The sequence below is a fragment of the Streptosporangium jomthongense genome (assembly GCF_042650425.1).
Taxonomy (GTDB): domain Bacteria; phylum Actinomycetota; class Actinomycetes; order Streptosporangiales; family Streptosporangiaceae; genus Streptosporangium.
Genome location: NZ_JBHSBC010000032.1, coordinates 94,736 through 149,700 on the forward strand (window position 1 = coordinate 94,736; position 54,965 = coordinate 149,700).

A 54,965-nucleotide genomic window follows, 5' to 3' on the forward strand; every position below is an offset into this window, starting at 1 on the left:
CCCCCTGGGCGCGGGGCCGCCGACCAGCCGGTCGACGGCGCGCCAGGTGGCGTCGAAGGCGTGCGTGACGGTCCGCCCCGCCTCCGCGAGAGCGCGCATCAGCACCTCGGCGTCGAGCAGGCCGAGGACGCCCGCGACCGCCTCCTGCTCCTGGAGCACCAGCCGGTCGCTCCCCCGCCCGGTCACCAGGTGCAGGGCGTGCCGGACGTCCAGCAGCAGTTCGTGGGCCTGCCTGACCCTCGGCCCCGGCGCCGAGGCGACCCAGGCCGCGGCGACCGCCTGCATGACCTGCACGTCGCGGATGCCGCCGCGCGCGTCCCTGAGGTCGGGTTCCAGCAGGAAGGCCAGCTCACCGCGGGCCGCCGCCCGCAGGCCCGCGGCCTCACGAAGCTCGGCGAGCCTGCGCCGAGCGTCGGCCCGCCACCCGGCCAGCACGCCCTCCCTGGCCGCCCTGGTCAGCTCCGGGTCGCCCGCGACGTGCCGGGCCTGGATCAGCCCGAGCGCCGCCTTCAGGTCGTCTCCGGCGACCGCGACGGCCTCCCCGACCGTCCGCACCGAGTGGTCCAGGCCCGCGCCCGAGTCCCAGATCGGGTACCAAAGCCGGTCGGCGACGGCCGCCACGTCGTGCCGGCCGTCGTGCAGCAGGACCAGGTCGAGGTCGCTGCCCGGCGCCTGCTCGCCCCTGCCCAGGCTGCCGACCGCGACGAGCGCGATCCCGGACGGCTCGCGTTCCCCGCTCCCCGCGCCGTCCTTCCCGTACGGCGCGCCGCGGGCGCTCCTCAGCAGCCCGGCCAGCCAGCGGTCGACCTCCGCGGTCCGCTCCCTGCGGGCCGCGGCGTAGGAACGCCGGTTCACAACGCCTCTGGGCCGCGTTCCCCGGTGCGGACCCGCACGACCGTGTCCACGGGGACGGACCAGACCTTGCCGTCCCCGATCTTGCCGGTCTGCGCCGCCTTGACGATGACGTCGATGACGTCGTCGGCGTCGTCCTCCTCGGCCAGCACCTCAAGCCGGACCTTGGGCACCAGGTCCACCTGGTACTCCGCACCCCGGTAGACCTCGGTGTGGCCACGCTGGCGGCCGTACCCGCTGGCCTCACTGACCGTCATGCCCCTGACGCCGAACTGTTCCAGCGCGGCCTTCACGTCGTCGAGCTTGAAGGGCTTGATGACGGCGGTGATGAGTCTCATGCGTCCACCTTCTTCGCGGTGCCACTGGCCGCCGGGGTCCTGACCGTGACGCCGGAGGCGTGCACGGTGCCCAGGTCGTAGCCGGTCTCGGCGTGGGAGGTGATGTCGATTCCGGTGACCTCGTCGTCGGCGCCGATCCTGAAGCCCACGGTCCTGTCGATGATCTTGGCGATGACCCAGGTGACGGCGAACGAGTAGGCCGCGACCACGATCGGGCCCAGCAGTTGCAGTCCCAGTTGCCCGAGGCCGCCGCCGTACAGCAGTCCCTTGCCCTGCTGGCCGAGGAGGGGGTAGGCGGCCAGGAAGCCGAGCGAGACCGCGCCGAGCACGCCGCCGACCATGTGGACGCCGACCACGTCGAGTGCGTCGTCGAAGCCGAGGCGGTACTTCAGGCCGACGGCACTGGCGCAGACCGCGCCCGCGACGGCGCCGATGACGACCGCGCCCCAGGGGTCGACGAAGCCGCACGCCGGGGTGATCGCGACCAGGCCCGCGACCGCGCCCGAGGCGACGCCCAGGCTGGTCGCGTGGCCGTCGCGCGCCTTCTCCACGACCAGCCAGGCGCCCGCGCCGACGGCGGCGGCGATCTGGGTGTTCATGAACGCCAGCCCCGCGGTCCCGTCGACGGCCAGTTCCGAGCCCGCGTTGAAGCCGAACCAGCCGAACCACAGCAGGCCCGCGCCGAGCAGCACCAGGGGCAGGTTGTGCGGGCGCATCGGCTCCCTGCGCCAGCCGACGCGCCTGCCGAGCACGAGGGTCAGCGCGAGCGCCGCGGCCCCGGCGTTGATGTGGACGACCGTGCCACCCGCGAAGTCCTCCACGCCCAGGTCGAACAGCCAGCCGCCGCCCCAGACCCAGTGGGCGACCGGGAGGTAGACCACGCTCGCCCAGACCGCGGTGAACAGCACCCACGCGCCGAACCTGGCGCGGTCGGCGACGGCGCCGCTGATCAGGGCGACGGTGATCACCGCGAAGGTGAGCTGGAAGGCGGAGTAGACCAGGCTCGGCATCCCGGTGCCGTCGGCCTTGGTCGCCGTGCCCACCAGGCTCTGCAGCCCCAGGGCGTCCAGCCCGCCGACGAAGGCGTTGACGATCCCGTTGCCGTTCTCGGTGAAGGCCAGTGAGTGCCCGTAGAGCACCCAGGCGACGGTGACGGTGACGATGCTCGCGAACGACATCATCATCATGTTCAGGACGCTCTTGGCCCTGGTCATGCCGCCGTAGAACAGTGCGAGCCCCGGAGTCATCAGCAACACCAGCGCGGTGGCCGTGAGCATCCAGGCAGTGGTGCCGCTATCGATCTTCATTCGAAGCGACCCTCCTTACGAATGGCGCGTGCCTGTCTCAGGTCGCAGTGAACGCCTCCGGGCTCCGTCGACCGTGCGCACTGACGATGCGCCCCAGCGTGTTCCCCGGTGGTTTCACGGCGCCGCACGATGTGTTTCGGATCTGTGAAACTCCACGACACGGTGTTTCAGCCACGTTTCGGACAGAGTCCCCGAAGGCCGCGATCCATCCCAAACCAGCCGCCGGACAGGTTGGTTTTCCCACGAAAGGCCACGAAAGAGAATGCCCCGACACATCGCCACAGGCCGGGACGGTGACACCAGCCCCTTACTCACAAAACGGACGAACGTCAGCAAATATCGACAAGATCATCAATAACTGACTACGAACGGGATCGCCGACCTTATCGTGTGTGACGACAGCGGAATACGCGTACGACAGGAGACCTCCCCCTGTGGTGAAACGTGATGATTCACCTTCCTCCCCGCAGAATCCTTCCGAATGGAAGCTTTCCCAGCAGAAGCCAGAAATCGACACCACCGTCCCGCACTCGGCCCGGATCTGGAACTACTGGCTGGGCGGCAAGGACAACTACCCGGTCGACCGCGAGGCCGGCGAGCAGTTCGCCGAGGTCTTCCCCGGTATCGCCGGGCTCGCCCGCGCGTCCCGGCACTTCCTCGCCCGCGCGATCCGGCACCTGGCCGGCGAGGAGGGGATCCGCCAGTTCCTCGACATCGGCACGGGCCTGCCGACCGTCGACAACACCCACGAGGTGGCCCAGCGGGTGGCCTCGGACTCCCGCATCGTCTACGTCGACAACGACCCCCTCGTCCTGGTGCACGCGGGCGCGCTGCTCACCAGCACCCCCCAGGGCATGACCACCTATATCAATGCCGACCTGTACGACCCGGACACGATCCTGGCCGCCGCGGCCAAGACGCTGGACCTCACCCGGCCCGTCGCGCTCGTGCTGATGCAGATCACCGGGCACGTCCGCGACACCGGCGAGGCGCACGCCATCGTGAGACGGCTCATGGACGCCCTGCCCTCGGGCAGCTTCCTCGCCTTCAACGACAGCGTCGACACCAATGCGGAGAACTTCGCGGCCACGCAGCAGTACAACGACAGCGGCGCGGCCCCCTACCACCTGCGCAGCCCGGAGGAACTCGCCGGCTTCTTCGACGGCCTCGACCTCCTGGAACCCGGTGTCGTCCCGATCACACACTGGCGGCCCGAGGTGCCTCTCCTCGACCCGGTCGCCGACGTGGACGCGCTGGGCGGCGTCGCCCGTAAGAGGTAGGTCTCCACCACACCTCGCGCGGACCGCGCCGTGACGGTCCGCGGTGGCCTCTCCCGGACACACGGTGACCACCCCGCCCCCGTACGGGATCTCCCGCGCGGGACGGTGGACGGTCGCCGTGCTCCGGTTTTCCCGAGACCGGCGCGCCGCGGTCCGACGTCGGCGACCGTCGCCAGAAAGTGACTGAACATGAACATCGAGACCGTGAAGGACCGGCCCGACGGCCGGACCACGGACGACTCCCCCGCAGGGAGCGGACCCACCGTCCTGCGGATGCTGCTGGGCGTCCGGCTCCGCAGGCTGCGGGAGGTCAGCAACATCAGCCTTGAGGAGGCGGGCGAGACGATCCGGGCCTCGCGCTCCAAGATCAGCCGCCTGGAGCTGGGACGCACCGGCTTCAAGCAGCGCGACGTGGCCGACCTTCTCACCCTCTACGGCCTCACCGACGAGGCGGAACGAGCCACGCTGCTGGCGATGGCCAAACAGGCCAGCCGGCGCGGTTGGTGGCACCCCTACAGCGATCTGGTGCCGAGCTGGTTCGACGCCTATCTCGGTCTGGAACAGGCCGCCGACGTCATCCGCGGTTACGAGGTCCAGCTCATCCCCGAGCTGCTGCAGACCGAGGACTACGCCCGCGCCGCCATCCGGCTCGCCCACCAGGACGCCACGAGCGCCGAGTGCGAACGTCGGGTCGAGCTGCGCATGAGGCGGCAGCGGATCCTGCACCGGCCCAACGCCCCGAGGCTGTGGACCGTCATCGACGAGGCGGCGCTACGCCGTCCGGTCGGCGGCACGGCGGTGATGCGCGCCCAGCTGGAACACCTGGTCGCCGTCACCGGGCTCAACCACGTCACCGTCCAGGTCCTGCCGTTCAGCGCGGGCGGCCACGCCGCGTGCGGCGGGCCCGTCACCATCCTGCGCATGCCCGAGCAGCAGCTTCCCGACGTCGTCTATCTCAGGCAGCTCATCGGGGCCGCCTGCCCCGACAGGCCGAGTGACGTGCAGCGCTTCTGGCACGTCATGAACCAGCTGGTCGTCCAGGCGGAACCGGCGCTCATGACGCGGGACATTCTTCACCGCTTCATCGAGGAGCTCCCCGGACGCTGACCCCGGACCCGATCCGGTACGGCTCCCCGAGGCCGTACCGGATCGTAGGGGTTCAGGCCGCCATCGCCATCTTCCGCAGCCTGGCCAGGGCGTCGCGCTCGATGCGGCGGGCGCGGTCACGGCCGATGCCGTAGCGCTCGCCGACCTCGGTCAGCGTGTGCTCACGGCCGTCGATCAGGCCGTAGCGCCAGCGGAGCATCTCACGGGTCTGTCCCTCAAGGCCGGTCAGCCACTCCTCAAGGCGCTCGCGCTCCAGGATGTCCATGGCCTGCTGCTCGGGGTCGGCCCACGTCTCGTCGGCGATCATGTCGCCGAGTTCGGTCTCGTCCTCGTCGCCCACGCCGAGCTGCAGGGAGACCGGGTCGGAGGCCCAGCGGCGCAGCTCGCGCACCCTCTCGATCGGCAGTTCGAGCACCTCGGCCAGGTCGGCGTCCGTCGGCTCCTGGTCGAACTCGGCCAGCATGTCGCGCCTGACACGCATCAGCCTGGTCATCTGCTCGCCCGCGTGGGTCGGCAGCCGCACCGGCCTGGCCTGCTCGTGGATCGCCCTGCCGACGGACTGGCGGATCCACCACGTCGCGTACGTCGAGAACTTGTAACCGCGCCGGTAGTCGAACTTCTCAACCGCCCTGACCAGCCCCAGGTTCCCCTCCTGGACCAGATCGATCAACGGCATTCCACGCCCTGAGTACTTGCGCGCCACCGCCACCACAAGACGTAGGTTGGCCTGAATGAACTCATCCTTGGCCCGCTGCCCGGAAACAGCCAGTCTTTCGAGCTCCTCGTCGGCGGCGTCCGCGATACGCGGTTCCCGCAACCCACCGTCGAGCAGTTGCTCGGCGAAGAGACCGGCCTCGATCCGCTTGGCGAGCTCGACCTCCTCCTCCGCCGTGAGCAGGGGGACCCTTCCGATCTCAGCCAGGTATGTCCCAAGCAGGTCTCGATCAGAGACGTGCTGATCCTGCGTCCGATTCCCCGTCGGCCTTGCCATCAGATGGCACCTCGTTCCGCCTGCTTATGGCAGGCCCGCGCGCTCAATCGAGACCCCGGGCGCGCGAACATGCCGCTTGCCTCAACAACGCCCGGACCAGGGCAAAGATTCCCCAAAAAAGTACGCCGAGAGAACGGTTTTGGATTTCCTCCTCAAGGAGGATGTCTCAGGACACAGCGCCATGAGGTCCCCCGGTTCCCCGCCCGGGAGGGCTCAAACCACGCCGCGCACCTCGGCGATCACCGCGGCGAGCGCGGCGCCCACGTCTCCCAGGACGTGCCTGCCCTCCTCGACCACCCGGCGGCCCCCTGAGACCACGGAGTGGACGTCCGCGGCCGTCGCGGCGAAGACCGTGATCTCCACGGCGTCCTCCTGGCAGGCCCCCGCGGTGCGGACCGAGTCCAGGCGCACCGAGACCAGGTCCGCCCAGGCCCCCGGCACGAGCATGCCCGCCTCGGGGAATCCCAGCGAGGCGTGCCCCGCGGCGGTCGCGGTCTGGAGCAGCTCGGCGGCCGTCCAGTGGCCGCGCCGTTCGGTGACGAGCCGCTCGCTCAGCTCGACGCCGCGCGCCTCCTCGAACAGGTCGATCACCGCCTGGCTGTCCGAGCCGAGCGTGACGGGCGACCCCGCGTCGAACAGCGCCCTGACAGGGCCGAGGCCGTCGGCCAGGTCCCGTTCGGTCGTCGGGCACGCGCAGACGTGGGCGCGTGACTGCCCGAGCAGCGCGACGTCCACCTCGGACAGATGTACGGCGTGCACGGCCGTGGTGCGGGGCCCCAGGACGTCGTGCTCGGCCAGGAGCTGGACGGGGCTGGCGGTGTAGGCCTCGACGCACGCGGCGTTCTCCTCGCGCCGCTCGGACACGTGGACGTGCAGCGGGACCGCGTGGTGGTGGGAGAAGGCGCCGACCACGGGCATCTGCTCGGCGGGCACCGCGCGCACCGAGTGGAGCGCTGCCCCGACCTCGACGTCGTGTTCCCCCCGGTAGGCCCCCAGCAGTTCCTCCGCCCGGACCGCCCACCGCTCCGAGTCGCCGTCCCCGAAGCGGAGCTGGGCGCCCGTCAGCGGAACGCCGATGCCACCGGCCAGATAGCAGGTGTCCAGCAGCGCGATGCGCAGACCCGCCCGTCGCGCCGCCTCGACGAGCGCGTGTCCCATCGCGTTCGGATCGCCGTACGGCCCGCCGCCCGGTGAGTGGTGGAGGTAGTGGAACTCCCCCACACAGGTGATCCCGGCCAGCGCCATCTCCGCGAAGACGGCCGTGGCGAGCCTGTGGTGGGAGTCGGGGTCCAGGGTCGCGGCGACGCCGTACATCCGCTCACGCCAGGTCCAGAAGTTGCCCTTCTCCCGCTGTGTCAGCCCGCGCAGCGCCCGGTGGAAGGCGTGGGAGTGCGCGTTGGCCAGCCCCGGCAGGGTCAACCCGGCCAGCCGTACGGCCCCGGCGGGAGGGACGGCGACGCCGGAGGCAACCTCGGAGATCCGTGAGCCCGTGACCGTGACGAGCACCCCCGAGGCGACCTCGCCCGGCGGCAGCCAGGCCAGCTCACACCAGTAGGCCGTCTCCGGCACGGACGCTCCCCGCCCGGGCGTCTGGGGCGCTCCTGGCGAGGACGGGAAGGAGTCTCCCCGCGCTGCGGCGAACACCCTCCATTATGTGAACAGGGTCGTTCACGGGCGCCCCGCACGGCTCACATGAAGGGCAAAAGGGTCGTCCAAGACACCGCTCAGTTGACCGGGCCCGCGCTGGGACGGACGGTGATCTCGGTGACGTGGGCGTCCGGGGTGGCGCTCACCGCGGTGAGCACGACCCGCGCGACCGACTCGGGCGTCAGATATCTGTCCGGCTCGTAGGCCGCGCCCTCCTGCTCGCGGACCCCGCGCTGCATGTCGGTGTCGATCCGCCCGGGATAGACGGAGGTGACCCGCAGGGCGGGCTCCTCAAGGCGGAGCGCGTCGGCGAAGGCCCGCAGCGCGAACTTGCTGGCGGCGTAGGGGCCCCAGTCCGGGTTGGCCCGCAGGCCCGCCCCGGAGTTGATCAGCACGACCCGCCCCTGGGCCGCGCGCAGGGCGGGCAGCAGCAGCCGGGTCAGTTCGGCGACCGCGACCACGTTGAGGTCCAGGGTGCGCCGCCAGACCTCGGCGGGCGTCGTGGCGATCCGCCCCAGGATCGCCACCCCGGCGCTGTGCACCAGCACGTCGAGCCGGTCGATCCCGGCGACGTCGGCCTCGGTGACCGAGGTCAGCTCGACCGGCCAGGGGCGCGAGCCCGGCAGTTCCGCGGACAGCGCGGCGAGCGCCGCGGTGTCCCGGCCGCCGAGCAGCAGGTCGTGGGTGGGGGCCAGGGCGCGCGCGACCGCGGCGCCGACCCCCCGCGAGGCTCCGGTCACCAGTGCCAGGGGACGTTCGGACATGTGGATCACCCTACTCGGGGCGGAAGGTGTCCGGCCCGGGACGCTCCAGGGTGAGCGCGTAGACGTCGTGCGGGTAGTCGTGGCCCGTCGGCCGGACCCTGACCTCCCGCTCGTCGGCCTCCAGGATGACGCACCGGTGCCACCTGCCCTCCTGCAGGAACAGCCACGGCTCGCCCAGCACGGAAAGGCCCGAGCGGTGGACCTCCTCGGCCGCCTCCTCGTCCGGGCGGGGCTCCCCCAGCGGATAGCCGAACACGGTCAGCGGCTGCCAGGCGTCCCCCACCGGCCGCAGGTAACCCAGAAGGGCACCGTCGTCGTCACGTCTGATCTCTCTCACGCCCGGCACCGTAGCCCACGATTGACATCGTATTCAAACTTGAATAAAAAATTGCACATGTCCTCCACTCGTGTTCTACTGCTCGGCGTACTGCTCGACGGCCCTCTCCACGGTTACGAGGTGCGGCGCCGCCTCGAACTCATGGGCACCCAGCACTGGGCCAACGTGGCCTACGGCTCGATCTACCACGGACTCGCCAAGATGGCCGACGAAGGCCTCCTTGAGCGGGTCGAGGAGGGAAAGGGAGGCAAGACCGTCTATGGGATCACCGAGATCGGCCGTGCGGAGTTCGCCCGGCACCTGATGAGCCACTGGTGGGAGATCAAGCCGATCGTGGACCCGTTCCAGGTCGCTCTCACCTTCATGGACCGGCTCTCACCCGCCGACCTGACCTCGGCGATGGAGGCCAGGGCCGCGCAGCTGCGCTTCTCGATCTCCATGACCGAGCGCGCGATCGGCGGCAAGCAGGCCTTCGGCGCCCCCCGGCACATCGACGAGTGCCTGCGGCTCAACATCCTCCAGCTCCAGGCCCAGCTCACCTGGCTCGAAGAGGCCATGGAGAAGGTTCGCGACGGGAAGCTGCCGTGAAAAGGGGTTGAGCCTCACACCGCGAGAGGGTCCAGCCTTTCCCGGGAGGTCGCGCGAGCGCCTCCCCACCCCCAGTCACCCCCGGACACCCGGCGGAACGGAGTGTAATGATCATCGAAGCGCGCGGACTGCGCAAGACCTTCACCAGGCGCGGGCGAGGCGGAAGCGAGCAGGTCGAGGCCGTCAGAGGCATCGACCTGTCGGTCTCCGAGGGCGAGATCTTCGCCGCCCTCGGCCCCAACGGAGCGGGCAAGACCACCACGGTCAGGATGCTCGCCACCTTCACCGCCCCGACCGCGGGAACGGCCACCGTGGCCGGATACGACGTGGTACGGCAGGCGGCCAAGGTCAGGGAGCGGATCGGGTACGTGGGCCAGACGGGCGGGATGGACGACAACGCCCCCGGCCTCGACAGCCTCCTGCTGGCCGCGCGCCTGGCGGGCCACTCCCGCAGGCAGGCGGCCGTCCGTGCCGACGAGCTGCTCGCGGCCTTCAGCCTGACCGAGATCGCCCGGCGCCCCCTCAAGACGCTGTCCGGCGGTCAGAAGCGGCGCTTCGCGCTGGCGGTCGGCCTGGTGAACCGGCCGCCGCTGGTCTTCCTCGACGAGCCGACGACCGGCCTCGACCCGCAGAACCGCGCCAACCTGTGGCAGGAGGTGCGCGCCCTGCGCGACCAGGGCACCAGCGTGCTGCTGACCACCCACTACCTGGACGAGGCCGACGCGCTGTGCGACCGGCTCGTCATCATCGACAACGGCCAGGTCGTGGCCGAGGGCACCCCGCAGGGACTCAAGAGGGAGATCTCCGGGGACGTCGTCACCCTCAGGGTCGACGACCGGGCCGCGGCGCTGCCGCTGCTGGCCGCGCAGCCGTACATCAAGGAGACCCAGGAGCGGGACGACGCGCTGCTTGCCTACCTCGACGACGGCGAGCGCAACCTGACGTCACTGCTGCGCGCCCTTGAGGCCGGTGGGCTGGCCATCCGGTCCATCTCCCTCGACCGGGCCACGCTGGACGACGTCTTCCTGCGGCACACGGGGCGTTCCCTGCGTGACGCCGCCTGACGACCACCCCCACCGTCGAAACGTTAGGACCCCCCATGTTCCGGCACACCGCACTGTTCTTCGGCCACGAGCTGCGCGCCATCCTGCGCAATCCGGCCTGGGTGCTGATCGGCATCATGCAGCCCGTGCTCTACCTGCTGTTGTTCGCCCCGCTGCTGACCACGACCACCCGGGGCGGAACGATGGGTGAGGCGCTGCGGATGTTCACCCCCGGCGCGATGATGATGATCGCGCTGTTCGGCTCGCTCTTCACCGGCTTCGCCATGATCAACGAGACCCGCAACGGCGTGCTCGAACGGCTGGCGGTCAGCCAGGCCTGGCGGCCCGCGATCATCCTCGGCCGGGTCGTCAAGGACATGCTCGTGCTCGCCTGCCAGGCGCTGCTGGTGATGGGCGTCGCCGTGCTCATGGGCCTGCGGCTGAGCCCGGCGGCGGCCCTGCTGATGCTGCTGCTCATGGCCACCACCGGCCTGTTCGCCGCCAGTCTCTCCTACGGCCTGGCGCTGGCCATCCGCGACGAGAACGGCCTGTCGCAGATCGTGCAGTTCTTCGCCCTTCCGCTGACCCTGCTGGCCGGGATGCTGCTGCCGGTCTCCCTCGGCCCGCAGTGGATGCAGACCGTCGCGAGGTTCAACCCGCTCTACTACGCGGTCGAGGCCGGGCGCTCACTGTTCGCCGAGCGCCTGACCGACACCACGATCCCGGTGGCCTTCGCCGTCTTCCTCGTGCTCGGTGCCCTGACCCTCACCTGGTCCGTGCGTTCCCTGCGGAAGCTGGCGGGCTAGCCGCCTCGGTGAAGACCCCGGCCCTGTCGATCATCCGCTCGTACTCCTCAAGCCGGGCCTGCGTCCGCAGCGGCGCCGCGTCCGCCATGGCCTCCACCAGCACCATGGCCAGGGCGAGCGGCGCCGTGTGCGCGTCGAACACCAGCCTCTCACCGACGGGGGCGTCCAGGATCACGTCCGCCTCGAACGGCACGTCACGCCTGTCGGTGATCACCGCGGTCCGCAGGCCCAGCTCCCTGGCCCCGCGCAGCGCCCGTACGGCCTCGGCCGGATAGCGGGGAAGCACCACGGCGACCAGCCAGCCCGCCCCCGCCCTGCGCGCGGCGTCCAGGCCGTCGGCCAGCTCGGACCCGCCGTGGGTCAGCAGGCGGACGTCGGGGTGGATCCTGCGGGCGAAGTAGGCGAACGTGGTGGCCAGCCCGCTCGAAACCCGCAGCCCGAGCACGGGCAGCGGCTCGCACCCGGCCAGCGCGGCGCCCAGTTCGGCGATGACCGAGGGGTCGGCCAGCCGGTCGCGCACGTTCCGCAGGTTCTCGATCTCCGCGTCGATCGCGGTCTGCAGGTCGTTGGCCCGGGACAGGGGCCGCTCGCTCACCACGAACGGCCGCAGCGCCTGCCGCAGCTCGGGATAGCCGGCGAAGCCGAGCGACGTGGCGAACCTGGTCACCGAGGGCTGGCTCACCCCGGCCCGTTCCGCCAGCTCCACGCTGGACAGGAAGACGGCCTCGGCCAGGTGGTCGTTGAGATAGCGCGCGATCCGCCGCTGCACGGGCGAGAGCCTCCGGCCCTCAAGAAGTCGATCGAGTCCTTCCCCCACGTCCCCTCCAACCGCTCGCCCCTCCACCGGCATTCCATCTCCCTCCCGTCCCGGTGTCGTTCATACACCTCGCGGAAAGGTGGACATGACGGCGGAGGCGCCATGGCAGGGGTGAACCCATAAAAAAGGGGGCGTCCCAGGCCGCACGCCGGGACGCCCCATCCTTTCCACCACCGCCACATCGGCCTGTGCCCTGCCCTGTCCCGCACGAACCGGACCGGAGGCCGAACCCGGTGAGCGTCCCGAGGGGCGCTCCTGAGCGAAGAAGAGGCTTCGCACAGGGCGGATGCCCGGTTTCCTCCGGCGCCAACCGACGGAGGAGACCGGCGCCCGAACCATCGCCCTCTCCACCACGTAAATTTGCGGGAGCCGTACGAAACCCGGGAGATCAGTTCGACTCCGGCGGCCGTCTCCCTCAGGTCGGCAGCAGGAACTGGGTCGCGGCCAGCTCGCGGTAGAGGTCGTCGTCGTCGAGCAGCTCCCCGTGGGTGCCGATCGCCCGTACGACCCCGCCCTCCATGACCACGATCCGGTCGGCACTGGTCACCGTGGACAGGCGGTGGGCGATCACCAGCACGGTCGTCTCCTTCGCCACCTCGGCGATCACCTCGCGCAGCCGCATCTCGTTGACCGCGTCGAGCTGGGAGGTCGCCTCGTCGAGCAGGAGCACCCTGGGCCTGCGCAGCAGGGCCCTGGCGATGGCGACCCGCTGACGCTCCCCACCGGAGAGCATGATCCCGCGATGGCCGACCTGGGTCTCCAGGCCCTCGGGGAGCCGGGCGACCAGGTCGTCGAGCCTGGTCAGCGAGAGCACCCGCCGGACGTCGGTCTCGTCGACCCCGAGGGCGGCGAAGACGAGGTTCTCCCGCAGCGTGCCGTCCAGCACGGGCGCGTCCTGCTCGACGTAGCCGAGGACCGCCCGCAGCTCGGGCAGCGGCCAGTCCCGCACGTCACGGCCGTCGACGGTGATCGTCCCCGACTGCTGCTCGTAGAAGCGCTCCAGCAGGGCGAAGACCGTGGACTTGCCCGCCCCCGACGGGCCGACCAGGGCGGTCAGGCCGCGCGCCGGGATCTCGAAGGAGACGCCGCCGTGCACGACCGGCCGGTCCTCGCCGTAGCGGAAGACCACGTCCCGGAAGCCCACCCCGGCGGGAGTCGTGCCGGAGACGCCCGCCGGGGTCCCGATCTCCTCCGCGGGGAGTTCCTCGATCTCCCTGATCCGCCTGACCGCGGCCAGGCCGTTCTGCATCTGGGTGAAACCGTGCACGAGCTGGCCGATCGGGGAGACCAGGTAGAAGAGGTAGAGCAGGAAGGCGACCAGCGAGGAGACCGCGAGCGCACCCGAGGCGACCCGCGCGCCGCCGACGCCGAGCACCGCGACGAAGGCGAGCTGGGCGGCCACCCAGGTGGAGATGCCCGCGATCGAGGTCCACCAGGCGACGGCGACCCCCCTGTCACGCGCCTCGCGGGCCGCGGCGTCCACGGTGGCGATCTCGCGTTCCTCCGCGCCGCTGGCCTTGACCGTGCGGAAGGCCTGCAGCACCCGGTCCAGCACCGCGCCCATCTCGCCGACCGCGACCTGCGCCTGGGTGGAGGCGCGCCGGATGCGCGGCATGACCAGGCCGACCAGCGAGCCGACCACGGCCAGGACCACCAGGGTGACCACCAGCAGCAGCCCGTCCATGACCGCCATCATCACGATGGCGCCGACCAGCATGAACAGCGCGCTGACCATCTCGACGACGCCCTCGGTGAACACCGCGCGCAGCAGTGTGGTGTCCGAGGTCACCCGGGACAGCAGGTCGCCCGGTTTAAGACGGTCGACCTCGGAGACCCGCAACCTGAGGATGCGTCCGACCAGGCCCCGCCTGGCGGCGAAGACCACTCCCTCCCCCATGCGTTCGAGCACGTATCTGCCCAGCGCGCCGACGACCGCGCCCACGACGACCGCGACCGTCAGGCCGAGCACCGGCCCGACCAGGGACCGGTTCGCGCCGAAGGCGTCGATGACCGTCTTGGCGAGCAGGGGCATGGCCAGGCCGGCGAGCGAGCCGACCAGGCTGAGCGCGCCGCCGAGCAGCAGGGCGGAACGGTGTGGCCTGATGTAGGCGAACAGCGGGCGCCACGACGCGGTCTCTGACAATTCCCGTCTCCTTTGAGATGACATGACCGGCCCCCGACCGACGTGCTTCATATCTACTGCGCACACGCCCCTTTCGAGCGGCACGGCCGGTTTCGTAGACGAAAGTCGATTCCGTCAACATAGGTTGACGCGATCGGCATGTCAACCATGGTTGACGTAAGAGAAGCGGGACACCCGGGGAGGGATGCCCTCTTCGGTCTCCTCAAGGGAAAAATCCATGAATTTTCTGCTCTTTCCGCCGTGCCGCCGCACGAAAGAGCCACCCGGAGCCGGAAGCATTCCAGCGGCGACCAGACGGCCACCGGCGGGCCGGGGCACTCCCCGGGGCACCGCAGGCCGCCGACGCCGAGATCGAACGTTCGCCGGCACGACGGAGCCCCGTCCGCGTCCGTGAGCCTCGGGAGGTTGCATGACATCGGCACAGGTCCCACCGCCCGCGGGCCGGTACGGCGCGCGGGAACGGCGTCGTGGAGGGCTCCTGTTCGTCCTCTCCTGCCTGGCGGTCGCGATGTTCCCCGCCTCCGCCCCGCCCGCCGCCGCGCATCCGCTGGGGGACCTCACCGTCAACCACTACGACGGCCTGCGGATCACCCCCGACCGGATCGAGAACACGGCGGTCGTCGACAGCGCCGAGCTGCCCACCCTCCAGGCCATGACCGAGATGGACACCGACGGCTCGGGCAGGGTCTCCACCGCCGAACTGGCGGCCTACGGCGCCGCCCGCTGCGCCGCGCTCGCCGGGTCACAGCGGCTGACCGTCAACGGCTCCCCCGTCGCCTGGCGTGTCGCCGGGAGCGGCCTGCGATACGCCCGGGGGCAGGGCGGCCTGCGGACCAGCCGCCTGACGTGCGACCTGACCGCCGACGTCCGCGCCCGGGGGACGGTCGACTTCAGCGACGACTACCTGCCCGACCGGACCGGCTGGCGGGAGATCACCGCGGTCGCCTCCGGCGGTCTGCGCCTGAGCCGGTCCTCCGTTCCCGGGACGAGTGTCAGCGGACGGCTGCGGTCCTACCCGGACGACCTGCTGGCCGCACCCCTCGACCAGCGGACCGCGCGGCTGAGCGTCACCCCGGAGACAGGTCCCTCGGCGGCCGTGCCGTCCCCGACGCCCGGGCCGTCCGACCTGTCCGGGCTGTCCGGCGGTCCGCTCGGCGGTGTGACGGCCTGGCTCGACCACACCTTCACCGGCCTGGTCGGCACCGACTCGCCGACCGCGCCGCTCGTGCTGCTCTCGGTGCTCATGGCCGTCGCGCTGGGCGCCGGGCACGCCCTCATCCCGGGACACGGCAAGACCATCATGGCCGCCTACCTGGCGGGCAGACGGGGACGCCCGCGTGACGCGCTGATCGTCGGCGCGACCGTCACCGTGACCCACACCGTCGGCGTCCTGGTGGCCGGTCTGCTGCTGACCGTCCTGTCCGCGCTCACCGGCGAGGCGGTGCTCGCCTGGCTCGGCCTGGTCAGCGGTCTGCTGATCACCCTGGTCGGGGCCGGGCTGCTGCGCTCCGCCTGGCATGCCCACCGCACCGGCGAGGCCCCCGCCCACGGTCACGGGCACGGCCACACCCACGGCCGTGCTCCCCTCGTTCCCCGGCGCTCCCCCGTCCGGGAGGTCCCCGGCGGTGCGGCCCACGGGTACGCGCCGGTCGCCGTCCTCGAACGGCGGGCCGATGAGGACCTCCCCCGCGAGCCGACGCCCCGCTCCCGGCGCGGGCTGGTCGGCCTGGGGGTGGCCGGAGGGCTGGTGCCCAGCCCCTCGGCGCTCGTCGTCCTGCTGGGCGCGATCGGCCTCGGCCGCACATGGTTCGGGATCGCGCTGATCCTGGCGTACGGCCTCGGCATGGCGGGCACGCTCACCCTCACCGGGCTGCTGCTGGTCAAACTCGCCGGGCGTCTCGGCCGCCTGGCGGCCGGGGGAAACGGCGTGGCGAGCCGCCTGTCCTCGCTCCTGCCGATCGGCACCGCCGTGGCCGTCATGCTGCTCGGTCTCGGCCTGACCGTGCGGAGCCTCATCGGCGCCGCGTGAACGACCCCGGACCGCCTACTGGGTCTCCTCCTGCAGGCGCGCCCACAGCCCGGCGAGCGCGTCCACGTCACCGGAGCTCCTGAGGGAGTTGCCGCCCGCCCCGCGCCGGTTCCACAGGTGGAGCAGGAGGTCCTCCGGCTCGCCGTCGATCCGCGCGTCCGGCGTCGCCCCCTCCTTCGCCCACACCGCGCGGTCCGCGCGCAGCGTCAGCGCCCACTCCCGGTCCCCGCAGCCCAGCACGACCGTACGGCCGACGCCCTGCTCCCGTTCGGGCCTGCCGCCGAAGTCGTGGGTGATGAAACCGAGCAGCTCGTCGACGCCGTCGGCCGCCGGCTCGGGGTCGACCGGGGTCGGCCCCCCGTCGATCAACTCGGCGTCGATCCGGTGGACGACCGTCTCGTGGGCCATCCTGCGGTACCAGAAGCCGACCGTCTGGTCCGGCGGGAACCAGGTGTGGGAGGGCGCGCCCGGCCCGCGCATGACGAGCTGGTCGAGCAGCGTCTCACGCTGGGAGAGGAACCAGTCCCTGAGCGCGGCGTCGCCGGGCAGCGGCGCCCGCTCGGCCTTCTGCGGGTCACGCCCGAGCCGCATGCACAGGACCTTGTGGTCGTAGACCCCTCCGACGTGGTGGAGCAGGTCACGGCCGGTCCAGCCGGGGCACGACGGCACCCGGGCGTCCAGCCCCCGCTCCGCGGCCGCGAGCAGGAGATCACCGTCGGCGCGGATCAGGTCGAGATAGCGAGTGTGATCCATGGGCGGCATCATGCCGTACGGCCCCGACGGTCCTCTCCCTGTTTTCCGCTCGGCCGGTGGACGCCGCGCCCCGGTGTCACCGGGCGTCGAGCACCTCGCGAAGCAGCTTCCCGAACTCGGCGGGGTGGGTGCTGAGCCCCGTGTGCCCGCCGGGGAAGTGGACCAGCTCCGTGCCGAACCGCTCCGCCAGGAGGGCCGCGGGACGGTAGGGCAGTTCGCCGTGGGAGTCCGCCCCGGCCGCGAGCACGAGCCGGTCCGACAGGGCCCGCAGCCGGTCCACGTCCGGGACGTGGGCCATGAAGCTCGGGATGACACGCCCGATGAAGTAGGGGGCGTCGGCCATCGACCGTTCGACGCGCGCGGCCGCCCTGGGGGACAGCTCGGCGGCGGGCCGCGCGCCGGCGCTCTCCCCCGGGCGCCTGAGACCGGCCGCGAGCACGGTCGCCGCGGCCATCGGCCCCTCCCGGTCGAAGGCCTCCCGGACACGGGCGAGCATCACGCGGTGCTCGGCGGCGTCCGGCAGCACCTCGGCCAGCGGCGGCTCGTGCGCCACGACACGTGCGATCCGCCCGGGGTGGGCGGTGAGCAGGTGCATCGCGACGATCGCCCCCGAGCTGCAGCCCGCCACGCTGACGGGCTCCCCGGGGGAGAGCAGGTCGATCAGCCCGAGGGCGTCCTCGGCGTGCTGTTCCACCCGCTGGGGCGCCGCCGGGTCGTCCAGCGGGCTGTTGGACAGGCCGCGCGGGTCGTAGGTGACGACCGTGCGGTCGGCGGCCAGGTCGTCGACGATCTCCTCGAAGGAGGCGGCGCCGCCGGTGCCGCCGGGGATCAGCAGCAGGAGCGGCCCGCGCCCCCGCACCTCGTAGTACAGCTCGGCGCCGTCCACACGCAGGCGTCCGGTGGTCGTCTCGGTCATGTCCTGTCTCCTTCACCGTGTGGTTCGTGCTCGGCGGGCCAGCGCTCCAGGAGGGTGTGCAGGGCGTCGAGGCAGCGTGACCACGACTCCTCGGCCGGGCGCGAGTGCGCGAACCCGCCCGCCGCCTCAAGGCTGATGAAGCCGTGCAGCATGCTGCGCAGCAGCCGTACCGCGTCGGTCAAGTCGGGCTCCCCGAGGGCGTAGGCGCGCAACATGCCGTAGGTCAGCTCGATCGCGCGCCGCGGCCCGCGCGCCGCGGCCAGGAGCTCGGGGTCGATCTCCGTGGGGATCTGCGTCGCCATGTAGCGGCCCGGGTGTTCGCGGGCGTAGTCCCGGTAGGCGGTCGCGTACGCGACCAGCGCGTCCCTGCCCGCCAGCCCCGCGGTGGCCTCCGCGATGCGGACGCTCTTCTCGTCGGCCGCCAGCAGGGCGATCCGGCCGCGCAGGTCCTCAAGGCCGCGAACGTGCGCGTAGAGGCTGGCGTCCTTCACCCCGAGCCGTCGTGCCACCGCCGACATGGTCAGCCGGTCGAACCCGACCTCGTCGGCCAGTTCGGCACCGGCGAGCGTCACCCGATCCGTCGTCAACCCGGCCCGCGCCATACGCACCCCTCTCTCCTAGAACCCCTAGACTGTAACTAATCACATTAGCTTCTGTCTAATGAGATTAGTTTCACCGGGCGCGCGACAGTACGGCACGGCGGTTCACCGAGGTCAGCGGCGTGGCCGCAGGCGGGAGGAGGGCAGGTCGTGACGGCCGGAGACGAACTCCTGGAAGGCGATCTTGACCTTGATGGCCGGGCGGCGCCAGCGCTCCTCACGGCGCTGCGCCCTGGCCAGTTTCCAGGGCCTCGGCCTTCGGGAGCCCGGGGCGAAGAACCAGTGGGCCCAGGGGGAGCCGGGCCGGGCCAGCCGCAGCGCCCCGACGATCAGCAGCAGCGGGACGAACAGACCGACCATGCCCGTCCAGATCTTCCCCTTCAGCAGGGTGACCACGGCGAGCATGAGATTGAGCACGAGGAAGCCGACCGCCAGCCACGTCCCCTGCGGCGTGCCGTCCGGCCGCTCCCAGCCCAGCGGGCGCAGGCCGAGCAGGAGCAGACCGGTGACGGCGATCGCGATGAACACCGCGTCGACCGACGTGCGGCCCTCCTCCTCCCAGTAGACGTCGTGCAGGTGCAGGATCAGCGCGAACTCGTCCAGGATGAGGGCGGCGCCCACCCCGAAGACGGCCGCGGTCAGGGCGTACCACCCCTGGGACACGCCGGAGACGAGCAGGCCGGAGACCCCGCCGAGCATCGTCAGCACCACGCCGAACACCACATGGTGGATGTGCATGTCGCCGACGCTGACGTTGCCGAACCAGCCGATCTTGGCGCGGATGAGCCGGACGTTGATGCGGGTGAAGACGAAGGCGACGATCAGCGCGACGAAGAAACAGAAGAGCGGTAGCCGTCCTGTTTCCACGATTCGATGTTGGAACAAATCCCCCACTGCACCTTCAGGTTATGCGAGAGCCGTCATGATCACGCCTAACCGGACACTCTGTCCCGACCCGGGGATTTCGCTCGGCCCTCGCCTACGGTTAGGCTGGCCGGGACACCGACGAGCCCGCGCGGGAGAGCGTCCTGACATCCAGGCCAGGACCCCTGAAGGAGCAAGCCCTCCCCGCAAACCTCTCAAGGCAAAGGACCGCGTGGGTAGGTGCCTCTGGAAAGCAGGCCGTACGGCCTCGCCGAAGGTGAAAGTCCGGCAAAAATCGGGCGAAGCTCTCAGGCATCCATGACAGAGGGGGAGGATGCTTCTCATCCGACCCCTGTCTGAGGTGCGAACATGTCCCGACCCACGCCGCTGCGCGGTGTTCACGAGGCCCTCGGCGCGACGCTGACCGACTTCGCGGGCTGGCTGATGCCGCTGCGCTACGGAAGCGAGTCCGCCGAGCACAACGCGGTCCGCCAGGCGGCCGGCCTGTTCGACCTCTCCCACATGGGAGAGATCTTCGTGACGGGCCCGCAGGCAGGCGAGGCCCTCGACTACGCGCTCGTCGGTCACATCTCCGCCCTTGAGCCGGGACGCGCCCGCTACACGATGATCGTCGATCCCCAGGGCGGCGTGCTCGACGACCTGATCGTCTACCGCCTGGCCGACCAGGAGTTCATGGTCGTCGCCAACGCCTCCAACTACCCCCGGGTCGCCGCCGAGCTGACCGAGCGCGCCGGGGCCTTCGAGGCCGCGGTCGAGGACCGCTCCGAGCAGTACGCGCTGGTCGCGGTACAGGGGCCGCGCTCCCGCGAGATCCTGGGCGGGCTCACCGACGCCGACCTCGACGGCCTGAAGTACTACGCGGGCCTTCCCGCGACCGTCGCCGGGCTCTCCGCCCTCGTCGCCCGCACCGGCTACACCGGCGAGGACGGCTTCGAGCTGTTCGTCGCCGCCGACGACGCCGAGCCGCTGTGGGCCGCGCTCACCAAGGCGGGCGAGCCGTACGGCCTGCTGCCCGCCGGGCTTTCGGCGCGTGACACCCTCCGTCTTGAGGCGGGGATGCCGCTGTACGGCAACGAGCTCTCCGCTGATCTCACCCCGTTCGACGCGGGGCTCGGCCGTGTGGTGAGGTTTGACAAACCAGGCGACTTCGTCGGCAGGGCCGCCCTTGAGCCGCTCAAGGACGTCCCCCCGGCCCGCCGCCTGGTGGGACTGATCGCGACCGGCCGCAGGGTGCCCCGCCACGGGTATCCGGTGGTCTCCGGCGACGGCGTCGTCGTCGGAGAGGTGACCAGCGGAGCGCCTTCCCAGACCCTGGGCAGGCCGATCGCCATGGCCTACGTGGACAACGGAACGTCCGCTGGACTGGCCGTGGACATCCGGGGCAGTCACGAGCCGGTCGAGGTCGTTGAGCTGCCTTTCTACAGGAGGAAAAAGTGAGTGACATTCCCGAGGAGCTGCACTACACCAAGGAGCACGAGTGGATCTCGGGCATAGACGACGGCCTGACCCTGACCGTCGGCATCACCGCCTACGCCGCCAACGCCCTCGGTGACGTGGTCTTCGTCCAGTTGCCCGAGGCCGGTTCCTCGCTCACCGCGGGTGAGGCGGTCGGCGAGGTCGAGTCGACCAAGTCGGTGAGCGACATCTTCGCGCCGGTCGGCGGTGAGGTCGTCGAGGTCAACGAGGCCGTCGTCGACGACCCCTCGCTGGTCAACAGTGACCCCTATGGCGACGGCTGGCTGTTCCGCGTCCGGCTTGAGGGTGACCCGGAGGACCTGCTGTCCCCCGAGGAGTACACGGCACTCACTTCGGGCGAATCCTGAAATATCTAATCTTGCGTCGTGATCACGCGCGTCCACCGGCGCGCGTGATCACGACCGCGGGACAGCGCAAAGGCAGGGCAGATCAATGGCGATCAGCGTCTTCGACCTCTTCAAGATCGGTATCGGCCCGTCCAGCTCGCACACCGGCGGCCCGATGGCCGCCGCCCACAGGTTCGCCAGAGGGCTCGACCACGACGGCCTGCTCGACAAGACCACCCGGGTCGAGGTCATCCTCTACGGCTCGCTCGGCCTGACCGGCAAGGGCCACGGCAGCGACAAGGCCGTCCTTCTCGGCCTGACCGGCGACAAACCCGAACTCGTCGACGTCGACACCGTCGACGAACGGCTGGCCGCCATGCGCGCCTCGGGAACGATCCGGTTGTACGGCTCCCGCGAGATCCCGTTCGCGGTCGGTGAGCATCTCGTCTTCGAACGCAAGATCTCCCTGCCGCACCACCCGAACGGCATGCGGTTCACCGCCTTCGGGGAGACCGGCGACGTCCTGCGGGAGAAGGTCTACTACTCGGTCGGCGGCGGCTTCGTGGTCGACGAGAACGCCACCGGCGCCGACCGCATCAAACCGGACGACACCGTCCTGCCGTACCCCTTCACCACGGCGGCCGAACTGCTCGGCCACTGCACGGAGACGGGTCTTTCCGTCTCGGGGCTGATGCTGGAGAACGAGAAGGCCTTCGGCCTGTCCGAGCGGGAGATCCGCGACCGGCTGCTGAACCTGTGGCGCGTCATGAGCGAGTGCGTCGGGCGCGGCATCGCCAAGGAGGGCGTGCTGCCCGGCGGCCTGAAGGTCAGGCGCAGGGCCCACCAGCTCCACCGGAGGCTGCAGAGCGAGGCCGCGGAGAAGGACCCGCTGCACGCGATGGACTGGGTCTCGCTGTTCGCCCTCGCGGTGAACGAGGAGAACGCCGCGGGCGGGCGGGTCGTCACGGCGCCGACGAACGGCGCGGCGGGCATCGTCCCGGCCGTGCTCACCTACTACGACCGGTTCGTCCCGAACTCCGACGACGACGGGGTGGTGCGCTTCCTGCTCACCGCGGGGGCGATCGGCGTGCTGTTCAAGGAGAACGCCTCCATCTCCGGCGCCGAGGTCGGCTGCCAGGGCGAGGTCGGCTCCGCCTGCTCGATGGCGGCGGCCGGGCTGACCGAGGCGCTCGGCGGCACCCCCGAGCAGGTGGAGAACGCCGCCGAGATCGGCATCGAGCACAACCTGGGGCTGACCTGCGACCCGATCGGCGGCCTGGTGCAGATCCCGTGCATCGAGCGCAACGCGGTGGCCTCGATCAAGGCCATCACCGCGGCCAGGATCGCACTGCGCGGCGACGGCCGCCACTTCGTCTCCCTGGACAAGGCGATCAAGACGATGCGCGACACCGGCCGCGACATGCTCGACAAGTACAAGGAGACGAGCAGGGGCGGCCTGGCGGTGAACGTCATCGAATGCTGACCCGACCTCCCAGCAAACACGCCAAACTCCACGAACTTTGACATCTCACCCGGCCACTCGCCGTAGCGCCCCTATGCTGGGTGCCGCTGTCACCGAGAGTCGGGAGGACGTCGTGCCGACGGAGGTCTCACAGCCGGAGAAGACACGTCCGGGAGGCCGGGCCCGCCACCGCGCGTCCGCCCTCCCCGGCGACCACCGTGACCACAGCGGCTCCCCGGGCTCCCGTGGTTCCCGTGGCTCTCACTGGTTCTTCGCGCTGGCCCTGCTCGCCGGGATCGGGGTGCGCGCGCTGGCCGTGCTCGGTTACCGGCCCACGCTGTGGTTCTGGGCCGACTCCTTCGTCTACCTCGGCGCCGGACTCGACCCCCGGCCGATGGAGTCCCGGCCCTCCGGCTACTCCCTGCTGTTGTGGGCGCTGCGCCCGCTGTCCAGCGTCCAGGCGGTCGTGGTGATCCAGCACCTGCTCGGGCTCGCCACGGCGTTGTGCGTCTACCTCCTGCTGCGCCGCCGGGGAGGGCTGCCGGGGTGGGGGGCGACGCTGATCACGCTCCCCGTGCTGCTCGACGTCCACCAGGTCCAGCTCGAACACCTCGTCATGGCGGACCTGCCGATGGAGTTCCTCGTGGTCGCGGCGGTCACGCTGGTGATGTGGCGGCGACGCCCGCCTGCGTGGGCGGCGCTGCTCGCCGGGCTCCTGCTCGCGGCGGCGACCGTGACCAGGACGATCGGGCTGCCGCTGGCCCTCGTGGTACTGGTGTGCATGGTGATCGGACGGTCCGGATGGCGGGCGGTCACGGCCACCGCGCTGGCCTGCGCGATCGGCCTGGGCGGCTACGCGGCCTGGTTCGCCTCCGAGTACGGCAACTACGGCCTGACCAGGGGAAACGCCTTCCTCTGGGCGCGCACCATGACCTTCGCCGACTGCGCCAGGATCAAACCCGCCGGTCCCGAGGCCGCGCTGTGCCCGACCGTCCCCGTCGCCGAGCGCAAGGCCCCGCCCGTCTACATCTGGGACGCCTCCTCGCCCCTGAACAAGGTCAAGGGAACCTGGGCCGAGCGTGACAGGCTCGCGGGCGCCTTCGCGGCCCAGGCCATCAGGGCGCAGCCGCTCGACTTCCTCACCGCGGGCCTCACCGACGTGGCCCATGTCTTCGACTGGGAACGCAGGGTCTACCCGACCCCCGGCCCGCAGAGCGCCTACGTCTTCCCCGCCGTCGCCAGGCCCTTCCCCACCGGCGCCGCCTCCCAGGGCAGGACCGCCGAGGAACTGACCGTCGCCTACCAGGGCGCCTCCGGCGAGACCCGTCTCGTCGAGCCGTACGCGGGCTGGCTGCGCCTCTACCAGGAGAACGGCTTCCTGCGCGGCCCGGTCCTCGCCGTGATCGTGCTGGTCGGGCTGGCCGGGGTGCTGCGCAACTGGCGGCGGCTCGGCGGGGTCGTGCTGCTGCCGTGGGCGGCGGGGGCCGTACTGCTGGCCCTGCCGCCCTTCATCGCGGCCTTCGACCACCGCTACGTGGTCCCGGCCGTCCCGTTCGCCTGCCTGGCCGCGGGACTCGCCTTCGCCGTACGGGACCGTGCCCCCGCCGCCCCCGCCGCCCCGGAACCGGCGGCACCGGGACCGGCGGGGTCAGCGGCCCCGGACGTGCAGCCTGACCCAGGCGCCGAGGTTCTCGTCCCCTATCGTCCTGCGGACCTTGGAGACCGCGTCCTTGTTCAGCCGCGCGACGAGCCTGCCGACGTCGGTGGCCGGCCCGCAGGTGATCGCGACGCGCAGACGATCGTCCTTCGCGTGCCTGACGCCAACTCGGACGAGCCCTTCGATTTCTTTAACCGCGACCCCCAGCATGGCCGTACCGGTGGCGCTGCGGCGTCCCACCCGTCCCCAGCCCAGGGCGCGCAGCAGCCACCTGATCGACAGCAGCGCCAGCACCACCAGTAGCAACGCCACCAGCCATCCCAGCCACGCGTGCTGCTCCAGGTAGGAGGGCAGCCCCCGGCTCATGATCCGGTCGTCGCGTGGCTGGGAGGAGAGCTTTCCCTGCCCCCGCAGGCAGGCGTACATCCCCGCCCCGGTCAGCGTCACCCCCGTGAGGGCCAAGCCGATCCTGTTGTCCAGGTAGGCCCGCATCAGGCTCCCCTCCTGCACAGCCGTACGACGATCTCTCGCGCGCACATCGCGCCCAGGGCCGTCAGCCGGTCACCCACGACGATGCCCACCTGACGCAGCAGGTGGCCCGTCCGGTCGGCGTCGGTGAACACGGTGACCTCGATGTCACGCGAGCCGAGCCGTACCCGGGCCCGCCCGACCCCGTCGACCGACTCCGCCGCCGCCCGCAGCGTACGGCGAAGCCCAGCCCTGGTCAGGCCGATCACCATCCGGGAGTCCGCGGACTCCAGCGGCACCAACCGGGTCTTGCCCGGCAGCACGGCCAGGGCGAACAGCACGATCCCGGCCGCCGTCACCACCAGCGCCACGGCGAAGACCGCGGGGTCGGACCACCTGGCCGCCCCGATCCCCTCGGCGACCCTGCGGTACGGCACCCGCCCCATCGGGGAGCCCATCGTCAGCCCCGCCGTCACACAGGCCGCGGCCGAGAGCGCCGCCGAGACCAGTACGGCGGCCACCAGGCCCGCCGGATTGCGCTCAGGCCGCAGCAGCCGTACCGATCTGCGCCGGACGGCGTGCAGGTGCTCCCCCGCCGTGGTTCCGCCCGTCCCCGCCATGATGTCCTGGAGAGTGCTCATCACCTGGACAGGTCTACGCGTCCCGGAGTCGTCACGCGGGGGTGAAGCGGCGACTTTCACGATCCCGGAGTCGCCCTGGCCGGAGAATTTACCGCCGGCATCTCAACATGAACACTGCTCATATTAGTCGTTTTACGGCTATTCTGCGGGCATGGACGACCGTCAGCGCTACGACCGGGCGACAGCGCACCTGGATCCTCCGTTCGCCGTGCTGGACCTGGAAGCCCTGCGCTCGAACGCCTCCGCCATGGCCCGGCGGGCGGGCGGCAAACCGATCAGGGTCGCCAGCAAGTCCATCCGCTCCAGGCCCCTGCTCGAACGGATCCTCGCCATGGACGGCTTCGCCGGAATCATGGCCTTCACCCTGCCCGAGGCCCTCTGGCTGGTCTCGACCGGCCTGCGGGACGTGCTCGTCGCCTACCCCACCGCCGACAGGACCGCGCTGGCCGAGTTGGCCGCCGACCCCGTGGCGGCGCGGGAGATCACGCTGATGGTTGACAGCGCCGATCACCTGAACCTCGTGGACGCCGCGATCGGCGGCCTCCCCCATCGCCACGAGATCCGCATATGTCTCGACATCGATGCGGGGTTCGTGGCCTTCCGCGGCAGATTCAGGGCCGGAGCGCACCGCTCCCCGGTACGCAGGCCCGACCAGGCGGCCGACCTGGCGGCCACCATCGCCAAACGCCCCGGCTTCCGCCTGGTCGGCGTGATGGCCTACGAGGCCCAGATCGCCGGAGTCGGCGACGACCAGCCGGGCAACCCCGCCCTCACCCGGGCCGTCCGCCTCATGCAGGCCCGCTCCCGCCGCGAACTCCTCGTCCGCAGAGGCCGCGTCGTCCAGGCCGTCGCCCAGGTGGCCGACCTGGAGTTCGTCAACGGCGGAGGCACGGGCAGCATCGACCTGACCGCCAGGGAGAAGGCCGTCACCGAGGTCGCCGCGGGATCCGGCTTCTTCCACCCTCGCCTGTTCGACTTCTACCGCGGCTTCACCGGGCGCCCCGCCGCCATGTTCGCCCTGCCCGTCGTCCGCCGCCCCGCCCCCGGCGTCGTCACCGTCCTGGGCGGCGGCTACCACGCCTCAGGCCCCCCGGGACGGGACCGCCTCCCCCACCCCTACCTGCCCCACGGCCTGCGCTACGCCCCCGGTGAGGGCGCAGGCGAGGTCCAGACCCCGCTCCTCGGCCCCGCCGCACACGACCTGAGAACCGGTGACCGCGTCTGGTTCCGGCACGCCAAGGCCGGCGAACTGTGCGAACGATTCACCGCCCTGCACCTGATCGAGGGCGAGGAGGTCGTCGAGACCGTCCCCACCTACCGCGGTGAGGGCCGCACCTTCCTCTGACCCGGCCCGCCCGCCTCAACGGCGACGGCGCCGCCACAGCATGACCACCGCGGTGACCGCCAGCACGGCGCCCACGCCGATCAGCACCGGCGCCAGGCTCGGCTCCTCCTCGGCCCACAGGCCCTGCGGCTCGTCCCCCGGCTTCACCGGACGCGGCGTGACCCCGACCACGTCCCCCATCCTGTCTCCGACCGAGACCAGGAACTGCCTCGCGCTCGTCTCGGCCTTGGCGACGGTCCTGCGCGCGACGTTCTTCGGGCTCACCCGGTCGGCGATGGCGTCAACCGTCTTGGCCAACTCCGCACGGGTCCGCTCGATTCTCCGCTCAAGCTCCGCGGGATCGGTGTCCGCCATCGGATCTCCTCTCGTCACCCTTGACATTGATCAGTCTGTCAGGTCCGGTCCGCCCGCGGCACTTCGGGCAGGCCGGTAAGTTGACCCGGGAACGAGTCCACGGAGGAAACCCATGAAACTAGAGCCCGGCGACGCCGCCCCGGACTTCGCGCTCCCCGCCGCCGACGGCGGCACCGTCTCCCTCGACGCCTACCGCGGCAAACGTGTGATCCTCTACTTCTACCCCGCCGCGATGACCCCCGGGTGCACCAAGCAGGCCTGCGACTTCCGCGACAGCCTCGAATCCCTGGCCGCCGCGGGCTTCGCCGTACTCGGTGTGTCCAAGGACACCCCGGCCAAGCTCGCCAAGTTCGTCGAGCACGACGCCCTGACCTTCCCCCTGCTGTCCGACCCCGGCCTGGAGGTCCACCAGGCCTACGGCGCCTACGGCGAGAAGACGATGTACGGCAGGACCACCGTGGGCGTGCTGCGCTCGACCTTCGTCATCGACGCGGACGGGAAGATCGAGAAGGCCCTCTACAACGTGAAGGCGACCGGTCACGTGGCCCGCCTCCGCCGCGAACTCGGCGTGGACTGATCCCCTTTTTTCGCCATTTAATGTGATTGGCGCATGCCCCAGGAATTGTCGGTCTCCTTCCGTAACCTCGGGGCATGCCGGCGAAGTACAAATACACCCCCGAAATGCTGGCCGAGGCCGCGGCCGCCTCTCTCAGCGTCACCGACGTCCTGCGCCGCCTCGGCATCACGATCGCGGGCGGAAACCACGCGCACATCAGCCGCCAACTGAAACGCCTCGGCATCGACACCTCACACTTCCGCAGGGTCGCCCCCAACCGCGGGAGGCCTTCCCCCAGACGCCGCACTCCGGGCCAGGCCCTGGTCGTCCTCCCCGAGGGCAGCGCGCGACCCAACCCCGCCCGCCTACGGCGGGACCTACAGACAATCGGGATGCCATACCACTGCGCTGGCTGTAAGATCGAGGGCATCTGGCTAGGGCGGGATCTCACTCTCCACGTCGATCACATCAACGGCGACTGGCTGGACAACAGAAAAGAGAACCTGCGTTTTCTCTGTCCGAACTGCCATTCACAGACAGACAATTTCGCAGGAAAGAATCGGGGCCGTAGTCCAGCGGTAGAGACACACGGTTTAGGTCCGTGCCAGGGTGGGTTCGAATCCCACCGGCCCCACCAGCGACCAAGAATCCAAGCGGTGACGCTGAGGTCGGTGACCGTCAGCGTCACCCTGGCTCCTCAGGACGCCGCCTTCGTCGAGGCCTACGTCACCCAGGGCAGGGCCCCCTCCCGATCCGCCGCCCTTCGCGAGGCCCTCCGCCTGCTCCGCGTCTCCGCCGGCGGCCTCCCCTCACCAGTCGCTCCCTCCCAGAACGGCCGTGTGGAGATCGCCGATGTCGAGTCCTCCCCGGTGGAGGACCTTCCCTCCGGCCCCCAGGACACGGTAGCCGCACGCGCGCAGCCGTTCCCTGGACAGGCCGGGGGGTGAGAAGAGGGCCAGTCCTGTGGCGTCGGCGGAGACGGTGGCGATCGTCCTGTTCCCTTCTCTGAGTTCGACGCGGACCCCTGCCCCGTTGGGGACGCGGACGGCGGCGGCCGGGGAGCCGCCGAGGTCCGTGGTCCAGCCGACCGGCTGGGAGAGGTCTCCCGCCGGGCGGCCGAGGCGGTCTGTCGTCGTGCTTCCGTCAGGGGCGGTGTAGGTCGTCTGGACGGCGAGGAAGGTGGGGGTCTCGGGGCCGGAGACGGTGGCGATGAGGGCGTCCCGGCCGGCGCCGAGGGGGCCGCCCCACAGATAGCGGTAGGTCAGCCGCCAGGGCGGGGTGGCCAGGGCGCCGAGTCCCCACAGCAGTCCCTGAGCCTGTTCCCGGTCGACGTGGCCTTCGGCGGCCGCGGCTGCCCTGGTCAGGTTTGGGCGGAAGGCGGGGTCCTCGTGCTGGGATGTGGGCCAGCCGAGTGGCACGGGTTCTCCGAAGCGTTCTCCCAGCCGGATCTTGATGGCGACGTGGCCGGGTGCGGCGTCGGGGACGGGGGTCAGGATCAGGCCGTCGTCCGTCCGGAGGGTGCGGGTGCGGCGTGTCGGGGTGCCGTCGGAGCGGTAGGTGACGGAGGGGGAGATCTTCACCGCGGTCGTCCGCGGGGGGCCGAGCACGATGAGGGTGTGGTCGGGGTCTGCGGAGATCCAGGCGATGCCGTCCCTGCCCGTCATGTTCGGGGGTTGCGGGTCGGCTCTCAGAGCCTCCACGGGGGTTCCCGCCGTGCCGTACAGGATGACCGTGCCGCCCATGGCGGGGTTCCTCGGGGAGACCGCCACGATGACGCGGTGTCCTGCCCTGTCCCCGGCGTAGAGGACGCGGGCGCCGGGGTCGCCGGTGATCCCGGGGTGGCCTCTGAGCCGTTCCAGGCCGCGTGAGGCCTGGCTTTTGACCGTGCCGAGGGAGCAGCCGAGTGTTCTGGCGACCTCGGCCTCCGGCAGGTCCTCGAAATAACGCAGGACGAGTACGGCGCGCATTCTGGGGGGAAGGGTCAGCATCGCCGTCCAGAGCGCGTCGCGGGTTTCGTAGCCGGTGTGCGGGTCCTGGACGGCTGTCTCCGGGACGGTGCCGGTGAGGTGTTCGGTGATCCGTCTTCGCCGCCACCAGGAGATGTTGAGGTTGGTGAGCACCCGGCGGGTGTAGAGCTCGGGGTCGTCGATCCTGTTCCAGCGTCTGTGGGTCCTGACCAGCGCGGTCTGGAGCAGGTCCTCGGCTCTGCCGTGGTCTCCGGTCAGCAGGTAGGCGGTGCGGAGCATGGCCTGCCAGCGTGAGGTGACGAAGTCGCGGAAGTGTTCCTCCGCGCTTTCCGCGCCTGTTTCCACGTTTCCCCTCCCGGCCCGCCCTCTTCTTTCTCAGATACCGGGCCGGTGGGAAAAGGTTGAGAGGGTTCCGTCAGTGAGGGGCCGGGAATGACGACGGGCCGCGCGATGCGTCCTCTTCATCGCGCGGCCCGGCATTGTTGTGATCCGCCATCACAAACAATCTCTCCCTTTACTCACCCCGGAGGGCGCTCCCGAAAACCATGGTGCCCGAAGGGGCGTAAGAGGGGTGTAAGGGCTTTGGAGGTGCGACCTGGGTCGTAGGCGCGGTTCCGCCCTGAGGGGGAAGGGCATTGATCTGCGTATACGTATCGTGGTGACGTGTTCGGCAGATTACTCGACTGGAGCCGTCGGCATCCCGGTGCCGTGGATGCTCTCTGGCTGGTGCCTTTCGCCGCGATCTCGGTGGCGAACGGGTGGTTCGTCGCGAACCTGACGGGTTCGGGGGCGAGGAGTGTGCCGTGGCCGGGGGTCGTGACGGGGCCGTGGGCGATCCTGGTCTTCGGGCTGATGGTCTCGGTTCCGCTGTTGTGGCTGCGGCGGCATCCTCTCGGGGTCTTCGCGGCCGTCTCGCTGGGGAGTTTCCTGCAGTGGCTCGCCGGGGTCGATCCGCTGGCGTTCAACGTGTCCGTGCTGATCGCCATGTACGCCGTGGCCGCGCGGCGCCTGTTGCGCTGGGCGGTCGCCGCGGGCCTGGTGGCGGAGCTGGGGCTGGCCCTTTCCTTCGGGCGGCTCGTGACATATCCGGATTTCGTGAGCTGGGCCAGCCTCTCCGTGTTCGTGGTGGCGATCTGGATCGCGGGCATCTACGCCAACACCCGCCGCCGTTATCTGCTGAGCCTCGAGGAGCGGGCCGTACGGGCCGAATATGAGCGTGACCAGCAGGTACGGCTGGCCGCCGCGGCCGAGCGGACCAGGATCGCCCGTGAGCTGCACGACGTGGTCGCGCACAACGTGAGTGTGATCATCGTTCAGGCGGACGGCGCGGGGTACGCGATCGACAACGATCCCGAGCAGGCCAGGGAGGCCATGCGGGCCATCTCGTACACGGGCAGGCAGGCGCTGGCCGAGATGCGCAGGATGGTCGGCGTGCTGCGCACCGACGGCGTGTCCGGGGCGGGTTCCGCCGAGAAGGGTTCCGCCGGGCAGGGCAGGGCCGAGGAGTACGCTCCGCAGCCGAGCCTGTCGCAGCTGGACGACCTGGTGGCCCAGGTGTGCGCCTCGGGGGTGCCTGTCGAGTTGCGGGTCACCGGCCCGGCCCAGGGTCTGCCCGAGGGGGAGCAGCTGACGGTCTACCGGATCGTCCAGGAGGCCCTGACCAACACGCTCAAGCACGGCGGCCCCGGCAGCAGCGCGGTGGTCGAGATGGAGTACGGTCCGCGTGAGCTGCTGGTCCGGGTGACCGACGACGGGCGGGGCGCGGCGGCGCCGCGAAGTGTGGACGGGCACGGCCTGGTCGGCATGCGGGAGCGGGCGGCGATGTTCGGCGGGAGCGTCGAGGCGGGTCCGCGCCCCGGTGGCGGGTTCCGGGTGACGGCGCGGTTGCCGATCGGCGAGATGGGCAGGAGCAGGGCCGCGTGAGGGGGGCCGGACGGAAGGGTGCCGGGGAGCGGTTTCCCGGTGGGAAGGTGGGTGGCCGGTGATTCGCGTGATGCTGGTGGACGACCAGGCGCTTCTGAGGGCCGGGTTCCGCATGGTGCTGAACGCCCAGCCGGACATCGAGGTCGTCGCCGAGGTGGGTGACGGGGCGGCGGCGGTCGAGGTGGCCGGAGGCGGCGGTGTCGACGTGGTGCTGATGGACGTGCGGATGCCGGTGATGGACGGCGTCGAGGCGACCCGTCTGATCCGCGCCGCCGAGGACGGGCCGCGGGTGCTGATCCTGACGACGTTCGATCTGGACGACTACGCGTTCGCGGCGTTGAAGGCGGGGGCCTCCGGGTTCCTGCTGAAGGACGTGCCGCCTTCCGACCTGGTCAGCGCCATCCATTCGGTGCACAGCGGGGACGCGGTCGTCGCGCCGAGCACGACCAGGCGGCTGCTGGAGCGTTTCGCCGTGCATCTCCCCTCTCCGGGTACGGCGGAGCCGACGGTGTTCGGCGGTCTGACGGCGCGGGAGCGGGAGGTGCTGGTGCTGGTCGCCCGTGGCCTGTCCAACGGGGAGATCGCCGAGCGGCTCGACCTGGCGGAGGCCACGGTCAAGACGCATCTGGGCAGGGTGCTGGCGAAACTGGGGTTGCGGGACCGGGCCCAGGTGGTGGTCTACGCCTACGAGTCCGGGCTTGTGACGCCGCATTCGACGGATTCGTGAACCCTTCCCGGCAAGGTCTTTCACGGGCCGGCCCCGCGAGCCAGGCCCCCGGCTCGTCCGAATGGCCGATACGGGAACTACGTCACGGGTCGTAGCCGCCCGGGAACAAGCCTCCTTCGGCGGAGGCCGACTCTGTCCCGCAGGCCGATGAACGGCCCTGTCCTGCGCCAATAGCGTTCTTCCAGTTCGCAAGACACGCTTTTGGCAAGGAGACAGAGACGTGACCATCACCGGAGAGGTCGGCGCGGGGCACGCGCGCAGGGACACGGCGGCGGCCGTGGTGGCCAGGGGCCTGACCAAGGTCTACGGCCAGGGAGACGCGGCCGTGGAGGCCCTCCGGGGAGTGGACGTCTCCTTCGCGACGGGCGCCTTCACCGCGATCATGGGGCCCTCCGGGTCCGGCAAGTCGACGCTGATGCACTGCCTGGCCGGTCTGGACACCGTCACCCACGGGCAGGTGCACATCGGCGAGGTCGAGCTGACGGGTCTCGACGACAAACGGCTGACGCTGCTGCGCCGCGAGCGGATCGGGTTCATCTTCCAGGCGTTCAACCTGCTGCCGACGCTGACCGCCGAGCAGAACATCAGGCTTCCGCTGGAGATCGCCGGAAGGCAGGCGGACCAGGTCCTGTTCGACCGGGTCGTGGAGACCGTCGGCCTGCGGGAGCGGCTCGGGCACAGGCCCAGCGAGCTGTCCGGCGGCCAGCAGCAGCGGGTGGCGGTCGCCCGCGCCCTGATCAGCAAGCCGCAGGTCATCTTCGCCGACGAGCCGACCGGCAACCTGGACTCGCGCAGCGGCGCCGAGGTGCTGTCGTTCCTGCGCACGTCGGTGCGTGAGCTGAACCAGACGATCGTGATGGTCACCCACGACCCGGTCGCGGCGTCCTACGCCGACCGGGTGATCTTCCTGCGGGACGGCCTGCTGGTCAGTGAGCTGTTCCAGCCGACCCCGCAGAGCGTGCTGGACACGCTGATGAAGCTGGAGGCCTGAAGGTGCTCAAGACGACCTTCGCCGGGCTCAGGGCACGCAAGCTGCGGCTGCTGCTCACCTCGCTGGCCATCGCGCTCGGGGTCGGCTTCATCGCGGGCACGTTCGTGCTCACCGACACCATGCAGGCCGGTTTCACCCAGAAGTTCGGCGCGGCGGCCGACAAGATCGACGTCGCCGTGCTTCCCGCCCCCGGCAAGGCGGACCTTTCCCAGGCCGTGCTGGAGAAGGTCCGCGCCGTCGGCGGTGTCGCCGAGGCCCAGGGTCTCGTACGGGGCACCTCCGCGCTGATCGGCAAGGACGGCAAGGCCGCCGGTGACTACCCGACCTCGGGGGTCTCCATCGTCCAGGGGCCGCTGAGCCGTACCTCCATCGTCAGCGGTTCGGCGCCGAGCACCGCGACGCAGGCCGTGCTCGACAAGAACACCGCCAAGACGCGGGGGTTCAAGGTCGGCGAAACCGTCGCGGTGCTCGACTCCAAGAACGTCAGTCACGAGTTCACGCTGGTCGGGCTGTTCGACGTCGGCCTCGACCAGGAGCTGGCCTACACCGGCGCGGTCGGCTTCGTCACCGAGACGGCCAGGGCGATGACCGGTGAGAAGGGCTACCGGGAGATCGACGTCGCGGCGGCCGAGGGGGTCTCCCAGGAGGACGCGCGCGCCGCGGTCGTCAAGGCCCTCGGGGCCGGCTACGAGGTGAAGACCGGCAAGCGGTACGCCGACGACATGGTCAAGGCCAACGGCGCCGACAGCCAGTTCCTCACGATGGGTCTGTTGCTGTTCGGCCTGGTGGCGATGTTCGTCGCGGCGCTGGTCATCTACAACACCTTCAACATCCTCGTCGCCCAGCGGACCCGGGAGATGGCGTTGCTGCGCTGCATCGGCGCGACGCGCGGGCAGGTGTTCGGCTCCGTCCTGCTGGAGTCGGCGGTGGTCGGCCTGATGTCGTCGCTGCTCGGCCTGCTGCTCGGGTACGGCATGGGCGCGGGGGCGATGGTGGTGCTGCGTACCTCCGGTGCCCCGCTGCCCGAGGCGACCGCGACCCTGACGCCGTTCACCGTGGCGCTGGCCGTGGCGGTCGGCATGGTCGTCACGGTCGGGGCGGCCCTGCTTCCCGCGCGTTCGGCGACGCGGGTCGCGCCGATCGCCGCGCTGCGCGCCCAGGTGGAGGAGCACACCTTCAGGGCGGGGGTCGTGCGGGTGATCGTGGCGGCGTTGTTCCTGGTCGCCGGGGTCGCGGTCACCGTGGTCGGGGTGACGATGGATCCCGGCCAGGCGGCGCTGTTCACCGTGATGGCGGGCGGCGCGCTGGTGTTCTTCGCGGTGCTGGTCCTCGGACCGGTGATCGTCAGGCCGCTGGGCGCCTTCGTGGGCTGGCTGCCGGGCAGGCTCTTCGGGGTGCCGGGCAGGCTCGCGCTGGACAACTCGGGGCGCAACCCGCGACGTTCCGCGACCACGACGGTGGCGCTGACCGTCGGCGTGACGCTGATGACGCTCATCTCGGTGCTCACCGGCACGCTGCGGCTGACCTACTCCCAGAAGCTCGACGAGCAGTTCCCCGTCGACTACATGGTCCAGGCCCAGGACCGCGAGTCGCGTCTGCCGCGTGACCTGGCGGAGAACCTGCGGACCAGGCCGGAGCTGACCTCGGTCGTCGCGATCCGCCAGACCGACGCCAAGGTCGGCGCCGAGGACTCCACCTACCGGGCGGGAACGTTCGCCGCCACCCGGGACTTCGCCCCGGCCTTCACCTCGGGGTCGGTCGGCGCGCTCAAGCCGGGGACCGTGGCGGTGGCGGGCTACGTGGCCAAGAACCTCAAGGTCGCGGTCGGCGACCGGCTTCCGCTGCGCACGAAGAAGGCGGGCCGGGTCGAGCTCACGGTCGTCGGGGTCTTCGACGCCGATCAGACGGGCCTGGCGGAGCTGACGGTTCCCGCGGCCGACTTCGACCGTTACTTCGGCGTGGTCGACGACAGCCGGATCCTGGTCAACGCCAAGGAGGGGGTCGCCCCCGACGTGACGCGCAAGGTGGTCGAGGCGGCGGCGCAGCCGTACCCGACGGCGAAGGTGGCCAGCTCCACGGAGGTCAGGAGCGGGTTCGACGAGGCGCTCGACATGAGCGTGATGATCATCACGGGGCTGCTCGGGCTGGCGGTGCTGATCTCGCTGCTGGGGATCGCCAACACGCTGTCCCTTTCGGTCCACGAGCGGACCAGGGAGTCGGCGCTGCTGCGGGCGCTGGGCCTGACCCGGTCCCAGCTGCGGGCGATGCTCTCGGTCGAGGCCCTGATCCTGGGGCTCATCGGGGCGCTGGTCGGGGTGGTGCTCGGTGTCGTGTTCGGCTGGGCCGCCGCACGGACCGCGACGACCGGCGTCGTGTTCACCGTTCCCGTGCCGCAGGTCCTGGCGTTCGTGGTGCTGTCCGGTCTGGCGGGCGTGCTCGCCGCCGTGCTGCCCGCCCGTAAGGCCGCCCGGGCCTCGGTCGTGGACGCCCTGGCCGCGGGCTGACCGGTGCCGGGGCGCCCCACGGGGTGCCCCGGCCCTTTCGCCCGGCTCATCCGGGGTACTGGTCGGCGATGGTCTCCGGGTTGAGGAGGGGCCTGATCGTGATCTCCCCGGTGGCCTTGTCGATCACGAGGCATCCGCCGCCGACGGTGTCGGGCAGCACGCCGGGGTCCTCGGGTTCGGGCTCCTTGGCCCAGGCGACGTATCCCTCGGCGAAGTCGTAGATCCGGATCTCCACGGCGGCGTCGAGGCCTCTGACGCCGTTGAAGTACTCCTCCGCGACCGCCCTGGCCTGTTCGAGGTTCACAGCCCGCGTCCCTCCGCGTCGAGGATCACGCAGAACACCCCGGTCACGAACTTGTAGAGCGGCTCGTCCGCGAGCCTCCCGAGTTGCGTGTCGAGCCAGAGCACCTCTCCGGAGGCGTTCACCGCGTTCCAGGCGTGGCTGCCGCCCCCGGGCCAGCGGTTGACGATGATCGCGGCGGATCCGTGGCCACCGGCCAGCAGCGCCGGTCCGATCGGGCCGTAGGCCTGTCTTCCCTGTCCGAGGTACTGGAAGCGCTGGCCGAGCCACCGTTCCGCGCGGGCCGCCCCGCCTTCCTCCCCGGTCAGCAGGGGTCTGCCGGCCCGGTCGTACTCCGGCCGTCTCGGCGCGGCGACGACCGGCGTCCCGTACCAGGTGGACAGCACCGACAGGGCGCAGTCCAGGGAGTTGGTCGCCCGGAACGGGTCGTCCGCCGCGCCGGCCCCGTTGATCGCCTTGATCCACTCTCCCCGGGGGTCGGGGAAGCGCGTGGGCGTCCCCTCTTCGGTCACCGGCACCGAGCACAGCAGGTCCTCCTGGATCTGCGGGTCCGGCATCACCAGCCCGCCCACCGCGCCGTACGGCCTGCACCGGTCCAGCCTGATCGGCCGCCACGCGACCCGCTCCGGCTCCCTGGGCGGCGCCACGACGACCGAGGAACGCGGGTCGAGCTCGAAGTCCCGCCACCGCTGCCCGTCCGCGGTCACCACGGGGTTGTACGTCCTCGTTTGTAATACCGCGGTTGAAAACGCCTGTTCCACCGGTCCCCCTCGGCCTCGTTTCGGGCCGATGTTAGGGCGCTCGGCCGTACGGCACCGGCGAGTTGACCAGATCTGGAAGGAGCGTCCCCGGCTCAGGTGACCCGGACGTCCACGGTGTGCCAGCCGGTGGCGCCGTCGGGGCCCACGGGGGCGCGTTCTGCGGTCTGGGTGTAGCCGGTGGCGTCGGTCGCCCGTACCTCGATGGTGTGCTCGCCCGGGGTGGCGTCCCAGTCGTCGACCACCCACTGGCGCCAGGTGTCGGCGGTCGGCGCCTGGGCGAGTCTCGCCTGGCGCCACGGCCCCCGGTCGATCCTGACCTCGACCGCGTCGATCCCCTTGTGCTGCGCCCAGGCGACCCCCGCGATCACCGTACGGCCCGCGGGCAGGTCGGCCCCGTCCCTGGGCAGGTCGATGCGCGACTCGGTCTTGACGGGTCCCTTCGGCGCCCATCCTCTGGGGGTCCAGTAGGCCTCGTCCCGGTCGAAACGGGTGACCTTGATGTCGGTCACCCACTTGGTCGCCGAGACGTATCCGTACAGGCCGGGCACGACTTGGCGGACCGGGAAGCCGTGCGCGAAGGGCAGCGCCTCACCGTTCATCGCGAAGGCCAGCAGGGCGTCACGGCCGTCGAGGACGACGTCGACCGGGGTGCCGCAGGTCCAGCCGTCGGCCGAGGTGCTCAGCAGCATGTCCGCGTCCCGGTGCACGCCCGCGTCGCGCAGCACCCCCGCCAGGTCGGCCCCCAGCCACCTGGCGTTGCCGACATAGGGGCCGCCGACGTCGTTGGAGACGCAGCACAACGTGACGTCCGCCTCGACCACGGGCCGTTTCAGCAGGTCGGCGAAGGTCAGTTCGACGGGCCTGTCCACCATGCCGTGGATCCTGAGGGTCCAGGAACGGGGGTCGACCTGCGGCAGCACGAGGGCGGTGTCCACCCGGTAGAAGTCCGCGTTCGGGGTGACGAACGGCGACAGTCCCTTGATCCTCAGGTCGGCCCCGGCCGGGATCGGGGGAAGCGGGGTCGCGGGCCCGGGCAGCCTCAGGGAGGCCCTGGCCGCGCTCACCGCGGAGCGTCCCGACGTCAACGCCTGGCCGATCACGCCGCTCACCCCGGCGAGCGCGAGACCACCCGCCGCCCCGATGAGCAGTCCGCGCCGGTCGATCGCGGCGCCCTCCCCCGAGGTCGTGGGGGCCGGGCCCCGCAGGGCGCGTCCGGTCAGCAGGCGCAGGGTGACGATGCCCGCGACCATGCCCGCGAGCGTGGGCACGGCGTCCAGGACGCCCGCGTCCGGACGGGTCAGGGCGGCCGAGACGCCGACCACGCCGAAGGCCGCCAGCCCGGCGGTGCCGTACCTGAGGTCGCGCAGGGCCAGCGTCCCGATGGCCGCGGCGATCGCGGCGAGGACCACGAGGATGCCCGCGACCAGGACGTTCTTGTCGTTCTCCCCGAAGACGCGGATCGCGAACTCCTTCGCCCCCGCGGGGGCGAGGTCGACCGCGGCGTCGCCGACCGCGACGACGGGGAAGGCGGACGCCCTGACCAGCCCCGCGGCCGCCAGGGAGACCCCCAGCGCCGCCGCGCAGGAAACCAGGCCGATCAGCGGGCCCGCCCACCCGGGCGCACGTCTGTTGCTCTCCATGCCTGCGACGTTACGCCTGTCCGCGCGCCGGTCGCGGCGCGCGTCCTCAGCCGAGGAGCTCCGCGATGACGGGGGCCAGGGCGCGGAAGGCACGGCCCCGGTGGCTGATGGCGTTCTTCTCCTGGGCCGAGAGCTCGGCCGCCGTACGGCTCTCGCCCTCGGGCACGAAGATCGGGTCGTAGCCGAAGCCGTTGGCGCCGCGCGGGGCGTCGATGATCACCCCGTTCAGGGTGCCCTCGATGATGCGCTGCTCACCGGAGGGCAGCGCCAGAGCCGCCGCGCACGCGAAGTGGGCGCCCCGGTGCTCCTCCGGCACGTCGGACACCTGGGCGAGCAGCAGTTCCAGGTTCGCCCGGTCGTCGCCGTGCCTGCCCGCCCAGCGGGCGGAGAAGATGCCCGGCATGCCGTTCAGCGCGTCGACGCACAGGCCGGAGTCGTCGGCGATGGCGGGCAGGCCCGACTGCTCGGCGACGGCGCCCGCCTTCAGCAGGGCGTTCTCGGCGAAGGTCAGGCCGGTCTCCGCGACGTCACCGATCTCGGGGAACTCCTCAAGCCCGAGGATCTCGGCCGTGATCGAGGCGTCGGCCAGGATCCGGCGCAGCTCGGCGATCTTCCCGGCGTTCCTGGTCGCCAGGACCAGTTTGATCGAGGAGTTCACGCCAGCGCCTCGCGCTGCAGGCGGGTCAGCTCCACGCATCCGGCGGCGCCGAGGTCGAGCAGTTCGTCGAGGGCGGCCCTGTCGAACGGCTTGCCCTCGGCGGTGCCCTGGACCTCGACGAACTGGCCGCTTCCGGTCATCACCACGTTCATGTCGGTCTCGGCGGCGACGTCCTCGGTGTAGCAGAGGTCGAGCAGCGGCGTGGAGCCGACGACGCCGACAGAGACGGCGGCGACGGAGTCGATGAGGGGGTCGCCCGCGCACATCTTCCGCTCGCGCATCCACCGCACCGCGTCGGCGAGGGCCACGTAGGCGCCGGTGATCGCGGCCGTGCGGGTGCCGCCGTCGGCCTGGAGCACGTCGCAGTCGATCACGACGGAGTTCTCGCCGAGCACCTTGTAGTCGACGCAGGCCCGCAGGGAACGGCCGATGAGGCGGGAGATCTCGTGCGTCCTGCCGCCGATCCTGCCGCGCACCGACTCACGGTCGTTGCGGGTGTTGGTCGCCCTGGGCAGCATGGCGTACTCGGCGGTCACCCAACCCTGGCCGCTGCCCCTGCGCCAGCGGGGCACGTTGTCCTGCACGGAGGCGGCACACAGCACCCTGGTGCCGCCGAACTCGACGAGCACCGACCCCTCTGCGTGGGCGAGCCAGCCACGGGTGATGGTGACGGGGCGAAGCTGATCGGGAGAACGTCCATCTGCGCGAGCCATGGACCTCACCCTAGGGCCTTTCACGCCTCCAGGTCGTAGTGGGCACCGCTGCGGGCCAGTTCGATCCGGCCGGCGAACCCGCCCCGCGACGCCTCGTCGAGAACCCGTTCGGTGGCGTTCCAGGGGACCAGGTGGGTCAGCACCAGGGTGCCCGCGCCCGCCGCCGCCGCGTGTTCGGCGGCCTGGCGCCCGGTCAGGTGCAGGTCGGCGGGCAGGTCAGGGCCCTCGACGAAGGAGGCCTCGCACAGGAACACGTCCACCCCCGAGGCGAGTTTGACCAGTTCGGCCGACTCCCCGGTGTCCGCGGAGTAGGCCACGGAACGGCCGCCGTGGGAGACGCGGAAGCCGTAGGTCTCGACCGGGTGGTTCACCCTGGCGGCCGTCACCTCGAAGGGGCCGACCCGGAAGACGCCGGGCGACAGCCGTACGAAGTCGAAGGCCGTCTCCAGGCCCGGCTCGGCGGGCATGCCGTAGGCGGCGGCCAGGCGGCGGGGCGCGTCCGCGGGGGCGTGGACCGGCACGCGGGGCAGCGGGCCGTGCGGGGAGTAGGTGCGCACCACGTGGTAGGAGCAGATGTCGAGGCAGTGGTCGGCGTGCAGGTGGGACAGGCAGATCGCGTCCACGTCGTAGAGGCCGATGTGCCGCTGGAGCGCGCCGAGTGAGCCGTTGCCGAAGTCCAGCAGCATGCGGAACCCCTCGGCCTCCAGCAGGTAGCAGGAGGCGGGGCTGTCAGGGCCCGGGAAGCTCCCGGAGCATCCGATGATCGTCAGTTTCACGGCGGCCTCCTACTCGCTGTCTGTCACGTTACGTCGCGTGCCACCGGGGGCTCCCACCTCAGCGGGTCATCCGGTGGACCCGCTGCCCGTTTCCCCTGACGGGCCCGCCGTCCCCGGCGCCGTCACCGACCGTCGCGAGTTCGACCGCCTGGATCTCGGGGCCGAGGAAACGCTGGCCGAGCCTGGCGAACAGGTCGGTGTCCCCGGTGGTGGTGAACCTGTGCGCGGCGGGGCCGCCGGTCGCGGCCATGCCACGGTCGTGCAGGACGCGGTAGACGTCCTTGGCCGTCTCGTCCGCACTGGAGACCAGCGTGACGCCGTTGCCCGCGACGTAGGAGATGGGGCCGGTGAGCAGCGGATAGTGGGTGCAGCCCAGGATCAAGGTGTCGCAGCCGTCGTGCAGCACGGGTTCGAGATACTCCCGGATGGCCTCGATGACCTCCTCGCTCGTCGTCTCCCCCCGTTCGACGAACTCCACCAGGCGGGGCGCGGCCACCCCGGTCAGCCTGACGTCCGGGGCGGCGGCGAAGGCGTCCTGGTAGGCCATCGACTCGATCGTGGCCCTGGTCCCGATCACCCCGACCCTGCCGTTCCTGGTCGCCTGTACGGCCCGGCGCGTCGCGGGCTGGATGACCTCGACGACCGGCACGTCGTAACGCTCGCGGGCGTCCCGCAGCACCGCCGCGCTCGCGCTGTTGCACGCGATCACCAGCATCTTGACGTCGTGCTCGACGAGGTGGTCCATCACCTCAAGGGCGTAGGCCCGCACCTGCGCGATGCTCTTCGGCCCGTACGGCTGGCGTGCGGTGTCCGCCACGTAGAGGAGTGACTCGCTCGGCAGCTGGTCGATGATCGCCCTGGCCACCGTCAGGCCGCCGACCCCGCTGTCGAAGATTCCAATGCTTGCTTGCGACACGGTTCCCAAGGTTAGGCGACCTGGGACGACCGCTCACGGTAAGAATCCTCACAACACGATCAATCATCGCGAAAAGATCAGCCGCGCCCCACCCTGGCGAGCTGCCGCGACTGGGCGACGAGACGTCCGGCCGAGTCCCAGACCTCGACCTCCTCGTCGAACCAGCCGTCACCGATCAGCCGTCCGCTGCCGAGCAGGGTGAGCCAGCCGGGGGCGGGCAGGGCGCGCAGGTGCCAGGTGAGGTCCACGGTCGGCGCCCAGCCGCGGGCGCCCGCGGAGAAGACCACCGGCGGCAGGCAGTCGACGGCCATCGCCAGCACGTAGGGATCGGGTTCCCTCCCCTCGGCCAGCCGGAAGTAGGCACGGGCCTCGGGACGCCCGGTGGGCCTGCCGTCGAGCCAGCCTGCGGTCGGCGGGTCGAAGGCCAGTTCCATCCGCTCGTTGAGCGTCATGCCCGAGCCGGGATCGGGGACGGGCGGCCTGAAGCACTCCTCGATGGGGGGCATGGTCGCCGAGGGACCGTCGCTCCAGTCGGGGGCGACGTCGTTCAGGGTGGCGGTCGTGACGAGGGTCTCGATCAGCGGGACGTCGTCCTGCAGGAGGGTCGCCCTGGTCATCGTGACGGTCCTGCCCGACTTGAGCGGTTCGAGCCGCACCCTGGCGGGGCCGGGCGGGGCGACGCGCAGGAACTGCGCGCTGGTGGTCACGGGGTGCTCGTGCGGGGAGGCGTCCACGACGGCGCGCAGCAGTACGGCCAGCAGGTAGCCCCCGTTGAGCGGTCCTCCGACGGCGTATCCGGGGTCCAGGTGCACGTCGTAGGTGGTCTCGTCCACCCGGACCGCCCGCGTCGCCTCATCGAACTTCGTCATCCACGCTCCCCGAACTATATTCTGGAAGGGTCACTCTATCGGGTTTGACCGGTATTCCTGGCTCCCCTTGGCATATGTCACCTTTTGGAAGAAGACGGGGTGTTTCCCGGGAAGATCAGCGATCTCCGGCGTGCGGGCGCGTTGGATGGAGCAATCGCGTGGTTAGTTCAATGCAAGCGGGTTGCTACCGATGTGCACTAACTTCTCGGTATCCGAGAGAAGTCCACATTGTGAGTGAGCATGTCTGCCAACAACCCCCCCGGCCAGCCGCCCTACCCGGGCCAGGAACCTGACAGGACGATCGCCTACCGGCCACAATCTCAGGGCTACCCCCAGGACGGCGGTTACCAGCAGCCCGGCTACGGCCAGCAGCACCAGGACCAGCAGCCCGGTTATGGCCAGCAGCCCGGTTATGGCCAGCAGCCCGGCTACGGTCAGCAACCTGGCTACGGCCAGCAGCCTGGTTACGGCCAGCAACCCGGCCACGGTCAGCAGGCGTACGGCCAGCAGGCGGGGTACGGCCAGCAGGCCCAGCCGGGTTATCCGCAGAACTACGGCCAGCAGCCCGGCTACGGCCAGCAGCCCACCTGGCAGCAGAACCCGGACTTCCTCGGCCCCGGGCAGCCGACCGCCCGGCCCGCCAAGAAGGGCAGGGGCTGGCTGATCGGGTTGATCGCCGCGCTGGTCGTCGCCCTCGTCGGCGGTGGCGGCGCCTTCGCGGTCAGCCTGCTGAGCGGCGGCGGCACCCAGCCCCACGACGTGCTGCCCGGTGACGCGATCGGCTACGTGCGCCTGGACCTCGACCCGGCCGCCAACCAGAAACTGGCGCTGTTCAGCATCGCCAGGAAGTTCGACGTCACCCGCTCCTCCTTCACCGGGGACGACCCGCGCAAGGCGCTGTTCGACCTGATCAAGGAGGACGGCGGCCTGGACAAGATCAACTACGCCACCGACGTCGAGCCCTGGCTCGGCAGCCGCATCGGCGTCGCCGTGCTCTCCCCGACCAAGGCGGGCGCGGAGCCGGGCGTGGTCGTGGCCGTGCAGGTCTCCGACCAGGACAAGGCGAAGGCCGGGCTCTCCAAGCTGATGGGCGGCGCGAAGTACGGCGTCGCCTTCCGCGAGGACTACGCGCTGCTCGCCCAGACCCAGGACCAGGCCGACCAGGCCGTCAGGGTCGCGCCGCTGTCCGACAACACCGCCTTCTCCGACGACCTGAACGCCCTGGGCGAGACCGGTGTCCTGTCCTTCTGGCTCCACGCCGGGAAGATCGCCGACTTCGCACCCGAGGTGGCCACCCGCAACCCCGAGGCGCTCGCGCAGGTCAAGAACCTCAGGGTCGCCGGCGCGCTGCGCTTCGACGGCGACTACGTCGAACTGGCCGGCGTCACCCGTGGCGCGCAGAACCTGGACATGGGCCAGCCCGAGACCTCCAGGATCAGCACGCTTCCCGCCTCGACCGCCGCCGCCCTGTCCATCTCCGGTCTCGGTGACGTCGTCGGCAAGCAGTGGGCCCAGATCCTGAAGTCCGCCGACCAGACGGGCGCCGGTCTTCAGCGGTTCGCCGACCAGGCCCAGCAGCAGTACGGCCTCGCCCTGCCCGCCGACCTGTCCACGCTGCTCGGCAAGAACCTGACCCTGGCCCTGGACTCCAGGGGCCTGGACGCCAACCAGCCGAAGTTCGGCGCCCGCGTCATCACCGACCCGGCCAAGGCCCAGGAGATCGTCGCCAAGATCGAGAAGGCCCTCGCCGACTCCGGCACCACGACCCCGCAACTGGCCAAGGCCCCCGGCGACGGCAGCTTCGTGCTGGCCAGTTCCCCCGAGTACGCCGCCGAACTGGCCAAGGACGGCACCCTCGGCGACGACGAGGGCTTCAGGCTGGCGGTCCCCGACGCCGAGAAGGCGACCTTCGCCGCCTATGTCGACCTCGACAAGCTGGAGCACCTCTACCTGCAGAACCTCCAGGGCGAGGAGCGGGCCAGCCTTCAGGTCCTGAAGGCCGTGGGCATCAGCGGAACCCAGTCGGGCAGCGACTCGACCTTCTCCATGCGGCTGGTGTTCAACTGACCCTTCCCGAACCCACCGTCTGAGGGCGGGCGTCCCACCCGGGACGCCCGCCCTTTCGCGTTTCTCCCCGCCGTGGACCACGGCCCCGCACCCCTCGACGCGAACCCGCGAAGCCGGTGAACCGATCCCCCGTCTCCGACGTGTCATCGTCGTGAAGTCCCTGCCCGTGATCGTGATCGTCCTGGCCGTCGCCGGGTGCGCAACCGCCGTACTGGCCTCGCGGTCGGCCGCCGGGCCTCCTGCGGCCCCGCCGCCGTGCCCGCAGCGGTGGGGCGGCGAGGCCCCCGGCGGCTGGGTGCCCGGACCCTCCGGCGTCGCCGGGGCCGGAGGGTCCCTCGTGCCCGGCGATCCGGTCTCGGCGCTGATCTGCGCCTACCCCGGGGACAACACCCACCCCGGCGGCACGCGGCTGGCCGGGTCCAGGTCCCTGACGGAAGGAGCCGTGGCGATGGCCCGCGACCTGGACTACCTTCCCGCCGCCGGGAAAACGCCCTTGGGGCCCTGCACGCTGATGGGCGGCCCGATGACCAACTACCTCGTCCGTTTCGTCTACGACGACGGGAAGGTCCTGTGGCTGGGCAGCGCCGAGGAGGTCAACTCCTGTGTGACGACCACCAACGGCGCCGTCAGCAGCCCCTCCTACATCGGGCCGGAGATCACCGCCGCCTACGAGAGCGGCACCTGGCGCCCCGTACGGCCCGCCGACCCCTGCCAGGGCCGGCCGACCGGCCGCAGGGGACAGAACAAACAGATGGTGCCCGAGGGAGCCGTCTCGGTCCTGGCCTGCGGGCAGTCCGACCGGCCGGACGCGCCTGCCGTACGGCGGGAGCACGACGCCGAGACCGCCGAGTCCCTGACCAGGGCCCTGAACTCCCTTGGGACCCGGCCCGGCGACAACACCTGCCGCCGGATCTCGGACCTGCGCGAGCGGCCCTTCCAGCTGCGCTTCCGCTATCCGGACGGCCCCGCCGCGATCGTCGACGTCATGCCGGGCTGCGTCCCCATGGTGAACAACGGCCTGCTCCAGGCGGACGCCGACGACACCGTCCGCGAGCTCACAAAGGCGGCCTCGCCCTACGCCCGCTAGGGACCCCCATCCCGGAAGGCCTTCTCACGGCCTCCCGGGGGCCACGGGGAGAAATCAGGCCCAGAGCTGGCCTTCGAGGCGTTCCTCGGCCTCGTCCAGGGTGCCCTCGTAGGCGCCGGTCGACAGGTACTTCCAGCCGCCGTCGGCCACCACGAACACGATGTCGGCGCGCTCGCCCTCCTTGAGGGCCTTGGCCGCCATGCCGAGCGCCCCGTGCAGGGCGGCACCGGTCGAGACACCCGCGAAGATGCCCTCGGTGGACAGCAGCTCCCTGGTCCGCCGCAGCGCGTCTCCCGAGGAGACGGAGAAACGGGTGGTCAGGACGTCGGGGTCGTAGAGCTCGGGGATGAAGCCCTCGTCCACGTTGCGCAGGCCGTACACCAGCTCGCCGTAGCGCGGCTCGGCGGCCACGATCCGCACGCCGGGGACGCGCTCACGCAGGAAGCGGCCGACGCCCATCAGGGTGCCGGTCGTGCCCAGGCCCGCGACGAAGTGGGTGACGGACGGCAGGTCCTCCAGGATCTCCGGCCCCGTCGTCTCGTAGTGCGAACGCCAGTTGGCCGGGTTTCCGTACTGGTAGAGCATCACCCAGTCGGGGTTCTCCGCCGCCATGCCCTTGGCGACCCGTACGGCCTCGTTCGAGCCACCGGCCGCCGGGGAGGAGACGATCTCCGCTCCCCACATCCGCAGCAGCTGACGGCGCTCCTCCGAGGTGTTCTCCGGCATCACGCAGATCAGCCGGTAGCCCTTGAGCCGGGCGGACATCGCCAGTGAGATGCCCGTGTTGCCGCTGGTGGGTTCGAGGATCGTGCAGCCGGGCCGCAGCAGCCCGTCCTTCTCGGCCTGCTCGATCATCCACAGCGCCGGGCGGTCCTTGATCGAGCCCGTCGGGTTGCGGTCTTCGAGCTTGGCCCAGATCCGCACGTCCTGTGAGGGGGAGAGTCGGGGCAGGCCGACCAGGGGGGTACGACCTACCGAGTCGATCAGTGAGTCAAAGCGCATGGTGTAGGGCTTCCGCCTCGTGTTAACAAACCAGAAACATCGGCGTGGGCCACCACCGAACCGGTGGTGGCCCATATGTCTCGCTAGCGGGAGCCGCCGGCCACGGCCGGAAGGACGGTGACCGTGTCGCCGTCGGCGACGGGGGTCTCCAGGCCGCCCAGGAAGCGGACGTCCTCGTCGTTGAGGTAGACGTTCACGAAACGGCGCAGCGCGCCCTTGTCGACCAGACGGTCCTTCAGCCCGGGGTGCCGGGAGTCCAGGTCGCCGATCAGCTCCTCCAGCGTCGCGCCCTTGGCGTCGACAGCCTTGGCACCCTCGGTGAAGGTGCGCAGGATGGTGGGAATGCGAACCTCGATGGCCATCGCGGGTCAGTCTCCTTGTGTCGTCGTGCTGTCGTCGGGGAGGCGTCCACCGGTTCGGAACACCGGTGGGCACGGGGGGATTCCGGAGTGAGGTCCGGAGCTGTCATCAGCGACAGTCGTAGACGACGACGGAGGGGGTGTGCGCGAACAGGAAGTTCTGCACGGGCGCGAGGCCCGCGTTCCCGGCCCACGCATCGGGACGTGAGAGCACGACGTCCTCCTGGCTCGGGTCGGCGGTCATCATGACCGCCAGTCTACCCAACGGGTTTTCCTCCCCCATTGCCGTGTCACCCCCGAGACGGCCGTCACGCTGGGACGATCTTGACCTCTTCCTCGGTCACCACGCCGTCGAGGATGCGGTAGGACCGGAACTCGACCTCCTCGCCCAGTTCCTCGCGGGTGGAGACCAGCACGTAGTGGGCGTTGGGCTCCGAGGCGTAGCTGATGTCGGTGCGTGAGGGGTAGGCCTCCGTCGAGGTGTGGGAGTGGTAGACGACCACCGGCTCCTCGTCGAGGTCGTCCATCTCGCGCCAGACGCGCAGCTGCTCCAGCGAGTCGAAGCGGTAGAAGGTCGGCGACCGTTCGGCGTTGACCATCGCGACGAACCGCTGCGGGGAGTCGGAGCCGATCCGTCCGGCGATCACGCCGCAGGCCTCGTCCGGGTGGTCGGCCCGTGCGTGCGCGATGATCCTGTCAACCAGTTCCCGGGAGATGGTGAGCATGCCTGGAAGTTACCAAAGGGCGTGAACCAGGGTCTCCTGGAGGTAGGTCAGCCAGTCGTACAGGACGAGGACCGGATAGCGGGGGTCGTCCTCGCTCATCCCCGCCAGCTCGTTGTGGGCCTCCTCGGTCACCTCAAGCCGGGTGCCGAGGACCAGCCGGACGTCGTTCAGGGCGCGCATCCAGGCCCGCGCCTGCTCCAGGGTGAGCTCGGCGTGACCGGTCTCCAGGCCGTCGAGCATGGTCTGCGCGTCGGCCCGCTTGCCCTCGCGCAGGGTGGTCTCGGTGTAGCGGCGGAAGTCGGCCGACTGTTCGGCGTCCTCGTAGGCGGAGGGGAAGAGCCTGGCGAGCACCGGGTCGTCGGGCTTCTCCGCGGGTCCGATGCCCAGCGCGCGCTCCAGCGGGTCGTCCCCCGTCTCACCCGGTTCGACCAGGTCCAGCGTGTGGGAGGCCAGCGATCTCAGGATGGAGACCTCGGCGTCGTCGAAGTTCGTGACGACGCCGCCCTCACGGCCACGGCTGAATCCCGAACTCACCGTTCGCTCACCACTTTCGTTCGTCCGCACGCCTCACACGCCACGGCGCCCTCTGATGTCACCTTCTGATGTCACCGTCTGATGTCACCGCCGCGTCGGGCGGGCCGCACTCACGAGTCCTGCTGCAGCGTGGCCCACAGCCCGTAGGAGTGCATGATCTGCACGTCGCGTTCCATCTCCTCGCGCGTGCCGCTCGACACCACGGCCCTGCCCTTGTGATGCACGTCCAGCATCAGTTTCTCCGCCTTCTCCTTCGAGTATCCGAAGACGGATTGGAAGACATAGGTGACATATGACATCAGGTTGACCGGGTCGTTCCAGACGATCGTCAACCACGGCCGATCGGGCCGCACGTCGATCGACGGACGCTCGACCTCCATTGGAGCAGTGCTACCCACGTACCCCAGTCTGCCCTACCTCGGGCTTAGTCTTCGACTCGTGAGTACGAGCATGAGCAGCGCGCTGCTGACCGACCACTACGAGCTGACGATGCTGCAGGCGGCGTTGCGCGACGGGGTCGCCTCCCGGCGGGCGACGTTCGAGGTGTTCGCCAGGCATCTGCCCGAGGGACGGCGCTACGGGGTGGTGGCGGGCACCGGGCGCCTGCTCGACGCGCTGCGCGACTTCCGGTTCGGCGAGCGTGAACTGGCCTTCCTGCGGGAGAACCGGGTGGTCGACGAGCCCACGCTGGAGTTCCTGTCCGGCTACCGCTTCTCCGGCGACGTGTACGGCTACCGCGAGGGAGACTGCTACTTCCCCGGCTCCCCCATCCTGACCGTCGAGGGCACCTTCGCCGAGGCCGTGCTGCTGGAGACCGTGGTCCTGTCCATCCTCAACCACGACTGCGCCATCGCGGCCGCGGCCTCCCGCATGGTCCACGCCGCCGGGCCGAGGCCGATCATCGAGATGGGTTCGCGGCGCACCCACGAGATGGCCGCCGTGGCCGCCGCGCGGACCGCCTACCTGTGCGGGTTCGCCTCCTCCTCCAACCTGATGGCGGGCCACCTGTACGGCGTGCCGACCGCCGGGACGGCCGCCCACGCCTTCACGTTGCTCCACGACTCGGAGAAGGCGGCCTTCCGGGCCCAGATCGACTCCCTCGGCGCCGGGACCACGCTGCTGGTCGACACCTACGACGTGGCGGAGGCCGTACGGACCGGCGTCGAGCTCGCGGGACCCGACCTGGGGGCGGTCAGGCTCGACTCCGGTGACCTGGCCGAGGTCGCCTACGCGGTCCGCGCCCAGCTCGACGAGCTGGGCGCCCACAAGACCCGGATCATCGTCACCAGTGACCTGGACGAGTACACCATCGCCGCGCTCGCCGCCGCCCCCGTCGACGGCTACGGCGTCGGCACCTCGCTGGTCACCGGTTCCGGGGCGCCGACCGCGGCGCTGGTCTACAAGCTCGTCGCCAGGCAGGACGAGGAGGGGGTGATGCGCCCGGTGGCCAAGCGGTCGGTGGGCAAGCCGAGCCGGGGCGGTCGCAAGCACGCCTTCAGAAGGCTGGACGAGTCGGGTACGGCCGACGCCGAGCTGGTCACCGTCTCCGGCGAGCGGCCCGCCGGCAGTCGCCCGCTCCAGGTGGAGCTGGTGCGCGGCGGGGAGATCGTGGGCGGCGAGCCGCTGGAGGCCGCCCGTGAGCGGCACCGGCTGGCCGTCGCCGAACTGCCCGCCACGGCCCGTCAGCTGGCCAGGGGCTACGAGGCCGTCCCCACCGTCTTCGACGAGTGAGGACGGGCGAACCCGGCTGCCGGACACGGCCTCGGACGTGTTTGACTGGCCCCATGGCAACAGCGCTGATCGTCGTCGACGTCCAGAACGACTTCTGCGAGGGGGGCAGTCTCGCGGTCGGCGGTGGCGCCGAGGTCGCCGCCGCCATCTCCAGGCACGCCGCCTCGCACGGCTACGACCACGTCGTGGCCACCCGTGACTTCCACGTCGATCCCGGCGACCACTTCTCCGCCTCCCCCGACTACGTGGACTCCTGGCCCGCCCACTGCGTGGCCGGGAGCCACGGCGCGCTGTTCCACCCCGCCTTCGACACCGCCGGGGTCGAGGAGGTCTTCAGCAAGGGCGCCGACGCCGCCGCCTACAGCGGTTTCGAGGGCAGCGCCCCGGACGGCACGAGCCTGGCCGAGTGGCTGGCGGCCCGCCGGGTGGACACGGTCGACGTCGTGGGCATCGCCACCGACCACTGTGTGCGCGCCACCGCCCTGGACGCGGTCCGCGAGGGGCTGGCCGTACGGGTGCTGCTCGACCTGACGGCGGGGGTCGCCAGGGGGACGACCGAGGCGGCACTCGACCAGCTCAGGGCCGCGGGGGCCGTTCTCACCGGCGAGCCGGTGCTCCGTTCCTGACCGGCCTCCCGTATGCGGCCACAGGCGGGTCATCAAAGGTCAAAGGCCGCCGCCGCCCGGCACGGCAGGAGCTAGTTACGGAGAGTCGTATCCCATGACCTCCGGTGGTGATCCCACATGCTCCTGCTCGGCATCTCGTGGCTGGTCCTGGCTCCGCTCGGCCTGTGGCTGGTGATGCGGGGCCGCGGCTCGGCCCGGGTCGGAGGCGCTTTCGCGCTGGTCGGCCTTGAGGCGACCACGTTCTGGATCAGCGGTCCCACGCTGACCAGGCCGACGATCCCGCTCGAACAGCCCGCTGCCGTCTCCTCGGCCACGCCCCGCCCCTCGGCGTCCCCGACGCCCACGGAGGCGTCCCCTGAGCCTGCGCGGCCCGCACGGAAAACGGCACGGAAAACGGCACGGGAGACATCAAAGGAGACGTCGCGGAAGGCGTCACGGAAAGTGCCGCGGAGGGCGTCCGGGCCCTGCCGGGCGCCGGTCAGCGCGAGCGCTGGACGGCCCACTGGCGGATCTTGTCGATCCGCTCTTGGACCTGTTCGGCGGTCGCCTGGGCGATAGCCGGGCCGCCGCAGGCCCGGCGCAGCTCGGCGTGGATGACGCCGTGGGGCTGGCCGGTGCGGTGGTTCCAGGCCCCGACCAGGGTGTTGAGCTCGCGGCGCAGGTTGGCGATGAGCTCGTGCGGGGCGACCTGCGTCTCCTTGGGCTCGGGGGCGGCGCGCTTGGCCTTCAGCTGGTCGGACTGCCGTTTGCTCAGCAGCGTGCGCACCTGGTCGGGCTCCAGCAGGCCGGGCAGTCCGATGAAGTCCTCCTCCTCGGGGGAGCCCGGCTCGGCGCCGGTGCCGAACTCGCCGCCGTCGAACAGGACCCGGTCGAAGGTGGCGACCGCCTCAAGCGTCTCGAAGGGCAGCTCGTCACCGACGACGTCAGGGTTGTCCTTCTTGCGCTGGGCGTCGTCGAGCAGGAAGTCGTCCAGGCCGTCCTCCGGCGGCTTGCGGTCGAGCACGTGGTCGCGCTCGGCCTCCATCTCCCCGGCCAGGCCCATCAGGGTCGGCACCGAGGGCAGGAAGACCGAGGCCGTCTCCCCGCGCTTGCGCGCCCGCACGAAACGGCCGACGGCCTGGGCGAAGAACAGCGGGGTCGAGGTGCTCGTGGCGTAGACCCCGACCGCCAGGCGCGGGATGTCGACGCCTTCGGAGACCATCCGGACCGCGACCAGCCAGCGGTCCTGTGAGGCCGAGAACTGCTTGATCTTCTTGGACGCGTCGGGGTCGTCGGAGAGCACGACCGTGGCGCCCTCCCCGGTGATCGTGCGGATGTGCCTGGCGTAGGCGCGGGCCGTCTCGTGGTCGGTGGCGATGACCAGGCCTCCGGCGTCGGGGACGCCCCTGCGCACCTCGGTCAGCCGCCGGTCGGCGGCGTGCAGCACCTGCCGGATCCAGTCGCCCTTGGGGTCGAGGGCGGCCTTCCAGGCCTGGCCGAGCTGGTCCTTGGTGAGCGGCGTGCCCAGCGTCGCGGCGATCTCGTCGCCCGCGCGGGTCCGCCAGCGCATCTCCCCCGCGTAGGCAAGGAAGATCACCGGCCGGACGACGCCGTCGGCCAGGGCCGGCCCGTAGCCGTATGAGTAGTCGGAGACGCTGCGCCGTACGCCCTCGCCGTCCTCGGCGTAGGTGACGAACGGGATCGGGTTGACGTCGGACCTGAACGGCGTGCCCGTCAGGGCCAGGCGCCGGGTCGCGGGCTCGAACGCCTCGCGCACCCCGTCGCCCCAGGACTTCGCGTCACCCGCGTGGTGGATCTCGTCGAAGATGACCAGGGTCTTGCGCGCCTCGGTCCTGGCGCGGTGCAGCGCCGGGTGCATCGAGATCTGGGCGTAGGTGACGGCGACCCCGACGTAGTCGCGTGAGGTCGCGCCCTGGCTGTTCTTGAACTCCGGGTCGATGGCGATGCCGACCCTGGAGGCGGCGTCGGCCCACTGTTGCTTGAGATGCTCGGTGGGTGTGACGATCGTCACAGCCCGGATGAGCCCGCGCGACAGCAGCTCACTGGCGATGCGCAGCGCGAAGGTCGTCTTGCCCGCGCCGGGCGTGGCGACCGCGAGGAAGTCGCGCGGCTCACGCCTGAGGTACAGGTCAAGCGCCTCCTGCTGCCACGCGCGCAGCTTCGGCGCGGTGCCCCAGGCGGCACGGTCCGGAAACGAGGGGGACAGGTGGGAGGCGGCGAAGGTGCTCACAGTGTCATCAGAGTAATCGCCGCAACCGTCAGGCGTGCCGATCGGGCGAGATCCTCGCCGATAACGCCCCCGCGTGCTAGGGCCCCTCCCATCCGGGTACGGCCCGCCCCACGGCCGCCGCCCGCCGCCCGCCACCAGGCCCTCACCGGCGCCGACGCCCGCTCCCCCACCCGCCGTCACGCCCTGACGCCCCCCTGGGACCCCGGGGGAACACCCGAGGCCCGTGGGGGCCCTTGCGGGCCGGAGTAGGGGCTAACGGAGCCCGGAGATCACCTTGTCGATCGCACCGCGCAGGGCGGGATCGTCGGGCTGGGCGACACCGACCACGACGACCGGTTCGCCGCCCTTCCCGGTGAGCAGGACCAGCCTGAGGTAGGCGGGCCGGTTGACGACGTCGTGGTACTCCGCGCGCAGGGAACGGCTCCGTCCGGTCCGCCCGTTCACGGTGACCGCCCGGTCGTCGACGACCTTGACCTCGTCGCCGTGGAGCAGCAGCCTGCCGTACAGGTCGGCCAGACCGGCCGCGGTCTTGGCGGGGTCGTCTCCCGGCTCGGCGGGCCCGGTCATGACCGTCACCGCGCCGTCGCCGCCCGCGATGGAGGTGAACCCGGTGACCGGCGGCACCGCGCCGACCCGCCAGCCCGCGGGCAACGGGTACGTCACACCCGTGACGGGGTCGCTCACCACGGCGGGCCTGGTGGCGGCCTGGGCGTCCGAGGGGGCCTGCCACAGCAGCAGCGGGGGGAGCAGCACGGCGACGGCGAAGCCGACCGCGAGACCGGCCGCCGCCGCCACCGTCCCGAGGAGCAGGCGCCGCAGCCGCCCCGCCCTGCTGGGGGGAGGCGCCACGGGTGAGCCGTACCAGCGGGCCGAGGGCGGCAGCTCGTCCTGGGGGGAGTCGTCGTCGTTGAGCGGCCAGGGCCGGTGGGTCTCCCAGACCGACTCCTCCGGCCAGATCCCCTCCCCCTCCCGCCGTGCCCTGCCCAGGCGCCGGGCACGTCCACGCCTCCAGAACGCCCAGGGCCCGGCGGTCCGCCCCCGGAACTCCTCCGAGGTCCATCCCCGCAGGTCTCCGTCGTCGGTCTCCTCGGACACCCAGCCGCCACGTCCGCCGTCGACCGGCGCGAGCACCGGCGTGGGCACCGTCTCGCTGTCCGCCGTCTCGCTGTCCGCCGTCTCCGGGGTCTCGGCCGGTCTCGGCGCCTCTGGGGGCTCCGCCTCGTCCCGGTCCCAGAGCGAGGCCCGGTGCTGGGCGGGACGCGGACGCCTGTCCGGTGGCCATGCCCCCGGCGCCCCCGACACCCCGGACTCCCCCGGCGTTCCGCCCGTCTCCGCCACCGGTGACCACACCAGGTGGCCCTCGTCCCGGCCGTCACGTGCCTCCTGTGAGACGTCGGGCTCGTGCGGCTCGGCGGGGGGCTCAAAGGTGGGGGCGGCGTGAGCCCGGGTCTCCTGGGCCGCGTAGGGAGCGCTTCCACGACGCGTGCGACGCGGCGTGTCCTGTGGCACGCGGGACGCGCCGGAGGCGTCCTCCCCCTCGGGGCGCTCCGGCGGCCACGCCTGGCGAGGTCGTTCGTCCACGACGTCTGCCTTCCCGGTGGTCACGGTTCTACCGTCCTACCATGCCCGTCCTTACCCGGTCCGGCTATAGATGATCGTCGTCAGCGGGAAAACGACCGGCTCAGGCGGCTTCCCGCATGCGGCCCGCGACGGCCACCCCCAGCAGCCCGACCGCCGCCATCAGGACGGCGATCGTGGTGTAGCCGGTGGCGATGTCGTCGTGGCCGATCACGTTGATCAGCACTCCGCCGAAGCCGATCGTCAGGGCGCTGCCGAGGGTGTCGACGACCTGGAGGGCGGCGGAGTTCGCGCCCTGCTCGGCGTCGGGAGACTGGCGCATGGCGGTGACGTTGACGCTGGTCATGGCGATGCCCATGCCGAACCCGGCGAGCACCCAGGCGGGCACGGTGATCCAGCCGGTCACCCCGGGCACCAGCGCGAGCAGGGTGAGCAGGACGCCGGAGGTGACCGAGGCCGCGCCGAGCCGTACCAGGCGGGGGCGGTCGAACTCGCGCCTGGACTGCAGGTAGGAGCCGGTCGTCCAGCCGAGCGCGCCGATGGTGAGCGCCACTCCGCCCTCGATCACCGAGAAGCCGCGCACCTGGGTGAGCAGCAGCGGGATGAAGGAGTTGATCCCGAAGAAGGAGGCGGAGAGCACACCGCGCATCATCACCGTGGTCGACAGGCCCCGGCCGAACATGAGCGCCCGGCGCGGCAGCAGCCTGGGCAGGCCCGCGGCCAGCAGCGCCAGACCGGCCAGGGTGGCGGACCAGCCGACCCCCGGGTTCAGGTGCAGGAGGTCGACGCCGTA

General features: G+C 71.1%; 54 protein-coding genes, 1 tRNA gene and 2 riboswitches. Of the genes, 21 read left to right on the forward strand and 34 right to left on the reverse strand.

Features of this window, described 5'->3' with window-relative positions:
- The 3 genes from ACFOYY_RS26010 to ACFOYY_RS26020 form a co-directional block, all read right to left on the reverse strand.
- On the reverse strand, positions 1-855 hold an 855-nt coding region (locus tag ACFOYY_RS26010), incomplete at its 3' end, for a [protein-PII] uridylyltransferase family protein (protein WP_386192904.1).
- Positions 852-1,190, reverse strand: a complete 339-nt coding sequence (locus tag ACFOYY_RS26015) for a P-II family nitrogen regulator (protein ID WP_184713272.1) — start codon at positions 1,188-1,190, stop codon at positions 852-854. The genes ACFOYY_RS26010 and ACFOYY_RS26015, both read right to left, overlap by 4 nt.
- A complete protein-coding gene (locus ACFOYY_RS26020; protein ID WP_352009564.1) occupies positions 1,187-2,497 on the reverse strand; it encodes an ammonium transporter in 1,311 nt (436 codons plus the stop codon). Before ACFOYY_RS26020 ends, ACFOYY_RS26015 begins: the two co-directional genes overlap by 4 nt.
- A 437-nt stretch (positions 2,498-2,934) precedes the next feature.
- On the opposite strand from ACFOYY_RS26020, the gene ACFOYY_RS26025 reads away from it, so the two are divergent.
- Together ACFOYY_RS26025 and ACFOYY_RS26030 are read left to right on the forward strand one after the other, a co-directional pair.
- Positions 2,935-3,777, forward strand: coding sequence for an SAM-dependent methyltransferase (locus tag ACFOYY_RS26025; RefSeq protein WP_386192908.1), 843 nt, complete (start codon positions 2,935-2,937; stop codon positions 3,775-3,777).
- A 189-nt stretch (positions 3,778-3,966) separates the two neighbouring features.
- Positions 3,967-4,884 carry a helix-turn-helix domain-containing protein gene (locus ACFOYY_RS26030; RefSeq protein WP_362776985.1) on the forward strand — a complete coding sequence of 306 codons (918 nt, stop codon included), beginning with the start codon at positions 3,967-3,969 and terminating at the stop codon, positions 4,882-4,884.
- A 52-nt stretch (positions 4,885-4,936) separates the two neighbouring features.
- Here the strand turns inward: ACFOYY_RS26030 and ACFOYY_RS26035 are convergent, their stop codons facing one another.
- The 4 genes from ACFOYY_RS26035 to ACFOYY_RS26050 all read right to left on the reverse strand — a co-directional run bounded on the left by ACFOYY_RS26035 (position 4,937) and on the right by ACFOYY_RS26050 (position 8,623).
- Entirely contained in the window at positions 4,937-5,875 is a 939-nt protein-coding gene (locus ACFOYY_RS26035) for a sigma-70 family RNA polymerase sigma factor (protein WP_352009567.1), read from the reverse strand.
- A 213-nt stretch (positions 5,876-6,088) separates the two neighbouring features.
- Complete coding sequence (locus tag ACFOYY_RS26040) at positions 6,089-7,444, reverse strand: formimidoylglutamate deiminase (RefSeq protein ID WP_352009568.1); 1,356 nt, start codon at positions 7,442-7,444, stop codon at positions 6,089-6,091.
- Positions 7,445-7,599: 155 nt separating this feature from the next.
- On the reverse strand, positions 7,600-8,286 hold the full coding sequence (locus ACFOYY_RS26045) for an SDR family oxidoreductase (RefSeq protein ID WP_362776988.1): 687 nt from the start codon (positions 8,284-8,286) through the stop codon (positions 7,600-7,602).
- 10 nt (positions 8,287-8,296) lie between these two features.
- Positions 8,297-8,623 (reverse strand): hypothetical protein, encoded by a 327-nt coding sequence (locus ACFOYY_RS26050; RefSeq protein WP_352009570.1) that lies wholly within the window; start codon positions 8,621-8,623, stop codon positions 8,297-8,299.
- Positions 8,624-8,680: 57 nt separating this feature from the next.
- Here ACFOYY_RS26050 and ACFOYY_RS26055 point away from each other — a divergent pair, with 57 nt between their 5' ends.
- The 3 genes from ACFOYY_RS26055 to ACFOYY_RS26065 all read left to right on the forward strand — a co-directional run bounded on the left by ACFOYY_RS26055 (position 8,681) and on the right by ACFOYY_RS26065 (position 11,060).
- Positions 8,681-9,211, forward strand: a complete 531-nt coding sequence (locus tag ACFOYY_RS26055) for a PadR family transcriptional regulator (RefSeq protein WP_352009571.1) — start codon at positions 8,681-8,683, stop codon at positions 9,209-9,211.
- A gap of 107 nt (positions 9,212-9,318) precedes the next feature.
- Positions 9,319-10,275 (forward strand): ATP-binding cassette domain-containing protein, encoded by a 957-nt coding sequence (locus ACFOYY_RS26060; protein WP_386192914.1) that lies wholly within the window; start codon positions 9,319-9,321, stop codon positions 10,273-10,275.
- A gap of 35 nt (positions 10,276-10,310) precedes the next feature.
- Positions 10,311-11,060 carry an ABC transporter permease gene (locus ACFOYY_RS26065; protein ID WP_352009573.1) on the forward strand — a complete coding sequence of 250 codons (750 nt, stop codon included), beginning with the start codon at positions 10,311-10,313 and terminating at the stop codon, positions 11,058-11,060.
- Here ACFOYY_RS26065 and ACFOYY_RS26070 read toward each other — a convergent pair.
- Complete coding sequence (locus ACFOYY_RS26070) at positions 11,020-11,829, reverse strand: MurR/RpiR family transcriptional regulator (protein WP_386192916.1); 810 nt, start codon at positions 11,827-11,829, stop codon at positions 11,020-11,022. The two genes, ACFOYY_RS26065 and ACFOYY_RS26070, sit on opposite strands and share 41 nt — an antisense overlap.
- A gap of 463 nt (positions 11,830-12,292) precedes the next feature.
- Positions 12,293-14,044, reverse strand: coding sequence for an ABC transporter ATP-binding protein (locus ACFOYY_RS26075; RefSeq protein WP_386192918.1), 1,752 nt, complete (start codon positions 14,042-14,044; stop codon positions 12,293-12,295).
- A gap of 385 nt (positions 14,045-14,429) precedes the next feature.
- Here ACFOYY_RS26075 and ACFOYY_RS26080 point away from each other — a divergent pair, with 385 nt between their 5' ends.
- Positions 14,430-16,049 (forward strand): High-affinity nickel-transporter, encoded by a 1,620-nt coding sequence (locus ACFOYY_RS26080; protein ID WP_386192921.1) that lies wholly within the window; start codon positions 14,430-14,432, stop codon positions 16,047-16,049.
- A gap of 15 nt (positions 16,050-16,064) precedes the next feature.
- Here ACFOYY_RS26080 and ACFOYY_RS26085 read toward each other — a convergent pair whose 3' ends face one another.
- The 4 genes from ACFOYY_RS26085 to ACFOYY_RS26100 form a co-directional block, all read right to left on the reverse strand.
- Complete coding sequence (locus ACFOYY_RS26085) at positions 16,065-16,802, reverse strand: maleylpyruvate isomerase family mycothiol-dependent enzyme (protein ID WP_386192924.1); 738 nt, start codon at positions 16,800-16,802, stop codon at positions 16,065-16,067.
- Between the two features lie 76 nt (positions 16,803-16,878).
- Positions 16,879-17,718, reverse strand: coding sequence for an alpha/beta fold hydrolase (locus ACFOYY_RS26090; protein WP_386192927.1), 840 nt, complete (start codon positions 17,716-17,718; stop codon positions 16,879-16,881).
- Positions 17,715-18,320 carry a TetR/AcrR family transcriptional regulator gene (locus ACFOYY_RS26095; RefSeq protein ID WP_362777005.1) on the reverse strand — a complete coding sequence of 202 codons (606 nt, stop codon included), beginning with the start codon at positions 18,318-18,320 and terminating at the stop codon, positions 17,715-17,717. The genes ACFOYY_RS26090 and ACFOYY_RS26095 overlap by 4 nt, the downstream gene beginning before the upstream one ends.
- 111 nt (positions 18,321-18,431) lie before the next feature.
- Positions 18,432-19,184, reverse strand: a complete 753-nt coding sequence (locus ACFOYY_RS26100) for a hypothetical protein (protein WP_352009580.1) — start codon at positions 19,182-19,184, stop codon at positions 18,432-18,434.
- Between the two features lie 139 nt (positions 19,185-19,323).
- Positions 19,324-19,422: riboswitch (glycine riboswitch) on the forward strand.
- A gap of 2 nt (positions 19,423-19,424) precedes the next feature.
- Positions 19,425-19,509, forward strand: a riboswitch (glycine riboswitch).
- A gap of 41 nt (positions 19,510-19,550) precedes the next feature.
- On the opposite strand from ACFOYY_RS26100, the gene gcvT reads away from it, so the two are divergent.
- The 4 genes from gcvT to ACFOYY_RS26120 all read left to right on the forward strand — a co-directional run bounded on the left by gcvT (position 19,551) and on the right by ACFOYY_RS26120 (position 24,426).
- Positions 19,551-20,639 carry a glycine cleavage system aminomethyltransferase GcvT gene (gcvT, locus tag ACFOYY_RS26105; RefSeq protein WP_352009581.1) on the forward strand — a complete coding sequence of 363 codons (1,089 nt, stop codon included), beginning with the start codon at positions 19,551-19,553 and terminating at the stop codon, positions 20,637-20,639.
- Positions 20,636-21,025, forward strand: coding sequence for a glycine cleavage system protein GcvH (gcvH, locus tag ACFOYY_RS26110; protein WP_352009582.1), 390 nt, complete (start codon positions 20,636-20,638; stop codon positions 21,023-21,025). The genes gcvT and gcvH overlap by 4 nt, the downstream gene beginning before the upstream one ends.
- Before the next feature lie 85 nt (positions 21,026-21,110).
- On the forward strand, positions 21,111-22,487 hold the full coding sequence (locus ACFOYY_RS26115) for an L-serine ammonia-lyase (RefSeq protein ID WP_386192930.1): 1,377 nt from the start codon (positions 21,111-21,113) through the stop codon (positions 22,485-22,487).
- Between the two features lie 112 nt (positions 22,488-22,599).
- A complete protein-coding gene (locus ACFOYY_RS26120) occupies positions 22,600-24,426 on the forward strand; it encodes a hypothetical protein (RefSeq protein ID WP_386192933.1) in 1,827 nt (608 codons plus the stop codon).
- Between the two features lie 188 nt (positions 24,427-24,614).
- On the opposite strand, the gene ACFOYY_RS26125 is transcribed toward ACFOYY_RS26120, so the two are convergent.
- On the reverse strand, positions 24,615-25,232 hold the full coding sequence (locus ACFOYY_RS26125; RefSeq protein WP_386192936.1) for a DUF6286 domain-containing protein: 618 nt from the start codon (positions 25,230-25,232) through the stop codon (positions 24,615-24,617).
- A gap of 151 nt (positions 25,233-25,383) precedes the next feature.
- Here ACFOYY_RS26125 and ACFOYY_RS26130 point away from each other — a divergent pair, with 151 nt between their 5' ends.
- Complete coding sequence (locus ACFOYY_RS26130; protein WP_352009586.1) at positions 25,384-26,577, forward strand: amino acid deaminase/aldolase; 1,194 nt, start codon at positions 25,384-25,386, stop codon at positions 26,575-26,577.
- Positions 26,578-26,592: 15 nt separating this feature from the next.
- Here the strand turns inward: ACFOYY_RS26130 and ACFOYY_RS26135 are convergent, their stop codons facing one another.
- Positions 26,593-26,931 (reverse strand): DUF3618 domain-containing protein, encoded by a 339-nt coding sequence (locus ACFOYY_RS26135; RefSeq protein WP_362777015.1) that lies wholly within the window; start codon positions 26,929-26,931, stop codon positions 26,593-26,595.
- A 112-nt stretch (positions 26,932-27,043) separates the two neighbouring features.
- Between ACFOYY_RS26135 and bcp the strand changes: the two genes are divergently transcribed.
- Complete coding sequence (gene bcp, locus ACFOYY_RS26140; RefSeq protein WP_352009588.1) at positions 27,044-27,508, forward strand: thioredoxin-dependent thiol peroxidase; 465 nt, start codon at positions 27,044-27,046, stop codon at positions 27,506-27,508.
- Between the two features lie 540 nt (positions 27,509-28,048).
- Positions 28,049-28,124, forward strand: a tRNA-Leu gene (locus ACFOYY_RS26145).
- 172 nt (positions 28,125-28,296) lie between these two features.
- Here the strand turns inward: ACFOYY_RS26145 and ACFOYY_RS26150 are convergent.
- Complete coding sequence (locus tag ACFOYY_RS26150) at positions 28,297-29,799, reverse strand: SigE family RNA polymerase sigma factor (RefSeq protein ID WP_386192940.1); 1,503 nt, start codon at positions 29,797-29,799, stop codon at positions 28,297-28,299.
- 318 nt (positions 29,800-30,117) lie between these two features.
- Here ACFOYY_RS26150 and ACFOYY_RS26155 point away from each other — a divergent pair, with 318 nt between their 5' ends.
- From ACFOYY_RS26155 to ACFOYY_RS26170, 4 genes are all read left to right on the forward strand, one after another.
- Entirely contained in the window at positions 30,118-31,377 is a 1,260-nt protein-coding gene (locus tag ACFOYY_RS26155; RefSeq protein ID WP_386192943.1) for a sensor histidine kinase, read from the forward strand.
- 58 nt (positions 31,378-31,435) lie between these two features.
- A complete protein-coding gene (locus ACFOYY_RS26160) occupies positions 31,436-32,104 on the forward strand; it encodes a response regulator transcription factor (RefSeq protein ID WP_352009591.1) in 669 nt (222 codons plus the stop codon).
- A gap of 220 nt (positions 32,105-32,324) precedes the next feature.
- Positions 32,325-33,095: an ABC transporter ATP-binding protein gene (locus ACFOYY_RS26165; protein WP_352009592.1), complete on the forward strand. Its 771-nt coding sequence runs from the start codon at positions 32,325-32,327 to the stop codon at positions 33,093-33,095.
- A 2-nt stretch (positions 33,096-33,097) separates the two neighbouring features.
- Positions 33,098-35,599 carry an ABC transporter permease gene (locus ACFOYY_RS26170; RefSeq protein ID WP_386192947.1) on the forward strand — a complete coding sequence of 834 codons (2,502 nt, stop codon included), beginning with the start codon at positions 33,098-33,100 and terminating at the stop codon, positions 35,597-35,599.
- A gap of 46 nt (positions 35,600-35,645) precedes the next feature.
- On the opposite strand, the gene ACFOYY_RS26175 is transcribed toward ACFOYY_RS26170, so the two are convergent.
- From ACFOYY_RS26175 to ACFOYY_RS26210, 8 genes are all read right to left on the reverse strand, one after another.
- Positions 35,646-35,903 (reverse strand): hypothetical protein, encoded by a 258-nt coding sequence (locus ACFOYY_RS26175; protein WP_352009594.1) that lies wholly within the window; start codon positions 35,901-35,903, stop codon positions 35,646-35,648.
- Complete coding sequence (locus tag ACFOYY_RS26180) at positions 35,900-36,607, reverse strand: toxin glutamine deamidase domain-containing protein (protein WP_386192950.1); 708 nt, start codon at positions 36,605-36,607, stop codon at positions 35,900-35,902. Before ACFOYY_RS26180 ends, ACFOYY_RS26175 begins: the two co-directional genes overlap by 4 nt.
- Before the next feature lie 146 nt (positions 36,608-36,753).
- Positions 36,754-38,301: a molybdopterin-dependent oxidoreductase gene (locus ACFOYY_RS26185; RefSeq protein WP_386192953.1), complete on the reverse strand. Its 1,548-nt coding sequence runs from the start codon at positions 38,299-38,301 to the stop codon at positions 36,754-36,756.
- Positions 38,302-38,347: 46 nt separating this feature from the next.
- Positions 38,348-38,998, reverse strand: coding sequence for an XTP/dITP diphosphatase (locus ACFOYY_RS26190; RefSeq protein ID WP_386192956.1), 651 nt, complete (start codon positions 38,996-38,998; stop codon positions 38,348-38,350).
- Positions 38,956-39,672, reverse strand: a complete 717-nt coding sequence (gene rph, locus ACFOYY_RS26195) for a ribonuclease PH (RefSeq protein WP_352009597.1) — start codon at positions 39,670-39,672, stop codon at positions 38,956-38,958. The genes ACFOYY_RS26190 and rph overlap by 43 nt, the downstream gene beginning before the upstream one ends.
- A gap of 20 nt (positions 39,673-39,692) precedes the next feature.
- On the reverse strand, positions 39,693-40,448 hold the full coding sequence (locus ACFOYY_RS26200; RefSeq protein WP_352009598.1) for an MBL fold metallo-hydrolase: 756 nt from the start codon (positions 40,446-40,448) through the stop codon (positions 39,693-39,695).
- 58 nt (positions 40,449-40,506) lie between these two features.
- The gene (murI, locus tag ACFOYY_RS26205; protein WP_352009599.1) at positions 40,507-41,364 is read right to left on the reverse strand and encodes a glutamate racemase; all 858 of its coding nucleotides are present in this window, start codon (positions 41,362-41,364) and stop codon (positions 40,507-40,509) included.
- 77 nt (positions 41,365-41,441) lie between these two features.
- Positions 41,442-42,233, reverse strand: coding sequence for a thioesterase family protein (locus ACFOYY_RS26210; protein ID WP_352009600.1), 792 nt, complete (start codon positions 42,231-42,233; stop codon positions 41,442-41,444).
- Between the two features lie 240 nt (positions 42,234-42,473).
- Between ACFOYY_RS26210 and ACFOYY_RS26215 the strand changes: the two genes are divergently transcribed.
- Positions 42,474-44,300 carry a DUF3352 domain-containing protein gene (locus ACFOYY_RS26215; protein ID WP_386192960.1) on the forward strand — a complete coding sequence of 609 codons (1,827 nt, stop codon included), beginning with the start codon at positions 42,474-42,476 and terminating at the stop codon, positions 44,298-44,300.
- 151 nt (positions 44,301-44,451) lie between these two features.
- A complete protein-coding gene (locus ACFOYY_RS26220; RefSeq protein ID WP_386192963.1) occupies positions 44,452-45,387 on the forward strand; it encodes a hypothetical protein in 936 nt (311 codons plus the stop codon).
- 54 nt (positions 45,388-45,441) lie between these two features.
- Here the strand turns inward: ACFOYY_RS26220 and ACFOYY_RS26225 are convergent, their stop codons facing one another.
- The 6 genes from ACFOYY_RS26225 to clpS all read right to left on the reverse strand — a co-directional run bounded on the left by ACFOYY_RS26225 (position 45,442) and on the right by clpS (position 48,387).
- The gene (locus ACFOYY_RS26225) at positions 45,442-46,389 is read right to left on the reverse strand and encodes a PLP-dependent cysteine synthase family protein (protein WP_352009603.1); all 948 of its coding nucleotides are present in this window, start codon (positions 46,387-46,389) and stop codon (positions 45,442-45,444) included.
- 83 nt (positions 46,390-46,472) lie between these two features.
- Complete coding sequence (locus tag ACFOYY_RS26230) at positions 46,473-46,751, reverse strand: MoaD/ThiS family protein (RefSeq protein ID WP_352009604.1); 279 nt, start codon at positions 46,749-46,751, stop codon at positions 46,473-46,475.
- Between the two features lie 106 nt (positions 46,752-46,857).
- Positions 46,858-46,995 carry a hypothetical protein gene (locus ACFOYY_RS26235; RefSeq protein ID WP_352009605.1) on the reverse strand — a complete coding sequence of 46 codons (138 nt, stop codon included), beginning with the start codon at positions 46,993-46,995 and terminating at the stop codon, positions 46,858-46,860.
- A gap of 61 nt (positions 46,996-47,056) precedes the next feature.
- Positions 47,057-47,473: a Mov34/MPN/PAD-1 family protein gene (locus ACFOYY_RS26240; RefSeq protein WP_386192967.1), complete on the reverse strand. Its 417-nt coding sequence runs from the start codon at positions 47,471-47,473 to the stop codon at positions 47,057-47,059.
- Positions 47,474-47,482: 9 nt separating this feature from the next.
- Positions 47,483-48,007: a DUF2017 domain-containing protein gene (locus tag ACFOYY_RS26245; protein WP_352009607.1), complete on the reverse strand. Its 525-nt coding sequence runs from the start codon at positions 48,005-48,007 to the stop codon at positions 47,483-47,485.
- A gap of 110 nt (positions 48,008-48,117) precedes the next feature.
- Positions 48,118-48,387 (reverse strand): ATP-dependent Clp protease adapter ClpS, encoded by a 270-nt coding sequence (gene clpS, locus ACFOYY_RS26250; protein WP_386192970.1) that lies wholly within the window; start codon positions 48,385-48,387, stop codon positions 48,118-48,120.
- A 70-nt stretch (positions 48,388-48,457) separates the two neighbouring features.
- Here clpS and ACFOYY_RS26255 point away from each other — a divergent pair, with 70 nt between their 5' ends.
- Positions 48,458-49,738 (forward strand): nicotinate phosphoribosyltransferase, encoded by a 1,281-nt coding sequence (locus ACFOYY_RS26255; RefSeq protein WP_386194058.1) that lies wholly within the window; start codon positions 48,458-48,460, stop codon positions 49,736-49,738.
- Positions 49,739-49,791: 53 nt separating this feature from the next.
- A complete protein-coding gene (locus ACFOYY_RS26260; RefSeq protein ID WP_352009609.1) occupies positions 49,792-50,364 on the forward strand; it encodes an isochorismatase family protein in 573 nt (190 codons plus the stop codon).
- A 71-nt stretch (positions 50,365-50,435) separates the two neighbouring features.
- On the opposite strand, the gene ACFOYY_RS26265 is transcribed toward ACFOYY_RS26260, so the two are convergent.
- From ACFOYY_RS26265 to ACFOYY_RS26280, 4 genes are all read right to left on the reverse strand, one after another.
- Positions 50,436-50,708, reverse strand: a complete 273-nt coding sequence (locus ACFOYY_RS26265; RefSeq protein ID WP_352009610.1) for a hypothetical protein — start codon at positions 50,706-50,708, stop codon at positions 50,436-50,438.
- A gap of 134 nt (positions 50,709-50,842) precedes the next feature.
- The gene (locus ACFOYY_RS26270; RefSeq protein ID WP_352009611.1) at positions 50,843-52,594 is read right to left on the reverse strand and encodes a DEAD/DEAH box helicase; all 1,752 of its coding nucleotides are present in this window, start codon (positions 52,592-52,594) and stop codon (positions 50,843-50,845) included.
- A gap of 252 nt (positions 52,595-52,846) precedes the next feature.
- A complete protein-coding gene (locus ACFOYY_RS26275) occupies positions 52,847-54,199 on the reverse strand; it encodes a hypothetical protein (RefSeq protein WP_386192974.1) in 1,353 nt (450 codons plus the stop codon).
- A 76-nt stretch (positions 54,200-54,275) separates the two neighbouring features.
- Positions 54,276-54,965, reverse strand: a 690-nt coding sequence (locus tag ACFOYY_RS26280) for an MFS transporter (RefSeq protein ID WP_386192977.1), incomplete at its 5' end; no start/stop codon positions are given.

Coding starts and splice junctions, on each gene's coding strand:
- ACFOYY_RS26095 (WP_362777005.1), bottom strand. CDS start 18,320: ATGGCGCGGGCCGGGTTGACGACGGATCGGGTGACGCTCGCCGGTGCC.
- ACFOYY_RS26255 (WP_386194058.1), top strand. CDS start 48,458: ATGAGCAGCGCGCTGCTGACCGACCACTACGAGCTGACGATGCTGCAG.
- ACFOYY_RS26260 (WP_352009609.1), top strand. CDS start 49,792: ATGGCAACAGCGCTGATCGTCGTCGACGTCCAGAACGACTTCTGCGAG.
- ACFOYY_RS26085 (WP_386192924.1), bottom strand. CDS start 16,802: ATGGATCACACTCGCTATCTCGACCTGATCCGCGCCGACGGTGATCTC.
- ACFOYY_RS26240 (WP_386192967.1), bottom strand. CDS start 47,473: ATGCTCACCATCTCCCGGGAACTGGTTGACAGGATCATCGCGCACGCA.
- clpS (WP_386192970.1), bottom strand. CDS start 48,387: ATGGAGGTCGAGCGTCCGTCGATCGACGTGCGGCCCGATCGGCCGTGG.
- ACFOYY_RS26080 (WP_386192921.1), top strand. CDS start 14,430: ATGACATCGGCACAGGTCCCACCGCCCGCGGGCCGGTACGGCGCGCGG.
- ACFOYY_RS26055 (WP_352009571.1), top strand. CDS start 8,681: ATGTCCTCCACTCGTGTTCTACTGCTCGGCGTACTGCTCGACGGCCCT.
- bcp (WP_352009588.1), top strand. CDS start 27,044: ATGAAACTAGAGCCCGGCGACGCCGCCCCGGACTTCGCGCTCCCCGCC.
- ACFOYY_RS26225 (WP_352009603.1), bottom strand. CDS start 46,389: ATGCGCTTTGACTCACTGATCGACTCGGTAGGTCGTACCCCCCTGGTC.
- ACFOYY_RS26065 (WP_352009573.1), top strand. CDS start 10,311: ATGTTCCGGCACACCGCACTGTTCTTCGGCCACGAGCTGCGCGCCATC.
- rph (WP_352009597.1), bottom strand. CDS start 39,672: ATGGCTCGCGCAGATGGACGTTCTCCCGATCAGCTTCGCCCCGTCACC.
- gcvT (WP_352009581.1), top strand. CDS start 19,551: ATGTCCCGACCCACGCCGCTGCGCGGTGTTCACGAGGCCCTCGGCGCG.
- ACFOYY_RS26210 (WP_352009600.1), bottom strand. CDS start 42,233: ATGACGAAGTTCGATGAGGCGACGCGGGCGGTCCGGGTGGACGAGACC.
- ACFOYY_RS26130 (WP_352009586.1), top strand. CDS start 25,384: ATGGACGACCGTCAGCGCTACGACCGGGCGACAGCGCACCTGGATCCT.
- ACFOYY_RS26115 (WP_386192930.1), top strand. CDS start 21,111: ATGGCGATCAGCGTCTTCGACCTCTTCAAGATCGGTATCGGCCCGTCC.
- ACFOYY_RS26185 (WP_386192953.1), bottom strand. CDS start 38,301: ATGGAGAGCAACAGACGTGCGCCCGGGTGGGCGGGCCCGCTGATCGGC.
- ACFOYY_RS26020 (WP_352009564.1), bottom strand. CDS start 2,497: ATGAAGATCGATAGCGGCACCACTGCCTGGATGCTCACGGCCACCGCG.
- ACFOYY_RS26215 (WP_386192960.1), top strand. CDS start 42,474: ATGTCTGCCAACAACCCCCCCGGCCAGCCGCCCTACCCGGGCCAGGAA.
- ACFOYY_RS26090 (WP_386192927.1), bottom strand. CDS start 17,718: ATGACCGAGACGACCACCGGACGCCTGCGTGTGGACGGCGCCGAGCTG.
- ACFOYY_RS26015 (WP_184713272.1), bottom strand. CDS start 1,190: ATGAGACTCATCACCGCCGTCATCAAGCCCTTCAAGCTCGACGACGTG.
- ACFOYY_RS26045 (WP_362776988.1), bottom strand. CDS start 8,286: ATGTCCGAACGTCCCCTGGCACTGGTGACCGGAGCCTCGCGGGGGGTC.
- ACFOYY_RS26135 (WP_362777015.1), bottom strand. CDS start 26,931: ATGGCGGACACCGATCCCGCGGAGCTTGAGCGGAGAATCGAGCGGACC.
- ACFOYY_RS26125 (WP_386192936.1), bottom strand. CDS start 25,232: ATGAGCACTCTCCAGGACATCATGGCGGGGACGGGCGGAACCACGGCG.
- ACFOYY_RS26035 (WP_352009567.1), bottom strand. CDS start 5,875: ATGGCAAGGCCGACGGGGAATCGGACGCAGGATCAGCACGTCTCTGAT.
- ACFOYY_RS26190 (WP_386192956.1), bottom strand. CDS start 38,998: ATGCGTGGAGCTGACCCGCCTGCAGCGCGAGGCGCTGGCGTGAACTCC.
- ACFOYY_RS26060 (WP_386192914.1), top strand. CDS start 9,319: ATGATCATCGAAGCGCGCGGACTGCGCAAGACCTTCACCAGGCGCGGG.
- ACFOYY_RS26230 (WP_352009604.1), bottom strand. CDS start 46,751: ATGGCCATCGAGGTTCGCATTCCCACCATCCTGCGCACCTTCACCGAG.
- ACFOYY_RS26030 (WP_362776985.1), top strand. CDS start 3,967: ATGAACATCGAGACCGTGAAGGACCGGCCCGACGGCCGGACCACGGAC.
- ACFOYY_RS26235 (WP_352009605.1), bottom strand. CDS start 46,995: ATGATGACCGCCGACCCGAGCCAGGAGGACGTCGTGCTCTCACGTCCC.
- ACFOYY_RS26075 (WP_386192918.1), bottom strand. CDS start 14,044: ATGTCATCTCAAAGGAGACGGGAATTGTCAGAGACCGCGTCGTGGCGC.